Genomic DNA, 56,830 nt, shown 5'->3' on the forward strand with positions numbered 1-56,830 from the left:
GCAACTAGGCGAGTTCTTGGAAAATCTGACCCGGGTTTGCCGGGTCAGACTCTGTCTTAGCGGCAGTTTGCCAGCTGGATTTGATACATGATCGAGCGGCTTGCGACCTCGTCCGCCACACGGACCAGCCAGGATTTCGACTTATAGCTGCCGCGCAAATATCCGGTCCGACCCTCGTGATAGGCCAGATACTGGTTGCGCGCGTCATGCAGCGGGATGCCGGTGACCTCGGTCGTTTTGGTCATGTACCAGCCCATGAAATCCGTCGCGTCTTGGATCTTGGTGCGTTTTGCGCTGCGGCCGCCTTCGGCCCGCTGGTATTCCTTCCACGTGCCGTCCAGCGCCTGCGCATAGCCATAGGCCGAGCTTTGGCGCCCCATGGGCAACACGCCCAGCACGTATTTCACAGGTGTGCGCGCATCGTGGACGAACTTCGATTCCTGATAGATAACTGCCATCTGGACGTGAACGGGGACATTCCATTTCCGTTCTGTCTTCTTCATGGCGCGCAAGATTTTGGGCTGCTGCCGAACGATGCTACATGCATTGTCCAGATTGCGCGGGGCCTTTGAGCCCCCGCCACATGACGCCACGAACGCCACGACCATGGTCGCGAGAATGAGTTTTTTCATCTGCCTACTGCTCGTATGTTTTTTCGCTATTCTAGCGGATTTTAGGGCCCGTGGGAATCACCTGATCCGCCTTTTTCGCACCCGCGGCACATCTTTGCCGGTCGGCTGAAAACCGCGCCTTCCGGGGGCGTGATGCCCAAACTGTTTCCAAAAAATCCGGCCCAGTTGCATGGACAATCCAAGGTGTTCGGCGTTAGTGATGGGACAAGGTTGGATTAATGTTGAAGACACACGCGAAATATCATCTGGGCCAAGTTGTGCGCCACCGGAAGCATCCCTTCCGAGGGGTGGTTTTTGACGTAGATGCGATTTTTTCCAACACCGAGGAATGGTACGACGCCATTCCCGAAGACAGCCGCCCGTCCAAGGATCAGCCGTTCTATCACCTGCTGGCCGAGAATGACCAAAGCTATTACGTGGCCTATGTGTCCGAGCAGAATCTGGTCGAAGATCACTCGGGCGAGCCGGTCGAACACCCTGATCTGCATGATCTTTTCGGCGATTTCGAAGACGGCCAGTACCCGCTTCAGGTACAGCTGAACTAATCAAATTTCCGCGAATTACAACGCAGTTGGCCTCTGGGCCAGCGCGCTGGTTTGATCGCTTCTTACCTCTCAGAATGGGTGCGCATGGCCCCAAATTCAGGCCTGTTCCTCTGCAGGTTTTGGGATCTGGAAGGACAGGATATTTCGCCCATCGCGCCGTTCATACTGAAGGCCATCGGTCAGCTCTTGCACCAAAAGCCAGCCGAATCCCCCCTCGGGCAGATCGCCCGTTTCGCAGGCCAGATCATAATCGACCTGCTTGTTGGGCAGATCTGCGGGCAAGGGCAGCCCTTCGTCCTGTACCAGAACGCGTAGCCCAGTGTCTGATGGATCGACCGACAACCGAATGTGGCCCGACGGGTCTTCCTGATAGGCGTGCTCGACAATGTTGTTCAGAACCTCGGCCAGAACAATTTCGACCACCGATTTTTCATCGTCCGACAGGGTCAGGGAAAGCACCTTCCCCAAGGCCTGTCGCACAGAAAAGTTGTCGCTTGGAAAGTCCAGCTTCAGGCATTGATCCGAATGTGGCGTCGCCGCGTTCTGCAAGTCTGTGCACTCCTATAGCGCGGGTGTGTCAGCTTGCGTTGGCAAGGCCGCCATCAAGGGCCGCATCTACGTTGTCATGGATGGTAAAGACCGAGTCCATACGTGTCAGTGCAAAGACTTTGCCGACGGTGTTGGACAGGGCGGCCAGTTCAAAGCTGCGCCCGTCGGGCACTTGCTTCATGGCGGCGACAATCGCGCCAAGGCCGCTTGAGTCGATGAAGTCGACTTTCGTCATATCCACGACCACGCGCTGCGGGCCATCCGACGTCATGTCGCGCATCTGATCCTTGAACTTGATGGCGATGGCGGCGTCAATTCGACTGTTGTCTACGGTGATCACTCGGGCCTTGGGCCCGTCTTGATAGGTCAGTTGCACGGGATCGCTCCTTCCTCGCGGTTAGTAGAACTACAGTCTAGACGGCGATCCTTACCATTCGGTAAGCGAGTACGGGAAAAGCACAGGTTGGAGGCTAAGATGAAAAACGTGGTTATCGCAGGGGCGGCGCGCACCCCCATGGGCGGATTTCAGGGCGCATTTTCGGGTGTGACGGCTTCCGAGCTGGGCGGCGCAGCAATCAAGGCCGCTTTGGAAGATGCAGGGGCCGAGGCCAGCCAGATTGAAGAGCTTCTGATGGGCTGCGTTCTGCCCGCCGGTCAGGGTCAGGCTCCGGCGCGTCAGGCGGGCTTTGCTGCCGGTCTGGGCAAAGAGGTTCCCGCCACCACGCTGAACAAGATGTGTGGCTCGGGCATGAAGACCGCGATGATCGCGTATGATCAGGTCGCGCTGGGCGGCACCGACATTATGGTCGCCGGCGGTATGGAGAGCATGACCGAAGCCCCCTATATCCTGCCGAAAATGCGCAGCGGTGCGCGGATCGGCCACGGTTCGGTCGTGGACCACATGTTCCTGGACGGTCTGGAAGACGCCTATGACAAGGGCCGCCTGATGGGCACCTTTGCCGAGGATTGCGCCGAGAGCTTCCAGTTCACCCGCGAGGCGCAGGATGAATACGCGCTGAAGTCGCTGTCGAACTCGCTTGAGGCACAGAAATCCGGCGCGTTCGAGGGCGAGATTGCCCCCGTCACCATCAAGACCCGCAAGGGCGATGTGGTCGTTGGCGAAGATGAACAGCCGGGCAACGCACGCCCCGACAAGATCCCGACCCTGAAGCCTGCTTTCCGCAAGGATGGTACCGTGACGCCGGCCAACAGCTCGTCGATTTCGGACGGGGCGGCGGCGCTGGTCGTGGCATCGGAAGAGGCCGCCACCGCAGCAGGCCTGAAAATCCGCGCGCGGATCATGGGTCACGCCAGCCACGCGCAGGAACCGAACCTGTTCACCACGGCGCCGGTGCCTGCCGCGCAAAAGCTGCTGGATCGTTTGGGCTGGACCAAAGACGACGTGGATCTGTGGGAAGTGAACGAGGCGTTCGCCGTCGTCCCCATGGCCTTCATGCATGAAATGGGCCTGTCGCGCGACATCGTGAATGTGAACGGCGGTGCCTGTGCGCTGGGTCACCCGATCGGTGCTTCGGGCACGCGCATCATGGTGACGCTCTTGAATGCGCTGGAAAAGCGTGGTCTGAAACGCGGTGTGGCCGCGATCTGCATCGGCGGTGGCGAAGGCACTGCCATCGCGATCGAACGCGTGTAAGGTCACACAGACCTGCAAGATTAAAGCATTCGACCTTACAGGTGAGGCGCGAATACCCTGCCATGCTTCGCATTCTCGGGACATTCGCGCCGCAGAGAGTTAGGTTGAAGGTCGGATGCTTTCGGGCGTGGGTTTCCGCGCCCTTTTCATTTGGAAGACATGATGAAAATCAACTACACCGAGACCGCCCAGATCATCGCATCCCTGACGGAAGGGGAAACCGACGAGGTCGCCCTGATGGCCACCGTCACCTGCGAGCTGCATCACGCCGATGATCGGTTCGACTGGACCGGTTTCTACCGCGTGACGGAACCCGAGATGTTGAAGATCGGGCCGTATCAGGGTGGGCATGGCTGCCTGCAAATCCCGTTCTCGCGCGGTGTGTGCGGCGCGGCAGCGCGCACGGGTGAAGTGCAGTTGGTCGATGACGTCGACGCCTTCCCCGGCCACATCGCCTGTGCCTCCTCGACCCGGTCTGAAATTGTTTTGCCGGTCTGGAACGCTGATGGCGCGCTGATTGCGGTGCTGGACATCGATAGCGATCAACCCGCCGCATTCACGAAGGAAGACGCTGACGCGCTTGCGAAAATCCTGTCGGACACCTTCGCGCGCTAGGATTTTTCCTGGGCGAAACTCTGAAAATTTGACCCGTTTGGCGGCCTGAACACGACAATTTCCCGTCGCAATCAGGCTTGCCACGAATCACTTTTGCGCCTCAGTATGAAAAAAATGGTGAAAATTTCACGATAACATTCATGCGGAGGTCACATGCTACACAGCGATCCACAGCACCTGAACCGGACAAGTCTGGGGGCTGATATTCGGGCCTTGCGCAAATCCCGCGGCATGACCATCGCTGATCTGGCCGAGGCCTTGGGGCGGTCCATCGGGTGGCTCAGCCAAGTGGAACGTGACAAATCTGACCCCTCGATTTCCGATCTGCGCGCCATTGGCGAAGCGCTGGGTGTACCCATGTCGCTGCTCTTCGCGCACAAATCCTCGCCCGCGGGCGAACAGGGGCGGGTCGTACGCGCCGGCAATCGCCGTCCGATGGGGGCCAGCCATGAAGGATTGCGGGAAGAGCTTCTGTCCCCCGACCTGACCGACGATTTCGAGATGGTGCACTCGACCTTCGCGCCGCATTCCAAAATGCAGACCCCCGCCAGCCGCCCCACGCAAGAGGTCGGATACATGGTCTCGGGCAAGCTGGACCTGACCATCGGCGGGCGCAGTTTCACCGTGCAGGCGGGCGATAGTTTCCGCATCAAGCACGAGGCCTATGACTGGGCGAACCCCTATGACGAACCGGCCGTTGCGATCTGGGTGATCGCGCCGCCGGTCTATTAAGGGGGCGATGATGATCAAGGGAAGCTGCCTGTGCGGCGCCATCACGTTTTCCACCGACGCGACACCGGAAGGTGCCTCGATGTGCCATTGCAGCCAATGCCGCAAGCAATCGGGTGGCATCTGGTCCTCGGCCTTCGTGCCGGAGGCGGCTCTGACCATCACCGGCGAGGTGTCGTGGTACGAAGCCAGCGATACGGCGAAACGAGGATCCTGCCCAACTTGCGGGTCCTTCCTGTTCTGGAAAGCCCATGACGAGGACACGATCAGCTTTGCACTGGGCGCGGTCGATGGCCCCACCGGGCTGAGGTTGGAAAAGCACATCTTCACGGCGGACAAGGGCGATTACTACCAGATCGCCGATGGCCTGCCGCAGAGGGATTAAGCCATGCTAGAGACGCTTTTCCTGATGGACCCGTGGGTCATTGCCACCTTTATCGGAGCCTCGATCCTGCTTTACCTAACGCCCGGCGCGGACATGATGTTCGTGATCGCCAGCGGCATCGCAGGTGGACCGAAATCGGGACTGGCGGCCACTGCAGGCGTGATCTTGGGCGTCGCCTGTCAGGTCATCCTCGCCGCCGCCGGACTGGCGCTGCTGATCGCGGCCTCTCCTATCGCGCTGGACGTGATCCGCTATGCCGGGGCCATCTATCTGACATGGCTTGCGTGGCACAGCTGGCGCAGCTCGGGCGCCCCGGATACCCGCAAAGGTCGCGCTGATCTGTGGCGCGCTTTCCGCCGGGGCCTTGTCACCAACCTTCTGAACCCCAAGGTGATCTTGTTCATCCTCGCCTTTCTGCCGCAATTCGTGGATCCCGAGATTGGCCCGGAATGGCAGCAGATCCTGATCCTTGGCATCATCTTCGCTATTGGCGGCTTCATTGCCGACGGGCTGATCGGCATCTTCGCCGGTTTGGCCGCCGACAAGGTCCGCAAATCCACTCACACCATGAACAAACTGTCCGCCGTGATCTTCGGAGCACTCGCCGCACGGCTGGCATGGAATTGACCAACAGGAGACCCAAATGTCCGACTTCCCCACCAAAGCACGCGTCGTCATCATCGGCGGCGGTGTTGTCGGCGCCTCGACGCTGTATCACCTTGGCCTGAAAGGCTGGACTGACTGCGTTCTGCTTGAAAAGAACGAGCTGACGGCAGGGTCCACCTGGCATGCTGCAGGCAACGTGCCGACGTTCTCGACCAGCTGGGCGATCATGAACATGCAGCGCTACTCGACCGAGCTGTATTCGCGTCTGGGCGAAGAGGTCGACTATCCGATGAACTATCACCAGACGGGTTCCATTCGTCTGGCCCACACCAAAGAGCGGATGCAGGAGTTTGAACGCGCCTGTTCGATGGGCCGTTACCAAGGCATCGAGATGGAGATGTGGACGCCCGAGCAGGCGAAAGAGCGTTATCCGTTCCTTGAAACCCACGACCTGATGGGCGTGCTGTGGGATCCGTCGGATGGCGACATCGACCCGGCGCAGGTCACGCAGGCACTGGCCAAAGGTGCGCGTGACATGGGACAGAAGATCCTGCGCTTCACGCCCGCGACCGGTGTCACCCAGAAGGAAGACAAAACGTGGATCGTTCACACCGAAAAGGGCGACATCGAATGTGACTATGTAGTCAACGCCGCCGGGTATTACGCCCAGCGCGTGGGCGAGATGTTCAAGCCTTACGGCGGACGCACCGTGCCGATGATGGTGATGGAGCACCAGTATCTGCTGACCGAACAGATCCCCGAAATCGAAGCATGGTCCAAGGAACATGGCGGTAAGCTGCCCCTGATCCGCGACGTGGACGTGTCGTACTATCTGCGTCAGGAAAAGCACGGCTATAACCTTGGCCCGTACGAGCCGAACTGTAAGGCGCACTGGCTGGGCGACGACAAAATGCCCGACGATTTCAGCTTCCAGCTGTGGCAGGAAGATCTGGACCGGATCGAGGATATCGTCGTCGATGCCATGGCGCGCGTGCCGCTGATGGAAACCTCGGGCGTGTCCAGCGTGATCAACGGCCCGATCCCCTACGCCCCGGACGGTTTGCCCCTGATGGGTCCGATGCCCGGCGTTGAAAACGCGTTCGAGGCTTGCGTCTTCACCTTCGGCATCGCCCAAGGTGGTGGCGCGGGCAAGGTCATGGCGGAATGGATCGTCGATGGCGCGACCGAGTGGGACATGTGGGCGGTCGATCCGCGCCGCTACACCGACTACACCGATCAGGACTATTGCGACCAGAAGGGGATGGAGGTCTACGGCAACGAATACGCCATGCACTTCCCCCACCACGAATGGCCTGCCGCGCGCGACAAGAAACTGTCGCCGGTGCATGACCGCGTGATCGCCGCTGGTGGCGTCATGGGTGCCTATAACGGTTGGGAACGCGCCAACTGGTTCGCCCAAGACGGCGACGATACCTCGCTTGAAGCGACGCATACATGGGGCCGCTCTGGCCCGTGGGAGCAACGCATCAAGGAAGAATGCGAAGCCGTGCGTGACGGTGTGGGCGTTCTGGACTTGCCGGGCTTCTCGCGTTTCGTTGTTAAAGGCGACGGTGCCGCCGAAGCGTTGCGCGGTCTGGTCACTGGTGGTCTGCCCAAGATCGGACGTATCAACTTGGTCTATATCGCCGACAATCGCGGTCGCATCCTGACCGAGATGTCGTGCATGCGTCTGGGTGAAGACGATTTCGTCATGATCACCGCCGCCACGGCGCAATGGCATGACCGCGATATTCTGGTGCAAGCGATGCCTGCGACTGTCACGGTCGAGGACATCACCACCACTCGCGACACGCTGATCGTGACCGGGCCGAAGTCGCGCGATCTGCTGGCTGGCATGTCGGATGCGGACCTAAGCCTTGGCTGGCTGACCCATCAGGCGGCCACCGTGGCAGGCAAACCCGCGCATCTGGTGCGCGTGTCCTTTGCGGGCGAACTGGGCTGGGAGGTCCACGCTCTGAACGACGATATGCCCGCAATCTATGATGCAATCGTCGCTGGTGGCGCCAAGCCGTTTGGCATGTACGCATTGAACAGCTTGCGTCTGGAAAAAGGCTATCGCGCGTGGAAGGGCGATTTGTCGACCGACTATTCGCTGCTGGAAGGCGGGCTTGGCCGTTTCGTCAAGCTGGACAAGCCGCAGGACTTCCCGGGCAAGGCCGCAATCCAGAACGAGATGCAGCAGGGCGTGAAGAAGTCCTTCGTCACCCTGACGGTCGAGGCTGGCGACGCCGACGCGCCCTATATGTCCTGCATCTGGTCGGGCGACGAAATCGTCGGCGAAACCACCTCGGGCGGGTGGGGCCATCGTGTGAACAAGTCAATCGCGCTGGGCATGGTCCGCACTGAGCTGGCCACCCCTGGCACCGCGCTTGAGGTCGAAATCTACGGCGAAAAGTTCAAAGCCGTGGTGCAGGAAGACCAACCGCTGTGGGATCCGGCAAACGAGCGTCTGCGCGCCTGATCGCATGAAAAAACTGCCCCGCGCGCACCAAGATGCGCGGGGCCACCAACAGGGAAGGAACAGATGATGAAGGACATGATCCAGCATCCGATTCAGGTGGATATCCTGATGTCAGACGGCTTCGTCTTGACCGAATTGTCTGCCATTCTTGAACTTCTGCGCATCGCCAACCGCGTCACCGCGCGCCAGGTGTTTCGCTGGCAAAACCGCTCGCGTCACGGCGGGGCGATCAGCTGCCGCGCCGGGATCGACGTGGCGACCCATCCGTTCTGCTCCAAGCCGTCCGCGCATTACGTCTTTGTTCTGGGCAACTCTGACCCGGACGCGAAAGAGCTGTCGCTGCAGAAAGAAATCAAAGCCTATCAATGGGCTGGCGCGCGCGTGATCCTGCTATCGGAAGCCGCCAGCCGCCACATCGCCGAGACCGGTGAACAAACGATGAGCCACACCACCCATTGGGAAAACCGCGCGGTTCTGAACGAGCGCGGCACGCCGGGCGTGGGATCTTATGCGCTGGTGGCCGATGATGGGCGGATCATCACCTCGGCCGGGATGGGATCGACCCATGACCTTGTGCTGGCGCTCTTGGGTAGCCACCTGTCCGCAGCCTCGGTTGCGACGGTTGCTGACATCATGCTGCACGAGAAGATCCGGACGTTCTCGACCCTGCAACCCTTTGGTGGGAAAGAGCTTTCTTTGACGGGGAACCGCGCATTGGATCAATGCGTTGAACTGATGCAGGCCAATCTGGAGGAACCCCTGCGCATCTCGGAACTGGTGGCGCTGCTGGGGATTTCTGAACGCTCTTTGGAACGTCACTTCCGCGCGCATTTCCATACCACGCCCAACGCGTACTACCGTGAACTGCGCCTGAACCACGCCAACACGCTGCTTCTGAAAACTGCGATGAGCGTCCGCGATGTCGGGCTGGCCTGCGGTTTCCCCAACGGGTTCTCGTCGCTGTTCCGCCGTCATTTCGGCGTAACCCCCATGTCGCTGCGCAAGACCGGAAACTTGCCCGCCTATAATAACTGATTTCCGGCAATTTTGTCGGAAACAAGATGTTTGGTCGCGACGGCTCGTGCAACGTTCGACCCGAATCCATCAAGGAGTGATGCCATGTCCCTGCCCACACAAGCCCGCGTTGTCATCATCGGTGGCGGCGTTATCGGCTGCTCTGTCGCCTATCACCTGACCAAGCTTGGCTGGAAAGATGTGGTATTGCTTGAACGCAAGCAGCTGACGTCTGGCACAACATGGCATGCCGCCGGTCTGATTGCCCAGCTGCGAGCGACGGCGAACATGACGAAGCTGGCGAAATACTCGCAGGAACTCTACGGCGATCTGGAAGCGGAAACCGGCGTTGCCACGGGCTTCAAGCGTGTGGGCTCGATCAGCGTGGCGTTGACGACCGAGCGGATGGAGGAGCTTGCCCGTCAGGCCGCCATGGCCCGCGCCTTTGGCGTCGACGTGGAAGAGATCACGGCTGAAGAAGCTCTGTCACGTTACGAGCATCTGAACATCGACGGCGTGGTCGGTGGGGTATGGCTACCGAAAGACGGACAGGGTGATCCTGCCAACATCGCATTGGCGCTGGCCAAGGGCGCACGTCAGCGTGGTGCGACCGTCAAAGAGCGTACCAAAGTGACCGGCATCCAGCGCGACGGGCGCAAGGTGACGGGGGTCGAATGGGCCTCGGACGACGGGAAAGAACAGGGCAACATTGCGTGCGACATGATCGTGAACTGCGCTGGTATGTGGGGCCATGAGGTCGGCCGCATGGCTGGCGTCAACGTCCCGCTGCATGCCTGCGAGCACTTCTACATCGTGACCGAGGGCATCCAAGGCCTGCAACAGTTGCCCGTGCTGCGCGTGCCGGACGAATGCGCGTACTACAAGGAAGACGCGGGCAAAATGTTGCTGGGTGCGTTTGAACCCAACGCAAAACCGTGGGGCATGAACGGCATCGCCGACACGTTCGAATTCGATCAGCTGCCCGAAGATTTCGACCATTTCGAACCCATTCTTGAAGCCGCCTGTAACCGCATGCCGATGCTGGCCGAGGCGGGCATCCACACCTTCTTCAACGGCCCCGAAAGCTTCACGCCGGACGATGCCTATCACCTTGGTCTCGCGCCCGAGATGGACAATGTCTGGGTCGCAGCGGGCTTTAATTCGATCGGTATTCAGTCGGCGGGCGGCGCAGGTATGGCGCTGGCGCAGTGGATGGAGGACGGCGACAAGCCTTTCGATCTGGGCGACGTGGACATCAGCCGGATGCAGCCCTTCCAGGGCAACAAGCACTACCTGTATGAACGCTCGAAAGAAACGCTGGGCCTGCTCTATGCCGACCACTTCCCCTTCCGTCAGAAAGCCACAGCGCGCGGCGTGCGCCGGACACCGTTCCATCACCACCTGAAGGAACAGGGCGCCGTCTTTGGTGAAATCGCGGGCTGGGAACGTGCCAACTGGTTCGCCAACGAGGGTCAAAAGGCCGAGTACGAATACACGTGGGGCCGTCCGAACTGGTTCGACAACGCTGCCGCCGAACACAAAGCGGTGCGCGAGAATGTTGGCATGTACGACATGACCTCGTTCGGCAAAATCCGCGTCGAAGGCCCGGATGCCGAAGCGTTCATGAACTATGTGGGCGGCGGCGACTATTCCGTGCCCAATGGCAAGATCGTTTATACCCAGTTTCTGAACCGTCGCGGCGGGATCGAGGCCGACGTGACCGTCACCCGCCTGACCGAGACCGCCTATCTGGTCGTCACCCCCGCCGCCACACGTCTGGCCGATCAGACATGGATGCAGCGCCATGTGGGCGATTTCCGCGTGGTGATCACCGATGTGACCGCGGGCGAAGGTGTCTTGGCCGTGATGGGTCCGAACGCCCGGAAACTTTTGGAAAAGGTCAGCCCCAACGATTTCACCAACGCCACCAACCCCTTCGGCACCGCGCAAGACATCGAGATCGGCATGGGCTTGGCCCGCGCCCACCGCGTGACCTATGTCGGCGAGCTGGGGTGGGAGATCTATGCCTCGGCCGACATGGCGGGACACGTCTTTGAGACCCTGTTTGACGCGGGGCAGGACATGGGTCTGAAGCTTTGCGGTATGCATATGATGGACAGCTGCCGGATCGAGAAAGGCTTCCGCCACTTCGGTCACGACATCACTTGCGAAGATCACGTGCTTGAAGCGGGGCTTGGCTTTGCCGTGAAGACCGACAAGCCGGACTTTATCGGACGCGACGCCGTACTGGCCAAGAAGGAAAGCGGGCTGGAAAACCGGATGGTGCAGTTCAAACTGACCGACCCCGAGCCGCTGCTTTATCACAACGAACCCGTCATTCGCGATGGCGAGATTGTGGGCTATCTTAGCTCGGGTTCCTACGGCCACCATCTGGGGGCCGCGATGGGCATGGGCTATGTCCCGTGTAAAGGCGAAAGCGCTGCGGATGTTCTGGCGTCGAGCTATGAAATCGACGTGGCGGGCACCCGCGTGAAGGCCAAAGCATCACTGAAGCCGATGTATGACCCAAAATCGGAAAGGGTGAAGGTGTGACGTTTAACGATCAGCCCGAACTGGACGGGGATACGCTGCGCTTGCGGGGCTTGCGGGAAGAAGACCGCGAGGCCCTTTACCAAGCCGCCAGCGACCCCGAGACATGGGCGGGTCACCCTGCCAAAGACCGCCATATGCGGGATGTGTTTGATCCCTATTTCGACATGCTGCTGGCGGCGGGTGGGACGTTGATTGTCTTTGACAAGTCGCGTGATCGGGTCATCGGGTGTTCGCGCTACTATGTCGGCCCCGATGCGCCGGACGACATTGCAATCGGCTTTACGTTCCTAAACCACCGCTATTGGGGCGGCGAAGTGAACCTGCGCATGAAACAGTTGATGCTGGATCATGCCTTCGCGCATTTCGACCGCGTCTGGTTTCACATCGCGCCCGATAATATCCGCTCGCAAAAAGCGACGATGAAGATCGGTGCGGTATTCACCAGCGATGAGGAACTCGACCTGTCAGGCAGTGTGCTACCTTGGAAATGCTATCGTCTGGATCGGGCGGCATGGACGCAGGTCAAGGCGAACCGGCTTGATGGGTGAAGCATCACGGGTCGTGATGTATCGTTTCAAAGAAATCGCTCTATCCAATGCCATCATGCGCTTGCATAAAGGCTGGGTGAGGAGCGCGACATGGCTGTGACATCAAAACCGGAAAATGTGGATACGCCGCAAGGGCTTGCCTTTGCGATCACGGCTTACGTGCTGTGGGGGTTCCTGCCGCTTTATCTGAAGCTTTTGACCCATATGCCCGCGACCGAGGTGCTGGCCCATCGCGTGATCTGGTCCGTTCCCGTCGCAGGTGCCGTGCTGTTCGCCATGGGCCGCACGCGTGACATTAAGGCCGTTCTGACCGACCGCCGCAGCCTGCTGCTTGCCTTGGTGACGGCCACGCTGATTTCGGTCAACTGGGGCATCTATATCTGGGCGATTGGAGCCGAACAGACGGTCGAGGCCGCGCTGGGCTATTACATCAACCCGCTGTTTTCGATCGTGATGGGGGCCGTGCTTTTGGGCGAGCGTCTGTCGCCTGCGCAATGGGTGGCGGTGCTGTTGGCAGCGTTGGCGGTGATTGTTCTGACGGTGGATGCGGGCCGCCTTCCGATGGTTGCACTCAGCCTAATGCTGACATGGGGCTTTTATGCCTATTTCAAGAAATCCCTGCCCATCGGCCCCAATCAAGGCTTCCTGCTTGAGGTGCTGATCCTGACGCCCCCCGCGTTGGCCTATGTCGTCTGGCTGGGCGTCACCGGGCAGGGGCATCTGTTCACCGGAGTCTGGGACACGGCGCTTTTGATGGGCTGCGGGCTGGTCACTGCGGTGCCGCTGATGGTCTATGCGAACGGCGCGAAGCTGCTGCGTCTGTCGACCATCGGCATCCTGCAATATATCGCGCCCACGATGATCTTCCTTGTGGCCGTCTTCATCTTCCGCGAACCGTTCGGAGGCGCCAAACTGATCGCCTTCCCGCTGATCTGGCTGGCGCTGATCGTCTACACCACTGCGCTGTTTCGGCAGATGCGGCGCAAGCGGTGACTTGCGGCGCAGGGTTCCAACCGCTATCCCGCGCGCATGTCGTCTGAATACACCCCGCCTCAGGATCCGCTGGTCATCCTGCATCACGATCACGAGCTTCTGTTCGTGGACAAGCCCTCGGGCTTGTTGTCGGTGCCGGGGAAGGGCGAGCATCTGGCCGACTGCCTGATCGCGCGTGTTCAGGCCGTGTTTCCCGAAGCGCTGCTGGTGCATCGGTTGGATCGCGATACCTCGGGCGTGATGGTCTTTGCGCTGACCCCCCACGCGCAGCGTCATCTGGGGCTTCAGTTCGAGAAACGACAAACCAAGAAAACTTATCTGGCGCGCGTCTTTGGTCGGGTCGAGGACCGTGAAGGCACCGTCGATCTGCCCCTGATCGTCGATTGGCCCAACCGCCCTAAGCAGCATGTGGATTTCGAGAACGGAAAGCCCGCGGTGACCGATTGGAAAGTCCTGCGATATGAGGACAACGCCACCCGGATGCGCCTGTTCCCCCAGACCGGTCGCAGCCACCAGTTGCGCGTGCACATGCTGGAACTCGGCCATCCCATTTTGGGCGATCCGTTTTATGCCACAGGCGCGGCGCTGGACGCCCCGCGCCTGATGCTGCACGCCGAAAGCCTGCGTCTGCGCCACCCTGACGGCGGAAAGGGGATCACCATCAAGGCGAAATGCCCGTTCTGACGGCTTGACCTTGGGGCAGGAAGTCTTGCCCAGACCCGCGCTTCCTGTTTGACTGGCACGACCTGCGAAGGAGGCCCCAATGCATCAGCCCGTCATTTCCGGCACCGGCGTTTTCACGCCCGAACAGATCATCACGAACGCCGAACTGGTGGAGGCGTTCAACGCCTATGCCGACAAGTTTAATGCGGCGCATGCCGACGCCATCGCGGCGGGCGACGTGGATGAGATGGGCCATTCCTCGGAAGAGTTCATCGTGTCGGCCTCGGGCATTCATCAACGCTATGTCATGGATAAAGCCGGGGTTCTGGATCCCGATGTGATGCATCCGACCTTGCGCGAGCGCGCGGATGACGAACCGGGGATCATGACCGAAATGGGCGTGGATGCCTGTCGCAAGGCTTTGGCACAGGCCGGGTGTGACGCGGCAGATGTTGACCTTGTGATCTGCGCGGCATCGAACCACGAACGCGCCTATCCGGCCATCGCGATTGAAATCCAACAGGCGCTGGGCGCGGGTGGCTTTGCCTTTGACATGAATGTCGCCTGTTCGTCTGCCACTTTCGGCATCCAAGCCGCCGCCGACATGATCCGCTCGGGATCAGTCAAACGCGCATTGGTGGTCAACCCCGAGATCTGCTCGGCCCATTTGGAATGGCGCGACCGCGATTGCCACTTCATCTTCGGGGACGTGGCGACAGCGACCCTGATCGAGCGCAAGGAAGATGCCAAAGGCGATCATTTCGAGATCCTGTCGACCCGCTGCCTGACGCAATTCTCGAACAACATTCGCAACAACAACGGCTTCCTGCGCCGCACCCGGGAAGAGACCGCGGATCTGCCCGATCGCCGTGACATGCAGTTTATGCAGAATGGCCGTAAGGTGTTCAAAGAGGTGCTGCCGATCGTGTCAAAGCACATCTTGGGGCACATTGCGGATATCGGTGTGCAGCAAGATGATCTGAAACGGCTGTGGCTGCATCAGGCCAACAAGTCCATGAACGACTTCATCGGGAAGAAAGTGCTGGGCCGCACGCCCGAAGCCGATGAGCAGCCCAATATCCTTCAGGACTACGCCAACACCTCGTCCGCTGGGTCTATCATTGCCTTCTCGAAATATTCGGATGACTTGGCGCCGGGAGACACTGGCGTGATCTGTTCCTTTGGCGCCGGGTATTCGGTCGGGTCGGTCGTGGTGCGCCGTGCCTGACCTCAGCGCACGATGAACTCTGCATGAAGCGCGCCCGCCGCTTTGATGCTTTTCAAGATGTCGATCATGTCGCGCGGGGCCACGCCCAAGGCGTTCAATCCGGCCACGAGCTCGGACAAGGACGCCCCGCCGCTAACTTCGGCCAGCCCGATGCCCGGCTCTTCCTCGATCGCGGCATTGGTGCGCGGCACCACGATGGCCTCGCCGTCCGAGAACGGGTTGGGCTGCACCACGATGGGTTGCTCTTGAATGCGGAGGGTCAGATTGCCCTGCGACACCGCCACCCGACTGATCCGCACATCTTCACCCATGACAATGGTGCCTGACCGCTGGTCGACAACCACCTTGGCGCGGCGCTCGGGCTCGACGCCGATGTTTTCGATGGTTCCCAACGCATGTGCAGGAGAGATCGCGCGCGTTGCGGTGATGTCGACCACCACCGTCCCGCTGTCCAGCATGCGGGACACCACACGACCATATTTGCCGTTGATGGCTCGCTCGATCCGTTCGGCGGTGGTGAAATCGGGTGTGCGCAGGGCCAGACGAATGGATTTTAGCTTGGTGAAATCAAAGTCAATCTCTTGCTCGACCCGCGCGCCGCTGGGGATCACGCCGCTGGTAGGAACGCCCTTGGTCACCGACGCGCCATCCCCTTCGGCCGTTGCGCCGCCTGCGATGACAGTGCCTTGACCGACGGCATAGATTTCGCCATCTGCGGCATTCAGGGGCGTCATGATCAACGTCCCACCCAACAGGCTTTTCGCGTCCCCAATCGCCGAGACCGTCACGTCAATCCGGGACCCCGCGCGGGCAAAGGGCGGCAGAGAGGCCGTGACGAACACGGCCGCCACGTTTTTAGGCCGGAATTGCTCCCCGGTGATGTTGACGCCCAGCCGTTCCAAGATGTTGGACATAATGTCTTCTGTGAAGGGCGCGTTGCGGATGCCGTCCCCGGTCCCGTTCAAGCCGACAACTAGCCCATAGCCCACAAGGTCGTTGCCGCGCACCCCGTCGAACTCGACCAGATCTTTGATGCGGATCGAGTTCGCATTGGCGGCGGTCGCCAAAGCGAAAAGCGCTATCAGGCAGGCAAGCAGGTGTTTCATCGCATGTAATCCGTGAAGCTGAGTTTCGAGAGATGCGCGGTGGTGGTGTAGAGCGCCTCGAGCTGGCCATAGAGCTCTTCCAGCCGTGCCGCGGTGTCGAACGGATCCGCGGCGGTCAGTTCGTTATAAGACAGCTCCAGCGCGTGTTGTTCGGCGGTGTTGTGCGCCATCGCGTTTTCGATCCGTGCCTCCACCGTGCCGACCCGCGCTTGCAGCATCGTGGTGTCATCGACCGCGCTAAGAAGCGCGTTGGATGACATCTCGGCCAGAGATTTCTGCTGGTCCAGATCCCCTGAAAGCGCGCCCTTGGCCAGTACGGTAGTCTTGGCGATTGCGGACAAAAGGTTGCGTACCTCAGGATCATTTGCGCGGACGGGCAGGGTGGCGGATTCGCCGTTGCCCAATCGGATGGGGCCATAGCTTTCATCCGCCCCCAAATAGCCCAGCGTTTCAAACCCGCCGCCGGGCGTGTTGAACCAATCATCGATTGCCGCCGAAACGCCTGCCGCTGTCACTTCGCCCGCGATGGCGGTCATCAGTTCGGCAATGATCGTGTCAGCATCAGCAAGGGCGGGGCCGTCTGTGGCCGCGCCCGCGAACAGCGATCGCCCGCCCGCGCCTGCGTTGAGCTTTGAAATGATCGAGGCAAATTTTTGCTCTGCATCCAGTGCCGTGGTTTGCAGCATGGTCACGTTGTTTGCGCTGCGCGCCGCGATCAGCCCGCTTGAGAGGTCCTGCGCCTGCGCATTAATAGTTGTTAACGCGGCCTGAGTGGTGTCTGCCATCAGCCGCGCCTCGTTCGTGGCTTGCACATGTGCGGACATCAGTTTCAGGCTGTGTTCAAGCCCCGCGATTGCACCGAAGCCGCCCGTGTTGTGTGCCCCCAGATCCGTTTTTCGCCCAGTGGACAGCTCGGTGCTGAGCCGCGTCAGATCCTGACGCAACTGCGCGCTATGTCGCCGGGTCAGGAAGGTGCTGGCCATGTCGCCGAAAGTGGAAATGCTCATCCCGCGCCCCTTACATACCTAACAGAAGTTGCAACATTTCGTCGGCAGCTGTGACGACCTGAGCGTTGGCGGCGAAGGCCTGTTCGATAACCATCAGCTTCTGCATCTCGGCATCCGTATCGACACCCTGCGCCAGTTCCATCTCGCGCAGGCTGTTGTTCTGCGCGACATCAAATCCCAATTGAGCCTCGCTGTGAGACAGGTTTGCAGCGACCGTGTTAAGCAGATCAGACGCTAACCCAGCCGAGGATCGGGCCGCGCCGGAAAATCCTCCGGACGCGGTGACCTTGGGGGTGTCCAAGGCGTCGACCAACTGGCCGAGAAGCGTGGCATTGCCGACATTGCCCGGCACTGCGGCCCCCAGCCCATCGCGAAGTCTCCAAATGGCTCCACCCTGCGCGGGGTCCACGGCGGCGTTTAAGGTCAGGCGACTGCTGAGGGCGATTTCATCCGCAGGATCAAACGTCGCGCCCGCATCTGTAAACAGACCCGGCGCCCCCGGTACGCGCGTCGCATCCAAGGCCGGGTCCTGAAAACGTTCAACAAGATCGCGGGCGAAGGCATCAAGCTGTTCTTGCGCGCTCACCGCCAGATCGTCGCGGACCTGAAAATGCGCCGCCAATGATCCGCCTGAGATCGCGTTGCGGTCCGCCGTAGTGTCAATCGGCTGGCCGTTAATGGTCAGCCCGGACAAAGCACCACTACCCAATGTCATCTCGGGGACGATTGTGTTGACGGGCGAGAATCCCAGTTCGGCGGCGCGCCCATCCAGCAGAATGGCCCCGCCGCTCGAGATCAGGGCAACTTGCCCACCATCGCGCGGGACCTGTTTGATCGGGATGATCGAAGACAGCGCGTCGATGGCCTGCTGTCGCTGGTCCATCAGGCCCGAGGGATCCGCGCCGCGCACGATTGCGGCCTGAATCTTTGTGTTCAGGTCCTGCACGTCCTTCAGGCCTTGGTTCAGTTGCGCGACTTCTTGCGCGATGGCTTGATCCGCGGTCAGGCGTGCGTCCTGAATGTGATCAGACGTGGCTTTCAGATGAGACACAACATTGCGGGCTGCGTTCAGGCTGGCATTCAGGGTTGCCTCGCTGTCGGGGCGGGCAGCGGCCTCGATCAGGGCGGCCTCGAACTGGGCCATGCGGCCCGAAAGGGATCCCGGCTGGTCGGGGGTGCCAATGGCTTTTTCCAAACCTTCCAGAAAGCCCGACCGCGTGCTTCCGTGACCCAGCGCTGCGTCCGACAAACGGCGGTCGCCCAGAAGACGTTCGTCGACGTGGCGGGTGACGCCCTCGATCACGACCCCCGACGGCGCGCCGCCCAGCGTGCGCGATGACAGGCTGAGCGACCGCACGCCATACCCATCTGTCGTCGCATTGGCGACGTTGGACGAGACGACATGGGCCGCGCGCGCGTTGGCGCTGAGGCCGGTCAATGCGTTGTAGAGGGCGCTGTTGAGGGTCATGGCAGGTTACTTCTGGTTCCCGATCAGCGTTTGATGTTGGTGGTTTCTTGCAGCATCTCGTCGACGGTCTGGATCACCTTCGCGTTCGAGCTATAAGCCCGCTGGGTTTGGATCAGGTTGGTCAGCTCGCCCGCGACATCGGTGGTCGAACCTTCGCGCGCAAAGCCAACGACTTCGCCCGTCGGGCCGTCACCGGCATCCCACATGAAGAACGAACCGCTTTCGGGTGACACCTGATAGGCTTGGTTCGAGATCGAGGTCAGGCCGTTCGGGTTCGACACATCGACCAGCGGCACCTGATAGATCGTGCGGATGAACCCGGTGTCATAGGTGGCTTTCAGGAAGCCATGTTCGTCGATCTGCACCGCGGTCAGGTTGCCCACCGGCGAGCCGTTCTTGGTGATGGCCACGGGGGCAAAGCTATCCGACAGTTGGGTCAGGCCGTTGGGGTCGCCGATCCCGCCGATGGTTAGCGACAACGGACCGCCTGCAACGGTCAGGTCCAACGTCCCGGCGGCGGCGTCATAGGCGCCGCCGGACACGACTGTGACCGAGGCGAGCGTACCGCCATCGGCGCGGCTGTCATCGAAGACCAGCGTGTATTCCCCGATCACCGCCCCACCCGAGGCGCTGTCGGTGATCTGCATGGTCCAAGTATTCGAAGATCCGGTGCCCGGAACAGAGGGGGTAAAGCTGAAGTCCAGTGTCTCAGATGTGCCGAGGTTGCCGAAATATTCGACCGACAGCGGCAGTGGGGTGCCGGCAGCGCCTGCCTCCGTCTCGACCGCGGGCAGATTTACGCCAAGCTTCATGTTGGTGGTCGGGTCGCCGGCGGTTTGGTTTGCGTTGATGACGACAGGTTCCAGCCCCACGCCCGTGTCGCGCGGATAGGTGCCCACATTGCCGTCTGCGTCTGCGGGCCAGCCCAATAGGACAAGCCCGGTTTCAGTTTTTAGGACGCCTTCGGAATCGGTGCGGAACGAACCGGTCGTGGTCATCATCATCGGCCGTTCGCCGGGGTTTGAATCGGCGTAGACCTCTTGCGTGACGGGCAGCATGCCGCGCCCGCCAACCGCGATGTCCATCGGATTCGAGGTCGAGATCAGCGGGCCATGCTCGTCGATCAATCGCTGCGTGGTCGTACGTACGCCGCCCGCCGAATAAGTACCGGATCCGGAATGCCCACCGATGACAAGGCTTTGGAAATCAGCCGTGGCCCGCTTGTAGCCAAATGTCGAAGAGTTCGCGATGTTGTCAGAAATCGTTGCCAATTTCGTTGCATGCGCATTCAGCCCGGACACGCCGGCACTTAGTGAGGAGGAAATCGTCATGGTGCGCCTTTCTGCTGCATCTACCTCTGGTCCGGGACAGAGTGGACCGGGTGTCCTTAACAGCCGCCTAATAGGCGCGAGATTCGCGACGATTTCCCCTTAGCTTATGATTTCGTTACCTTTTCGAACGCAGCAGGATCAGCTCGATCCGGTTGTTGCGCGCGGCCATCGGGTTGGGTGTGACCGGTTCATGATCCGCGTGCCCGGTGACGCGCTGGACTTTATCGGGGGATTCGCCCAGCGATTCGTACAACCTGCGCACCGCATCAGCCCGGCCCGAGGACAGCTGCCACGCGGTGTTTTCAGCCACGACGACCGGTTGCGTGGCCACATGCCCTTCGATCGCGACACCGTTTTTTGCCAGGTCGAACACCTCGGCAATGGTTGTCAGGATCTCTTCCAGGATCGGTGTGGGCGTTGTGGTCCCCGCATGGAACAGCGGGGCGTGATCCAGCGCGAAAATCTCGACCAGCAGGCCTTCGTCGGTCACGCGGGTCACGATATGGCGCCGAAGCTGGTCGCTGGTCATGCTTTCGCCGGACCGGCTGAGCAGCATCTCTTCGACCTCTTTCAGCTTGGCGGTTTCCTTTTCGCCGCTTTCGCCGGAACTGTCGGCCTGATTTCCGTCTTTGGAGGCTGCAGGATCACGCGGAACGCCGCCTGTGCCGGTTTGCGACAGGCTTTCTTCGCTTAGCACGCTGTCGCCCCCGAAAGACCCGCTGCCACCGCCCGACACGCGGGTGATTGGAATTGTTGGACTGAAATAATCCGCGATCCCCTTGCGCTGCTTTTCTGTGGTCGCGTTCAACAGCCACATCAGCAGGAAGAACGCCATCATCGCGGTCACGAAATCCGCATAGGCCACTTTCCATGCACCACCATGGTGACCATCACCGCCACCCTTTTTGATCTTCTTGATAATTACCGGAGCTTGTTCATTCGAACGCATCCCACCACCTCATTTTTCACCCAAGGTCAGGGATAGCAGCACCAAGTTTCCATCGGCTTAACTATTCAAATTGTTGCGATTTCATTACTTCTCATGTGAAGCATCGCTTTTTCTTGACTTCGTTTCACATGCAACGATATCATTATCGCGCAACAGGATGGCCCATCTGGGCATTGAAACGGATCGACTTATGAACAAGCATAGCCCCTCGCGCGAGATGCAGCGCGCGGTGTCAGCCGTTGGCACCGAAACGCATTACATGCCCGGTTGGGCGAATGATTTCGAAACCGAGGCTCTGCCCGGCGCGCTGCCGCAAGGCATGAACAGCCCGCAGAAATGCGAATATGGCCTGTATGGCGAGCAGCTGTCCGGCACCGCTTTCACCGCCAACCCGCCCGAGCGCACCTGGACCTATCGCATCCGTCCGTCGGTGAAGCACTCGGCCCGCTACACCAAGATCGATGTGCCCTATTGGAAATCTGCGCCATGCGTGGATCCGGACGTGATTTCGCTGGGTCAGTACCGATGGGATCCGGTGCCGACGACTGAGGGTCTGAACTGGATCACCGGTATGCGCACCATGACCACGGCGGGCGATGTGAACACGCAGGTCGGTATGGCCAGCCACGTCTATTTGGTCACCGAGTCGATGGTCGACGACTATTTCTTCTCGGCTGACAGCGAACTGCTGGTTGTGCCGCAGGAAGGCAAGCTGCGGTTCTATACGGAACTGGGCATCATCGACCTTGCGCCGCAGGAAATCGGCATCATCCCGCGTGGGCTGGTCTATCGCGTCGAGCTTCTGGAAGGCCCCGCACGCGGCTTCGTCTGTGAAAACTACGGCCAGAAATTCGAACTTCCGGGACGTGGCCCCATCGGCGCGAACTGCATGGCCAACCCGCGTGACTTCAAAGCCCCTGTTGCGGCCTATGAAGACCGCGAAGTGCCGTCGACCATCACCATCAAATGGTGCGGTCAGTTCCACAAGACCGAGATCGGCCAGTCGCCGCTGGACGTGGTCGCGTGGCACGGCAACTACGCGCCTTACAAATACGACCTGACCACATACTGCCCGGTCGGCGCGATCCTGTTTGACCACCCGGACCCTTCGATCTTCACCGTGCTGACAGCGCCCTCGGGTCAGCCCGGCACCGCGAACATCGACTTCGTTCTGTTCCGCGAACGCTGGATGGTGGCGGAAAACACCTTCCGTCCGCCGTGGTATCACAAGAACATCATGTCCGAACTGATGGGCAATATTTACGGCCAGTATGACGCCAAGCCGCAGGGCTTCGTCCCCGGTGGTGTGTCCTTGCACAACATGATGCTGCCGCACGGGCCGGATCGTGATGCTTTTGAAGGCGCCTCGAATTCGAACCTCGGTCCGGAGAAGCTGGACAACACCATGTCCTTCATGTTCGAGACCCGCTTCCCGCAGCATCTGACAGCCTTTGCGGCGAACGAAGCCCCGCTGCAGGACGATTACATCGACTGTTGGGACAGCCTTGAGAAGAAGTTCGACGGGACGCCCGGCAAGAAATGATGAAACTGTATGGATACTGGCGGTCCACGGCGGCCTATCGCGTGCGGATTGCGCTGAACCTGAAAGGGCTCAGCGCCGAGCATGTCTCGGTCCATCTTGTGAAAGATGGCGGGCAGCAGCACGCGGAAGATTACGTGGCCAAGAACCCGACCCATCTGGTGCCCTCGCTGGAACTGGAGGACGGCACCGTCCTGACCCAGTCGCTGGCGATCATTGACTATCTTGAGGCCGTTCAACCGGACCCGGCGCTTCTGCCTGCCGATCCGGTCGCCCGCGCCAAGGTTCTGGCCGCAGCCCATGTCATCGCGATGGACATCCACCCGGTGAACAACCTGCGCGTGGCGGGGCATCTGGGCGACAGGTTCGGTGCGGATGCCGAGGCCAAACGCCAATGGATGATCCACTGGATGGACGTGGGCTTTGCCGCCCTTGAACAGATGGTCGACAAGGACAGCACATTTGCCTTTGGCGACACGCCGACGCTGGCAGACATTTGCCTTGTCGCACAGTACTATAACGCACGGCGCTGGGGGGTCGATCTGACCGCCTATCCGCGTCTGACCGAAATCGAAGAAACCTGTCTGGCCCTGCCTGCTTTCGCCGATGCGCGACCCGAGGCACAGCCAGATGCCGAGTGAGGATCACATGAGCCAACTGAAAAAGTCATGGGTGGACAGCGCGAACTCTGCCGAGACCCCCTTTCCCCTGAACAATCTGCCGTATGGTGTATTCTCGACCGCCGATAGCGAGCCGCGTTGTGGTGTCGCCATCGGGGATATGATCCTTGATATGCAGGCCGCTGAAGAGGCTGGCCTGATCGAGATCGGGGACGAGCCCGTTTTCGACGTTCCCTTCTGGAACGAGCTGATGGAGCTGGGTTCGGACGCATGGGCCGCCCTGCGTGCCCGTCTGGAGCAGTTGCTGGCCGAAGGGTCGACCGAGCGTGACGCGGTTGAACCCCTGCTGGTTGCCCAAGCCGAAGCCGAACTGCACATGCCGTTCCTTGTCTCGGAATACACTGACTTCTACGCCGGTCGTCAGCACGCCGCGAACATGGGCGCGATCCTGCGTGGCTCGCCCGATCTGCCCGCCAACTGGCTGCATATTCCGATCGGCTATAACGGTCGTGCGTCGTCCGTTGTGATCTCGGGCACGCCGATCCACCGCCCGAACGGTCAGCGCAAAGCGCCCGACGCCGAGATGCCAAGCTTTGGCCCCTCGATGCGTCTGGATATCGAGCTGGAAATGGGGGCCATTGTTGGCAAACCCTCCGCGTTCGGTCAGCCGATCACCGTAGACGAAGCCGACGACATGATCTTCGGCTATGTGCTGCTGAACGACTGGTCCGCCCGCGATATCCAGGGCTGGGAATACCAACCGCTCGGCCCGTTCCAGGGTAAAGCCTTCGGCACCTCGATTTCCCCGTGGATCGTCACCGCCGCCGCTCTGGAAGAGTTCCGCGCCCCCACGCCGGAACGCGAGAAAGAGCTGCTGCCCTATCTGGATGGCACCAAAGACGGTCTTTACGACATCGAGCTTCAGGTACTGATGCAGCCCGAAGGCGCCGACAAGGCAAGCGTTGTGGGCGAAACCAACTACACCCGCATGTATTACTCGGCCGCCGAACAGCTGTGCCACCACGCGATTGGCGGCTGTGCGATGAACGTGGGCGATCTGCTGGGATCGGGTACGATCTCGGGTCCGACGAAGACTGAATATGGCTCGCTGATGGAGATGAGCTGGGCAGGCCGCGAGCCCTTCACGCTGGATACTGGCGAAACCCGTACATTCATTGAAGACGGCGACACCCTGACCCTGCGCGGTGCCGCCAAAGGTGACGGCTTCCAGATCGGCTTTGGCGATTGCGTCGGGCAGATCCTGCCTGCCGTTAGCTGGCCCAAGTAAATGGCGGTCTGGGCATCATCCCCCTGCGCTTTGCCATTCGAGGATCGCCTCGGATGGTACCAGCAGCATGATGATGTTCAGCGCCAGTCCATCGCGGATCAGGAAGGTGGTCAGCACTTCAAAGCCCACGATGATCAGGATGCTGAGCCAGACGGGCAGACGAAGTGCCAGCCAGAAGCCAAGGAACATGGCCGCCAAATCCGCGGCCGAGTTCACCACGCTGTCGCCCCAATATTCGCCGGACACGGTGAACTCGCGATAGCGCTGGATCACGGCTTCGGTGTTTTCGGCCACCTCCCACGCGCCCTCGATGATGGTGGACACCAGCAGCCGCCAGCCAAGGGTAAAGCGGCGCATGAAAAGGAAGGTCGCGCCGTAGAACAGGATGCCGTGGATCAGATGGCTGGGGGAATACCAGTCCAGCAGATGCTGCGAGCCCTGACCGCTGTCATCTCCGGCATACCACAGCAGGGTATAGCCGCAGGGACATGAGAAATTACGACCCATTGCCAGCAGGGTGACCAGCGTGGCGACGGACACAAACACAACGCCCCAATAGGGCAAGAAACGACGATCAAACATAAGGGCAAGGGATCACCAACCCGCGCGCTTGTCCAGAAAGGAAAACCGGACCATGGCAAAGGCATTCGCGTCGCAAGGCGACATGACCGAAAAGAAAATCACCTTCGACCAGATCGGTGACGGGCTGTATGCCTTCACCGCCGAGGGCGACCCGAACTCGGGCGTGATCATTGGCGATGACAGCGTCATGATCGTTGAAGCTCAGGCGACCCCGCGTCTGGCCAACAAAGTGATCGAATGCGTGCGTTCGGTGACCGATAAGCCGATCAGCCACTTGGTTCTGACCCACTATCACGCCGTACGCGTGCTGGGTGCATCGGCATATGGTGCGGATCAGATCATTATGGGTGACCAAGCCCGTGCGATGGTTGTGGAACGCGGTCAGGAAGACTGGGACAGCGAATTCCAACGCTTCCCGCGTCTGTTCGAAGGCCACGAATCAATCCCGGGCCTGACCTACCCGACCACCACGTTCTCGGATGACATGACCGTCTATCTGGGCAACCGCCGCATCGACCTGATGCATCTGGGCCGCGCCCACACGTCGGGCGATATCGTGATCCACGTGCCGGACCAGAACGTCATGTTTACCGGCGACATCGTAGAAGATCACTCGGCTTGCTATTGCGGCGACGGTCACTTCTCGGATTGGGGCGACACGCTGGACAACATCGCGTCCTTCGACGTGGACGCCATCGCGCCGGGCCGTGGTGGAGCACTGATCGGCAAAGAAGCCGTCGAGCGCGCCATCGAAAGCACCCGCGACTTCGTTTACAGCACCTACGCCCCGGCCGCCAAAGTGGCCGCCCGTGGTGGCTCGCTGAAAGAAGCCTGGGATGCTGTCCGCGCCGAGTGCGATCCAAAATTCGCAGACTATGCCATCTACGAGCATTGCCTGCCCTTCAACGTCGCCCGCGCCTATGACGAAGCGCGCGGCATCGACACCCCCCGCATCTGGACCGCCCAGCGCGATCTGGAAATGTGGGAGGCCCTGCAGGGCTAAGACCTTTGGGGTTCGGCCACGAGGGTCGGACCCCACACGAAACGCGCGCAGCCGGAGGAGAACCCGATGTTCGACGATAGATACACGCTTGCGTACAAGCGCTATCCTTATAAGAAATCTGCCGATCAGGATGCGGCCACGCCCGTGCGCCATCCGGTCGTGGTTATGGGAGGAGGACCCATCGGTGTGGCCACAGCGCTGGACCTTGGCCGCCAAGGCATCCCGACGCTGGTGCTGGACGACCACGAAGGCGTCGGCATGGGTTCGCGCGCGATTTGTTTCGCCAAGCGCTGCCTTGAGGTTGCGGGCCGTTATGGCTGCGGCAAGCCGATGGTCGACAAAGGCGTTGTGTGGAACATCGGTAAGGTGTTCAACAAGGACGATCAGGTCTTTGAATTCAACCTTCTACCCGAAGAAGGTCACGAATACCCCGCCTTCATCAACATGCAGCAGCCCTATTATGAAAGCTTCCAGCTGGACCGCTTTGAAGAGCTGCAGAAGGACGGCGCGCCGATCGAAATTCGCGGCAAGAACCGCGTGGATTCGGTCGAGGTCCATGACGATTACGTCACCTTAAATATCATGACCCCGGACGGCCCCTATACAATCGAAGCCGATTGGCTGATTGGCTGTGACGGGGCATCCTCGCCCCTGCGCACGATGCTGGATCTGGACTTCACCGGGAAGGTCTTCCAAGACAGCTTCCTGATTGCTGACATCAAGATGAAGAACGACGATTTCCCGACCGAGCGTTGGTTCTGGTTTGAACCCACCCATGGTGGCGGCGCGTCGACCCTTTTGCACAAGCAGCCCGACGATGTCTGGCGCGTTGACTTCCAGATCGGCTGGGATGTCGACCGCACCGAAGAGATGAAAGAGGAAAACATCCGCCGTCGTCTGGACGCCTTCCTTGGCGAAAACGTGCAGTACGACATGGTCTGGTCCTCGATCTACACGTTCCAGTGCAAGCGCATGGACAGCTTCCGCCATGGCCGCGTGTTCTTTGCCGGGGACGCCGCACACCAAGTGTCGCCCTTCGGCGCACGTGGCGCAAACTCGGGCATGCAGGACGTGGACAACCTGGGTTGGAAACTGGGCATGGTTATGCGCGGTGAAGCACCCGACAGCCTGCTGGATACCTACAACTACGAGCGTATCCACGGCGCGGATGAGAACATCCTGAACTCGACCCGTTCGACCGACTTCATCACTCCGAAATCAGAGATGAGCCGTGTCCTGCGTGATGCTGTTCTGGACCTGTCCGAGAAGCACGAATTTGCCCGCCCGATGGTGAACTCGGGTCGCCTGTCGGTGCCCTGCACCTATGATGGCTCGCCGCTTAACTCGGCCGATGCGCTGGACGGTCCCGCGCGGTCGCGTCCCGGTTCGGTCTGCCCTGATGCGCCGCTGGGGGATGACTTCCTGCTGAACAAGCTGGGCGACAAGTTCATCCTGCTGACCATCGACGCTGACGCCCCCGACATGATCGAGGAAGCCGGCATCAAGGTCGAGCGTCTGGCCCTGTCGACTGCTGACGACAAGACGGGCGCTCTGCGCGAGCGGTACTTGGGTGACAACGACAAAGCCGTCTATCTGATCCGCCCGGATCAGCACGTCGCGGCCCGTCGCCCCAGCTTTGATGAAAACCAGATCCGCGCCGCGATCCGTCGCGCCATCGGTAAGGAGTAAGCCCCATGACTGATCTGATCCTGACCCCGAACATCGACGGTGTGGACGATTTCTATGCCGAGCTCATCGCCGCGCATGAAGGTCTGTCGAAAGAAGACAGCGACGCCCTGAACGCACGCCTTGTGCTGGTTCTGGCCAACCACGTGGGTGACCGCGAGGTGCTGAGCCAGGCTCTGAAAGCGGCCGAGAAGTAAGGCTGAACTTTCAGTCTGTGGACACAAGAAGGGCCCGTGCATATCTGCGCGGGCCCTTTCGTTTGCTTATTCTGCTGCGACCGCGCTGGGATCGGCGGTGGTACGCAGATACGGCAGCTTGATGTCGATCTCGCCAAATTTCTCTTTCGCGGCCTCATCGCTGAGCGACAGGGCGACGATGACGTCCTGACCTTTGACCCAGTTCGCCGGGGTAGCGATCGGTGTGTTGAAGGTGGCCTGCAGGCCGTCCAATGCGCGCAGCACCTCGGCGAAGTTGCGGCCCACCGACATCGGGTAAGTCATGACCAACTGCACCTTCTTGTCAGGCGAAATGATAAAGACCGACCGGACCGAGGCGCTGTCAGCCGCAGTGCGCCCGTCGGGCAGATAGGCTTCGGCGGGCAACATGTCGAACAGCTTCGACACGGCCAGATCTTCGTCTGCGATGATCGGGAATCCTGCTTTCGCGCCCGAGAAGCCTTCGATGTCGGCTTTCCACGACACGTGCTCTTCTGCGCTGTCGACGGACAGGCCAATCACCTTGGTGCCGCGCTTTTCCCATTCATCAGCCAGTTGCGCGACGGCGCCGAACTCGGTCGTGCAAACCGGGGTATAGTCTTTCGGGTGCGAGAAAAGGATGGCCCAGCTGTCGCCAATCCAGTCATGAAATTTGATTTCGCCCTGATCCGTTTCGGCAGTGAAATTCGGCACGATATCGTTGATGCGCAGTCCCATTCGTCGTTCTCCTATAGATGTAAATTCTGCTTAAAGAACAGGTAGGTTTCTTGGCTCAGGATGAAAGTCTGGTGCGACAGTTTGATCCAACTTGATTTCATCTGAATAATTTGATCAAATTATGATTCCACGGGTTGCGCAACCCGCGCCACGGTGCCACAGTGCCCGCAAACCCGTCCAAGGAGTCAGGAATATGATCGAGAAACGCGACTTTTACATCAACGGCAAATGGGTCGCCCCAGCCGCCGCCAACGATTGCAATGTGATTGACCCTTCGACCGAAGAGGTCTGCGCGGTCATCTCGCTTGGTGATCAGGCGGATACGGATGCCGCCGTGGCCGCCGCCAAGGAAGCCTTCAAGACCTGGGGCTTTTCATCCAAGGCCGAGCGTCTGGAGCTGATCGAGAGCATTCTCGAAATCTACAACCGTCGCGCGGAAGATCTGGCCCAAGCCATGAGCCTTGAGATGGGTGCGCCGATTGACCTGTCGCGCAGCTCGCAAGTGGGCGCGGGAAGCTGGCACATCAAGAACTTCATCCGTGCCTTCAAAGATTTTGAATTCGACAAGATGCTGAGCGAGCGTGCCCCGAACGACCGTCTGCTCTATGAACCCGTTGGAGTAACCGCGCTGATCACACCGTGGAACTGGCCGATGAACCAGGTGACGCTGAAGGTTGTGGCTGCCGCCGCCGCTGGCTGTACCATGGTTCTGAAACCTTCCGAAGTCGCGCCGCTATCCTCGATCGTCTGGTCCGAGATCATGGACGAAGCCGGCACCCCTGCTGGTGTCTACAACATGGTGAACGGCGATGGTGTGGGCGTTGGCAGCCAGCTGACCTCGCATCCTGACGTGGACATGGTCAGCTTCACTGGTTCGACCCGTGCAGGCATCGCGATTTCGAAAGCGGCCGCCGACACGATCAAACGCGTAGCGCTGGAACTGGGCGGCAAAGGGGCCAACATCCTGTTTGAAGATGCGGATGAGAAAGCCGTGAAGCGTGGCGTGCTGCATATGATGCAGAACACCGGTCAAAGCTGTAACGCGCCGTCGCGCATGCTGGTCCAAAGCTCGATCTATGATCGTGTGGTTGAAGAGGCCGCCGAGGTTGCAAACAAGGTGCAGGTCGGTCCCGCATCCGAGGAAGGCCGCCATATCGGCCCCGTCGTGAACGAGCTTCAGTGGAACAAGATCCAGGATCTGATCCAGAAAGGCATCGACGAAGGCGCGCGCCTTGTGGCCGGTGGCACCGGGCGTCCTGACGGTCTGAACAAAGGCTACTTTGTGAAGCCCACCGTCTTTGCCGACGTGACCAATGACATGACCATCGGCCGCGAGGAAATCTTCGGCCCGGTTCTGTCGATCATGAAGTTCGACACGGAAGAAGAAGCCATCGAGATCGCGAATGACACCGTCTATGGCTTAACCAACTACATCCAGACGCAGGACGGCGCCCGCGCCAACCGCGTGGCCCGCCAGATGCGCTCGGGCATGGTCGAGATGAACGGCACCTCGCGCGCGGCAGGCTCGCCCTTTGGCGGCTACAAGCAGTCCGGCAACGGGCGCGAGGGCGGCATTCTGGGGATCGAGGACTTCTTGGAAGTCAAAGCCGTGTCGGGCTGGTCGAACGACTGACCCGAACCACAGACTGAACACATGCACCCCCGGCCGGTCCGGGGGTGTTTTTTGTCCAGATCGTTTGATTTCAATCATAGCTCGCGCCGCTGCCACATGGCTGTTACATCTTTGGTATGAATGCATAACCCAACGCGCGACACAGGAAGGGGCATATGACCGATACGCTTGGAAAGCTGTTCGGCTATTTGGGCGGGACCGCCCGTGACCTTGCTCCGATCCTTCTGATCGTGGGCTTCTTCCAGCTTGTGGTCTTGCAGCAACCGATTGACAATATTGGGCAATTCGCACTGGGCTTCCTGTTCGTCCTGTTGGGCCTGACGGTGTTCATCCGCGGACTCGACATGGCGCTGTTTCCACTGGGCGAGGCGTTGGCGAATGCGCTGGCCCTGCGTGGTTCACTGCCACTTTTGGTCCTCTTTGCCTTCAGCCTTGGCTTCGGTACCACCGTCGCCGAGCCCGCCCTGATCGCTGTAGGCGCCGAGGCCGCGACTGTCATGTCCGAGGCGGGCGTGATTGGTCAAAGCGAGGCCGAACTGAGTTTCATGGCGACCGCTCTGCGCTATACCGTGGCCGCGTCCGTCGGCGCATCACTGGTCTTGGGCGTCTTTCGCATCCTGATGGGCTGGCCGATCCAATGGCTGATCATCGGAGGCTACATCTGTGTGGTGGTTCTGACTCCCATCGCCCCGCGCGAGATTGTAGGGATCGCCTATGACAGCGGGGGCGTCACGACCTCGACCATCACGGTGCCGCTGGTGACGGCGCTGGGTGTCGGTCTGGCTTCCGTCATCAAGGGCCGAAACCCGATGATCGACGGGTTCGGGCTGATCGCCTTTGCCTCGTTGATGCCGATCATCTTCGTGTTGTTGTTCGGATTGGTGGTGGCGACATGATCACGATCCTGACGGACCTTTTTTGGACCTTCCTGAGCGTTGTGCGCGACGTGCTGCCGATCGCGGCGGTGCTACTCTTGTTCCAGCTCGTCATCCTACGCAAGCCGATCCCGCATCCGCAGAAGGTCGCCGTGGGCATGTTCTACGTGCTTCTAGGGCTGGCGCTGTTCCTGTCAGGGCTGGAGCTTGCCCTGTTCCCGCTGGGCCGCGAGATGGCCGCACAACTGACCGACCCGTCCTTCCTTGGCATCGAACCCGGCGGTGTCGTTCAATGGCTGGACTATTACTGGGTCTATATCTTCGCTTTCGCCATCGGCTTTGCGACGACCATCGCCGAGCCGTCCCTGATTGCCGTCGCCTTGAAGGCGCAGGAGGCCTCGGGTGGCGCGGTCAAGGCGAATGGGCTGCGGATCGCTGTGGCCTTTGGGGTTGCTATCAGCCTTGCGGTGGGGACGTTCCGTATCGTGACGGGTACGCCGCTCTATCAATACATGATCGTGGGCTATGTGATCGTGGTGATCCAGACGCTGATGGCGCCGCGCATGATCATTCCGCTGGCCTACGACAGCGGCGGGGTGACGACCTCGACTGTGACGGTGCCTTTGGTGGCGGCCCTTGGGCTGGGCCTTGCCAGCACCGTGCCGGGGCGCAGCCCCCTTCTGGATGGGTTTGGCCTGATTGCCTTGGCCAGCCTATTTCCCATGATTACCGTGATGGGCTATGCCCAAATCAGCAACTGGCTGTCGCGCCGCAAGGCCGATCAGGACAGCCAAGGAGAGAACCATGAAGTTTAAACTGATCATTGTGATGACACAGGATGAACTGACGGACACCGCCATCGAAGCGGCCCGCGAGAAAGGCGCAACCGGGTGTACCGTCATCACCTCGGCGCGGGGCGAAGGGTTGAACCCAACAAAGACCTTCTTCGGTCTGACTGTGGGCGGTCAGCGGGATGTGATCCTGTTTCTGGTCGAAGAACACCACAGCCGTCTGATCCTTGAAAGCATCGGCGCGGCCTGCCGTTTTGACGAAGATCCCGGCACCGGGGTCGCCTTCCAGTTGGATATCGAGGATGCGATTGGTCTGTCGGGTCAAATCGCCTCGATCCAAGAGGAAATCAGCAAGGAGGACTTGTGATGGACGAGAACACGAAAAAGGTCCGGGATGTGATGCAGGGCACGATCTATATGATCAGTGGTCTGGCAACTGTGCGCGAAGCTGTGAACGAGATGGAGGCCAAGGGCGTCACTGCGCTGATCATAGAACGGCGGCACGAAGATGATGAATACGGCATCGTCTCGATCGATATGATCGCTGAACGGGCGATCGCGCTGAACAAGTCGCTGGACCGCACCAATGTCTACGAGGTGATGGACAAGCCCGCCCTGACGGTCTCGGACCACATGGCGGTTAAATACGCCGTGCGTCTTCTGTCGCGTCTGGATCACCGCCGCGCCTTGGTGATCGAGCACGGCAAAGCTTGCGGGCTGGTGACGCTGCGCGACATGGTGCTGAGCTATGCGAAGGCGCAAGACAGCTAACACGCCCTTGAGCATCTCAAACGAAAATGGCCGGCATAATCGCCGGCCATTCGCATATTCAGACTAAGCGGTGTGGCTTAGTTCGCGTTCATGCGGTCGTTATGCTCGCGCAGGGTGTCCGAGATGATGGCGTACCATTCACCCGACTCACGCATCTCGTTCAGACCTTTGTTCATCATGGCGACGTACTGACGGCCGAACGGGTTGGTGCGGTGCACAAGGAAGGCCAGCGACGACAGGGTCGACACGAAGGGGTTCTCGACCAGATCGTTCTGGGTCAGGCCCATTTCGCTCATTGTGTCAGCAGCGAGCTGAACTTCGAACGAAGCAGCGTCGGCGGTGCCGTTCAGAACGGCGTCCAGACATTCACGCGCGGTGGTCGGGCGGACCACATTCACGTTGTCTGCGTTCAGACCTTGCTCTTCAAGGTCGATCATGCTCCAGCCGTCCATACGGCAGATCGTGGCGCCTTCAAACTCGGCGAAGGTGGTCGCGTTGACATATTGGCTTTCCGGCAGAGTGTAGAAGCCGCGTACGGTGTCATAGACGGGCACGGTGGCGTAGAACTGCGTGCAGCGCGTGGTGGTTTCTTCCGACCATTCATAGGAACGGTTGGTACAGTCGGGCATGGTCCAGGCAACCGACACGTCGAATGCGCCCAGCGGCAGCAGCGTGCTGAGGTGCGCGCCCCAGTCATCCACGAAGCTAACCGAGTAGTCGCGCGAGTTGCCGGCGCGGTGCAGGCTGGTCGTCGCGATACGGGTCATGAAGCCACCGCCGTTCAGCGATTCGTCGGTGAAGGGGGCCCAGCCGTTGCCGGTGACCAGACGGATCGGAGGCTCATAAGCGTTCGAACGGCGGGTGTTCTGGAAACGGTTTTCCTCGGCCGCGATCACTTCCTGTGCCGAACGACCGTCGGGCAGGCTGCCATCCTCACAGGGCATGGCCAGCACCAGACCCGGTTCCAGGTCGTTGGGGTTGCTGACGATGTTGCGGTTCGCGTTGAAGATCTGCTGGTAGTTCGAAGTGCCATAGGCGGTGATGGCGATGGTCGCCAGCGTGTCACCGTCGGCTACGGTATAGTTGGTACAGGCCTGCTGAGCGCTTGCCATACCGGCCGACAAGGCGACGGTAGCGGTCGTCGCGATTGCAAGCTTCTGTGCAGTTTGTTTAAACATTTCCTATCCTCCAGGTATTCTTATCGGCCCGGAAAGGCCTTAGCTATTTTCCATTTGATGGCGCAAAGCGGTGGACACGATGTCCCGCCATTCGCCAGATTGTTGCATGATGTCCAAACCCCGGTTCAGGATCTCGAGCACAGCTTCCCCGTCGGGATTGTCCACATGGGTCATGACGTTCAGACCCTTGATCGCTGCAAGGTTGGGGTTTTCGATGATTTCGTCCGTGTAGCCGAGGCGGCTGATGGCCTCGACGGCGAGGTGCGCTTCGATGGCGACGATGTCGACAGTGCCGTTGGCAACGGCGTCAAAGCAGGCGTCGGGTTCTGTAGGCCGGACCAAGGTGATGGCCGGTTCATACAGGCCAACCGCGTCCATGTGGCTGAGCGACCAGCCTTCGGGACGGCAAATCGTGGCGCCCGCGAAGTCTGCGTGGCTCATGGCGGTTTCGTAGCCCGAGCCATTGCGCGCGAAATAGGTGTCGACCACCTCGTAGAACGGGTTCGAGAAGTTATAGGTCTCGCAGCGCGCGCGGTCGCTTGACGACAACCCGTCCGCGTCTTCGCAATTCGGGCGCGACCACGGGAATGTGCCGTCGAACGCAAGGGTCGGCATCAAAAGGTCCAGATGCGAGTTCCAGTCGTTCACGAACTGGATCTTATAGGCCTGTTCCGGCGCGGCACGCAGAAAGGCGGTTTCAACCAGCTTGGTATAAAGCCCGCGGTTGGGCAGCGCTTCGTCGGTGAAGGGTGAATAGTTTCCGCCGGTGATCAGCAGAATCTGGCGCTCGTCCACGGGCGAGGTGCCCGGCTTGGCGGCCTTGCGGATCAGTGCAGCCCCTTCGGCGCGGGCAGCTTCGATCGCAGCAGCGGCGTCAGCTTTCGCGGCCGCGACAGCCTCGGCGGTGGCTTTCTGCGCTTCTGCGATGGCGGCTTCGGCGCGGGCTTCGGCTTCGGCGATCAGCTCTGCCGACATCTCGCGTGCCATCTTCTCGGCTTCGGTCAGATCTGCGGTGTTGGCTGCCGAACGGTTCGTCGGGCAGGGGATCTTCAGAGTCATGCCCACGCGGATGATGTTGGGGTCTTTCCCAATGGCATCTTTGTTCGCGTTATAGATCTGACGGAAATCCGTGCTGCCGAATACACGCAAAGAAATCTCGCGCAGGCTGTCGCCGCGTTCGACCACATAATTCGAGCAAGCCTCTTGAGCAACGGCGGAACCAGCCATTGCAGTTAGGGCGAGACCAGAGGCGAAGAAGAGGTTTCTCATATTTGTCGTGGGTCCTCAGTTAGAAGCGTGGTTTCAAATATTCAGGGGTTTGATCACAGCGATCGTGATGTTGTCTTGGTCCGGATGGGCCTTGGCGCGCAGGGCCTGCACAAGGGCCACGGCAAGGTCGCGGGCGGGATTGTCTTTGTGAGCGATGGCAAGAGACTGGATCTGGTCATCGTCCAGATACTGAAGCCCATCGCTGGCCGCCAAAATCACGTCGCCCTTGGCCAGTTCGACCGGCGCGTCCGGGCAATCCAGCTTGGGCACAGGCGCGCCCATGATGACCGAGGTCAGCTGATTGCGGTCGGGATGGGAGCGGGCCTCTTCCTCGGACAGGGTGCCATCTGACACCTGCGCGTCGATCATCGGGGCCATCGAGTGGTCCTCGTTGATCTGCATCATGAACCCGTTACGACACAGATAGAGCGGCGAATCCCCGACGGACACCCAGTTCAGATGCTTGCCGCGCAACAGAACGCCCAGAAGGGTGGACCCCATACGCAGGTCAGAATCGCTTTCCTCAAGATAGGCCGCCACGGCATCGTTGGTGCGCAGCGCGATTTGCGTCAGGTTTTCCGTCACCTGATCATCCGCGCAGCCACCGTTTTCCAGAAGGCCATCCAGTTCCGTCTGCCACGTAGCCTTCACCAGGCCCGAGGCAACGTCCCCGGCATCGTGTCCGCCCATGCCGTCCGCGACGACGACATATCCCGAATCCAAGGCATCGAAGAAACGCGCAGCAATTGCGTCTTCCTGCGTGTCACGTTTGCCCTGATCCGCCACGAGGGCGATGTCATATGCCGGGTTGGCCAACATGCTTAGGCGTCCTGCCAGTCAAAGCTGTCGTCGCAGAACGCGACAAAGCGCAAGGTGGTGTCGCTGATGCGGATCATGTCGCCATTCGACAGGGGAACAGTGCTGAGCACCGGACCACCGTTCAGGCGCACCAGATTGGCCTTGCCTCCGTGACCCAGATAGCAGGTGCGGTCTTCAGCGTTGTAGGCCACAACCGCATGCCCGGCGCGCGAGATGCCATTGTCGCCAAAGTCCAGCTGAACCGCCTGATCGTCGTTGCGACCGATCTGCGCCAGACCTTCCACCAGCGCAAAGCTGGTGCCGCGACCCGGGCCTTGGGTGATGACCAGCCAGCCCACCGGGAAGGAGTTCTGCGCGACCACCTGCTTGGCGACCGGAGCGGCCTCCATGCTTTCTTGCACGTGCGAGTCAGGGCGTTCGAAGCCCAAGAACGTGGTTTTCACACGCTCGCTGCGGTCCGCCGCGGGGGCGGGGGCAGCGGGGGCCGGTACGGGCTCGGGCGCGATCTCGGCTTGCGGGACTTCGGCCACTTCCAGTGTTTCGGTCATCGCGATGCCAGGGGTGCGTCCGGGCAGATCTTCGGCCAGAATCGTGTTCACGATGGCATCCGCATCCGCGTCTGCGGCGTCGTTTTCAACAGCAGGGGCAGGTTGGGCCGCCGGGGCAGGCTCGACCTCTGGGGCTGCTTCGGCCACGGGGGCCTCTTCGACTTCGATCGGGGCGATCTCTTCGGCCGCAACCGGTGCGATGTCTTCAATCGGCGCGATATCCTCGGCGCGGATTTCGTCGATCTGGATGTCTTCCACGGGTTCTTCCGCGACCGCTTCGGGCTCGGCTTCCGTGGTCTGGTTCCCTCCGGCCAAAGCTTGTCGAAGGGCGTTCAGGTCCGCAATTGGCTCTTCCGAGGCTTCGTCACGATCTTCCTCGTGCGATTCGTCCTTGTTTGCGTGTTTAGCGCTACCTTCAAGCAGCCGGCTCAGCGGGCTTTTATATTTGAACATGGCAACTTCACCTTTCACTCTCTTCGCCAAGACTGGGGCTTGGTCTGTGACGTCTCATTCCAGCCGGACAGTACGCCCAGACAGAGTTTGATGTGGATACTCGGTTACTTGCTAAATACTGCGGCGGATCCAACATCCGCCCGGGCGCGTCGGCCCGCAGAGAACACTTTCTGGCAGTCAGTTCATTGGGTCGTGTCAGGTTCTCCCTGCAAGTTGCATGGTGACCTGAACCTCGGCGCCGTTGCGCAGGGCAGTCAGGCGTGCTTGGGACACACCGTCGGCGACAAGGGTTTCAAGAATACGATCAAGGCTTTGGATGGCGTTGATCTGCTGGCCGGTCGTGTCTTCCGACAACAGGATGTCGCCTACACGTAGGTCGCCGGCAAAGCCTTCGGGCAGGCGCGTGACACGCACGGTCCAATTGCCGTTGTCTGCAGTGTTTGAGGTCAGCGTAACGCCGTTCTCAAGACCGAAGAAACGGATCGCGGGCAGCGCAAGCAAGCCGTTTACCGGCAGCGCACTGCCATGCTTGCGATAGCGAGCGGCAACGCGGATATAGCCATCTGGGTCAACCTTCACGTCGTCCAGAACGCGGTTCACGAAGCTGGCGCTGCTGGTAACCGGGTCGCCATTGATCGTGAAGATCACAGTCCCACGAGAGACCCAGTCACCGATGATCGACATATCCCGCTTTGTATCGACGCCTGAAATCGCGACGGCGCTGCCAGTGGATAGGCGACGTTCACTGGTCGCGAAGGGGAGTTCGACATCCCAGTGACCGAACGCGATTTGCTGTTCCAGCAGATCCGCGGCCGCAACCGGGGTCGGAGCCGGGGCGGGTGCCTCGGTGATCGCAGTTTCCTCGGTGGCGGGCTCTTCGGTCGCAACAGGAGCCGTTTCAGCAACGGGTTCAGCTTCCGGTTCTGCTGCGGGTTCGGGTTCTGGCGTCGCCGGTGCCGGAGTGACAGCGGCCACTTCGACCGGTGCCGCAGTGTCAGCCTCGTCCGAGCCGCTGAAGGCGAAGTATCCGCCCGCGCCAAGCACCAGAAGCGCGACGACGCCAGCGATGGCCTTGCCGCCGCCGCCCGAACTGCTTTTGACAACGGTGACCGACGGATCGCTTTCCGGTTGCGCTGGCGTTAGCCCTTCGGACTTCGCGGTCGTCGCGACATCATCATCGCTGGACAGCAGCGCAGTGACGATCGCCTCGGCGTTCTCGTTGTCCGCTTTCTTATCTTCCGGGCGCTCCAGCGCCACGATGACCGAGCTGGGGCGATAGCCGAATTCCTCGAACACAACGGTCGGTCCGCGGAACATGCGCAGCCATTCCAGCGCCGATTGCGGGCGGTTCACGATGTGCACTTCCATTGCCTTGTCCAAGGCGCTGAGGAAGCCTTCGGGATAGCCCTCGAAGCGGCCCGACAGCGGAACATAGGGGTCGTCTTCGCCTGCGTTGAACGCATCCAGACGCGACTTGCCGTCGATCGGGCGCTCGCCGCTGATGGCGTGGTACAGCGTGGCGGCCAGCACATACAGGTCGCTGGTTGCGTCCTGATCGGCGCCACGCGCGTAGAATTCATGCGGAGAATATCCGTCTTTGATCACCCGCAGCGTCAACAGCGCCGCCGAGCGGTTCGCCGCCCGCTCGCGCGCCGCGCCGAAGTCGATCAGAACCGGCTGGCCGTCTTCGTCGATCAGGATGTTGTCGGGCGAAATATCGCGGTGCAGCATCCCGTTGTCGTGGATGAACGACACAGCCGACAGCATCTTTTCCGTGACCTTCACGATGAAGTCCGGCGTCACGTCGTTGTTTTTATCTTGAACGTAATCAAGCAGATCGCCGCCATTGATCAGGTCCATCGCGATATAGGCGGTCTGGTTGTCTTCGAAGACCTGATGCACGTTTACGATGTTCGGGTGAACCAGACGCGCGTGGTTGCGGGCTTCCTGAATGAACAGCCCGATGATCGATCGCAGATCTTCTTCATAGGCGGGGTCCGAGGCCTCGACATTGTTGCCGACACGGCGGCACAACGCGCCCGGAAAGCATTCTTTGATGACGACATTCCGGTCCAGACTGTCACGCGCCAGATAGGTGATGCCAAAACCACCGTTGTTCAGAAAACGAAGGATCTCGTACTGGTCGCGCAGCAGTTTTTCACCGGGCTGCAACGCCGCAATCTGGGGGGGTTCATTTGTCTGCCCCGATGCCTGATTCTGGCTCATTTAGTCTTACCTGCGTCTTTTTTTTCTGGCAGTGGGATTTCCCAACCGCGGGATCAATTTAACAAGGTAAATTCAACCGGCGGTGCCACTGAAGTTAGACTTAGGAATTGAGACCAAACTGTGGCACCCGCATGGCTTCGCTATGACTCGGGGCGACAAAGTTGGGGATGTTACCTCTTTGTTGCTGATTCGAAGAAGGTGTGCAGGGCGGTAGCTGTACGAAGGGCGAGGAATCCACAACGATCACGGTAAATCCGCTAGGAATCCGCGGGACATGAGAACGGTGATTCCGCTAAAGGTTGAGGCGATTCTGTGGATAACTTGAAGGAAGCCGCAGCTACGCGTCTTTGCCGCGGGTTCCGGCCCAAGACAGGTTGTCGCTCAGCTGGGTCATCACCTTCAGGACCGTCTCGGTCGCGTGCGGGGTGTCTTCGAATTGCATCAGGGTTAACAGGTCCGACGCGTTCTCGAACTCGCCCACGATCCACTCGGCCGAGGAGTCGATGCTGCTGCCGGGGTCCAGTTGTTCGGTGAAGTCATCGACCAGCTCTTGGCAACGTTGCAGCAGGTCAGTGATTTCAAGATCAGGGGTGTCGCGCAGTTCGGTCAGCAACTCGCGCAATGCGTCTTTCCAGTCGTCCAGCAAGGGGTTTTCCAGATCGGTGTCTTCCGGTTCTGGTTCAGGCGCAGCCACAGCCGTTTCCGCCGCAGCGGCCGCCGCCGCCGCGACAGCTGCCGCGGCTTCTTTCAGGTCGGCCCCGGCGGGCTCTTCTGCCACGCCCAACGCGGCCAGCGCCGGGGTGAGTGTGGTCTCAAGGTCTTGGCGGGCTTTCTCAAGGTCCCGCGTCTTGCGCGTGGCGGCCAGCCCCAGAACACGCTGCGCCAGATCTTCACCGCCGCATTCAGCCCAAAGGTCGAAATCCGGCTCCGGTTCTTGCGCCATCGCCTGAACGGCGACGGGCGTCCCGATGGGCACAACGGCTTGGAACATCCCTTCGCTGTCACGCTCTAGATGCGGCACCAACCGGGGCAGAGATTCCCGTACGGACGTAAGGTCGGTATGGGTCAAGGCCAGCAGGCTGTTGTCCTGAAGGTCTTTCGAAACATGCGACCACAAGAACCGTTCCGTTTCCCGCCACGCATTGGTGCCGTTGGTGCACCAGATCGCGCAATCAACGAATTTCAGCAGCTCAAGCGTCTGCTTATAGCTTTCATCCAGAGCGCCCGAGCCGGGCAGGTCAAACAGCACGAGTTCTTGCAAGGCATCAGACGGCAACCCGACCGAGATGAACTCGGGGTCGTACCCGGCCGCTTTTTCCAGATCGACGCCGGGAAAGGTTTCAGGGGTCTTTTCCCACCAGCCGACCGTGGTTTCAGGTTCGGCGGCGTATTTCACGATCACCAAGGGCAGCTTCAGGTGCTGCGGACCGGTGGGCAGAATGTCGGTGCCTGCCAGCATGTTCGCCAGACTGGATTTCCCCGCCCCGAATTCGCCCGCGAAGCCGATGGTCACGGCGCTGGTCAACTGTTCGATATGGGCCTGCGCCAAACTGCGCATGCCATCCAGCGGAGCCGATCTTGGCGCGGCCTCGGTCTTCGCGAGAAACGCTTTCAGTTGACCAAGAACTGATTCTGTTTCTGGAAAGTTGATCACGTTACCGCCTCGAGTTGCTGTACAGGTTCGATACCCTCTTCGAACAACTCTTCCAACTCATTTGCAAGCCTCTTGGCATTTTCCAAGGCGGCGTGTGCATCAGGACGCGATGCGGTTTGGGTTGCGTCCAGCTCTTCAAAGCGGGTCGCAAGTACGGCCAGATGATGCTCCATCACCGTGTTCAGACGGCTTGTCAGATCCAGGTGGAACTGGTTCACAAGATCGGTTGCGATGGACTGGAACTCGTGCGTGATCATCTGTTCGCCGCGATTGACGACGGATTGTTGTTTCAACAGACGGGCCAGCCACGAGACGCGCAATTCTACCGTGATGCCGCGGGTTAGGATGCTGGTGTCGGGGCGGTACCAGCGCAGCGCACTGGCATCCACGTTCAGCGGCGCGTCGGCGGTTGCGGCACCGTTTTCGGCCAAAGCCGCGTTCGATTGCATGTCCAACGCGAACAGCTCGTTCAGCATTTTCTGGCGCTGGGCATGGGCTGCGTCCAGCAACCGCTCGCGCATGGTCTGGCGTAGCGCGCCAAAGTCCAGCTCGGTCGCGCCACCCGCTGACAAAAGCGGCGATACGCCATCCTCGCCCCGCACCACGGTCGAGACGGTCGAGCGCACGATGGCATCAAGTTCTTGCCGTAACGCGGCCATGTCGGTCTCGGCGCCCGTGGTCAGGCGATCCTTGGTATCGAGCACAAGCTGGCTAAGCTGCGCGCGGGTTTTGTCTTCGGTCCGTGCAAAGTGGGCTTCTGCGGTGTCGTCGTCGACGATCTTCAGATGCACGCGGCGCCGTTCCAGTTCACTGTTGGCGAAGTTGCGCAGATGCTGGGCGGCGATGTGAATGCGTTCGCTACGCGGCCCCATCGACATCTCGCGCATGACGTGGCTGCGCAGGTCCGGCAGGCCCGAGGCAATCATCGCGGCCAAACGCAGCGCGCTTTCGGCGGCACCTTCTTGCTTGGTTTGCTTCAGCCGTTCAACGCCCTCAAGGAAGCGCTGCATTTTCTTCGGATGGGCCTTCAGCCACGCCAGAATCTGGTCGTGGTCAATGCCGGTCGCGTCCCCGGTCAGCGCATAGTGGGCCCATTGCGCGCTGCCCATCAGTACGGTCATGCGGCTGCTGTCCAACGCGCGCTCAAGTCCTGCGTGGACATCGGCATGCACGCTGGCGGCATCCTCGACCCCGCGGTTCAGCTCGTCCACCCGGTTCACAAAGACCACCATCTGCCCCAGCTCTAGCGCCTGCATCAGTCGGAACAGTTTCAGGTCTGCCTGCGACAGCGCCTGATGCGCAGACAGGACCACGACGAAGAAGTCGGAGTTGCGCAAATACTGGTGCGAGATCTCTTCCCGGATCAGCAGCGGGTCATTGATGCCCGGCGTGTCGGTCACCGTGACAGGGAACGAGAAATGGCCCTGCTCGAAAAACACCTCGGCCTTGCGGGTCAGATCGCTGTAATAGGGCGCCGCTGTGCCGTCGGTCTGCGTGGGTTCGTCTTCGGGATCGGCGCCAGCGCTGACATAGCGGGCCAGATCGTCCTGCGTCAGATCTTCCAGGTCATGGGACGTGCCCAGCAGGTCTTCGTACCGATCTCCAAGTCGCGCCTTCGCCCGCGTCTTCATCGCCTCGATCTGCTCTTCGATGATCTGGCGCTTATAGTTGTCTTCCGCATCCGGAAGCAGGTCGCGGATTTCGTCCCCCTCGGACAGAAGTGCCTGCCATTGGGCGTTGTCGAAGAAGTGGAAAATGCCCCCGTTGGTGCGCCCGGATGGGTGCCCGAAATGCATGTCGGTCACAACAGTGGTCCACGGGTTTACATCCGATGGCAGGAAATTCGCCTGCCCGGTAAAACCATTGATCAGACGCGATTTGCCCGCCTTGATCTGGCCCACGAAAGCGACGCCGGGTTTTAACGATTTGAGGTCCGTCAGGATGCGCGAAATGAACGGCTTGGCTTCATCGCTAGCCGTTTGCGACATCTGTTCGGCGATCCGAACCAGCTCCTGTCGGCGTCCCTCGTCCATAATTTTTTTCCAACTCGTTATTCAAAGCAAACTGCAAACCCAAATCCCAACGTGGGAAGCGGGCGTTTCATAGTATTCAGCTAAAATTTTCGTTCGAAGTCAATGATTTCCACAATTGTACGGCCGAACCCAACCTACGCGTGTGGTGGGCCGTCATCGTCGTGGAATCGGTGTCGCGGCAAATGGTCAAACTGGGCATATCCTGCCCCTGCGCCCGCAAGATAATCAGCTGCGGACCCGAATCTTCTTCGCCGCTGTCGGCATCCCACGCGGACAGGTCTTCCATCAGCTGCTGAACGGCGTCCAAATTCTCGGTCAGGATCCCGTCTGGACCGGCAACCGTGGCGTCTGCATGGTTTACCAAGATCCGCAGATCGCTGACCTTCGTTGCGTTCTCGAAAAACTGGGCGGCGATGCTGTCACCGATATCGCTGGGCGTGGGGGCAGTCGGTTCCGGCGCTGGAGTCGCGTGCTTGGCGACGGGAATCTCGACCTCGGCCTCGATGGCTTCCGGGCCCGAGGGTTCCGACGGCGTGGGCGGCGGGCTCATCGGTTCCAGCGCGCTGATGGCGGCGTCGATGTCAGACATTTTCAGACCCGTGGCGACGATGTCTTCGCCATCCTCGGGCGGGTAGCTGGTCACGCGCACGCCCGAGCCAGAACATACCATGCTGAGGATTTGCGCCACGTTCTGGGCCGTGGTTTCTGGCGGGGTGGCCTGCACCCCGTCCATCACGGCCCCGGTCATGTCGGCCACGCGACCTTTGCTGACCGCCAAAACCACCCCGTCATCCTGATCATTTGTGATCTCGACGATGCGGGGCAAAAAGGTTGTCCGCACGACAGCCAGCGCCGCCATGCTGCGGGCTTCGGGTGTGTCTTGAGACAGGGAAATGCTTTGGTTGCGCCGGGGGTTTGCCTCGTCCACGATGCGTTCGAGCTGATCAAGAATGTCGGATTGGATCACAGTCATCTTTATCTACACCGCAGCCGAGATGAGTTTCAGGTTCGCCGCGGATTTGGCCAAAGCCAGCCCGACATTCGCGCTGTCGTCCGAGACATAGCAGATCAGATGGTCCGGCTGATCAGGCCGCCTCAGCAACAAATACAGGCGCTTGCCCGAACAGATCGCAATCTCGCCAAATCCCGCGCCCTGGGTGTTTCCGCCCGAAAGCAGCTCTTCCACGGCGCGCACACCGCGCCCCATCAGCAGGCTGGCGATCGAGGTCGACATGGCTTCCAGCGCGGCGATGCTGTCATCATCGCGCCCCTGCACACCCAGAAGAAACCCGGTCTGCATGTCGACATAGCCGGCCGCGACGCAGTTCGGAACGGTTTGCATGCCCGCTGAAAGCGCGTCGTCCAAGGACAAGGTCGCGTCAGCCAAAGTGGTGTTATGTATCATCTGTTTTACAGTACGTGCCAGACAGTGTCGCTGTCAGAGGCCGTGTCGCTTAGGGATTGCAGGGAGCCTTCAGACTGTTGCGCGTGGTGATCACGGGCGCGGTTGTCAAAATGCGTCAGGAAATTCACGATCTCCTCGTGCAAATCATCCGGGTGGTCGATTTTTTCTAGGGTCGACAGGTGTTCGGACCATGCCTCTAATGCACTCAGTGGCTTGGTTTCCGGCATGCTGAAGACGGGCTGGTTTGCGGCTAAGGCGATGGCTTCGGCAGACGGCGCAGCCTCGGCTTCTTCCGCATGATCTTCATATTCCTGCCCGCGATCCGACACCAAATCGGTGATCGACGCGATCAGATTTTCCGTGTCTTCGGCGCCGGTCTCGTCGCTCTCGGAGGCGTCGACAGGTGCCGGTGGGTCGTCGGTGGCGGCCGCGTCCAGAAGTTCAAGCGGTTCACTGTCTTCGGCCTCGTCAGCCTCGACCGTTGAGCCTACCTCGTCCTCGATCTCGGCGACGTCTTCGTCGCCCCACTCCGACGTGGGCTCGGCGGCGATTTCCTCGGGCTGTTCGGGGATCTCATTCACCAAGGTCAAGGTGTCGGACTTGTCCTCCTCCGCATCTGCGCTATCGGCAACATGGAAGACGGATTTCAGATCTTGCCTGTCTTGGTCGTCGGGCGTGTCGGTGTGCACCTGCGCGCGCAACTTGTCGGCTTCGTCCGCCGCAATGCGCTGGCGGGTCTCGGTCGTGTCTCTGTCCCGCGCCGCCCGGCGCGGGCGGGCAGGGCGGATGTTAACCACGTTCGAGGTTTCTGGCGCCATCGGAGCGGGCGCTGGATCGTCCGCGACGGACATAACCGGCGGGCTCCAGATCCGGGTCGAGGTCTCCTCGCCCAGCTGCAGCGCATCAATCGCTTGCTCTTCGGTCGAGCCGTCTATCTGATAGCGCGCCAGCATCTCGGCGCGTGCGGCCATGATGTCGGCGGTGATGGTCAGGAAGTTGTCGACCAGCTTGCCGCCGCCGCTTCCGGTCCACAGGTGGGCCTTATCTTCATTGTCGCGGGCAATGATCGCATCGCGGGCGGAAATCATGATCGTGCGGCGGAACATGTCGCCCGCTTCACGATTGATCCGGCGCAGCACCTTGGCCTGATCCGTTTCGTTCAGCGCGTCCGCACGCGTCACCAGCAGAAGCGAGTTTTGACGCAGGCGGTTGGGCAGCGAGGCCCACGTCGCGCGTTCGGTTTCACGCCAGGCTTGGGTCGAGTGAGTACACCACAGCACGCCATTGGCCTGTCCAACCGCACGGCGCCAAACATCTTCCGAAATCTTCGGGTCCGAGATGCCGGGCGTGTCGATCAGGTCCACGGCTTCCAGAATGTCGGCTTCCAGATAGACCCGCACGAAATGCGCGCCCTGCACGCCGACTTCGCCAATCTTGCTTAACTCAATGGTCTCGCGACTGCCGTCCAAGTTCTGTACATAGGAGGGCTTGTTGCCCCACGAGAACCAGATGGGTGGCAGTTGCGTTGCCGTGACCTGCGTGGGCAGGGTTTCTTTCTTCAACAGGAAGTTCAGAAGCGTGGATTTACCTGCGCTGAATTCGCCCATCAGGGCGAAGACCGGTTTACGGTGCGACCAGCGCTTTAGACGTTTCCATTGCTCTGCTGTGACAATGCGCGGGGGAATGTGATCTTTCATTGTATCAGGCCGCCTCGGTGCCAAGATCCTTCAGGATGTCTCCCAAAAGTTCATCCGGGGTTTTCGCGGCCTTAAGGCCAGCCGCTTTCAAGGCTTCTTCGTCCATCTGCGCTTGCGCCGATTGCGAAATTCCCAGAAGTGTTTCTTGCTGCTCTACCATGAATTCTGCCAGCGACGCGCGGACGTTTTCCAACACGGCTGCGATCTGGTTTTCTTCGATGTCCTTGGTGATCGAGCTGGCCTCGGACGCCACAAGCCGGGTGTAATCCGCAGCGTAGGAAGCGGCACCCCGGCGGCGTTGCCACCAGCGACGCCACCATGTGCTTTGCAGGTCCAGCGCGATTGTGCGGCCAATGGCAAGGGGAGGCGGGACGTTGGGCACGATCGGCGGTTCGATCGCGAACTCGCCCAGATGCTGGCCCAGCATGTTGCGGTACACGGCCTCGATATCATGGGCTGCAGAGGCGTACAGCGCGCCCACCTCTTTGCGCATTGCGCGCGCGAAGTTGAAATAGGCGGATTTTTGAAGCGCGCGGAATCCGGCGGGATCGTATTGCCATGTACCGTCTTCGCCATGCTGCTCGATATGTTCAATCAGCGATTCGGTTGCGCGTTTGATGAAGTTTTCTTCGGTGCGCGCCAGCCGCTGCATCACCTTATCGCGGAGTTTCCCGGTCAGCTCGGTCGCGCGGTGTTCATAGTCGTTTGCAACGGTTCGGATCGCGTCTTCCGGCGTTTTGCCGTCCAGATCATAGACCATCGTGCCCGTGTCAGTCAGCGTCTTCGCGACCGAAGTCGCGCGGATCTGGCTGGCCATGTTGCGGGCCCGATTGCGGACCTTGTTGCACAGGCGTGCGCCTGCGCCTTCGGCGATGCGTTCGTTGATCGACAGCAGCAGGTCCGGCAGACCCGACAAAGCCCAGATATGTTCCAGCTCGATGTTTTCGCTGTCGAACCCGGCAGCCACGCACAGCTTGTTCAGCGACGATGCTGCGTGATCAGTCAGCATGCTCGAATCGCCCGTTAGCGCAGCTTCACCCCACAGGGCGCTGCCAAAGATCACACCCGCTTCGGTGTTGATGCTGCTTTGCTTCAGCATCTCGGTCACGCGGTCGCGGATTTCCGGGACTTCGCGCACCGGGTCATGCAGTTCGTCGATGCGGTTGATGAACAGGATGATCTGGCGGTTCTCAAACTGCGAGATCATGCGCATCAGCGCCAGATCCATCGTGGTCAGGGCTTGGCTGGCGGCCATCACGACCACGCAGACCTCGGACCCGCGCAGGCTGCGCAGGGTGATCTGCTCGCGGACCATGAAGGTATCGTTCACACCCGGCGTGTCGCTGAGGTTGATCGCCATCGGGTATTGCGGGATGTCCAGATACAGCTCGGCCGTTTTGGTCACATCCGCGAAACGTCCGCTGTCGGCGCTGATATCCGGATCGTCTTCGTCACCCATGCAGACATAGCGCTGCACCAGATCGTCGTCGAAATAGTCATACGAGTGGCTTTGACCCATGATCAGGTCGAAATGCTTGCCCAGACGCTCTTCCGAGCGGGCTTTCATATCTTCAACCTGTTTGCGGATGTCGTCCATTTCGTCATCCGCACCGGCACGGTGGGCCAGTTCGCCCAGACGCCCGCCACCGGCGGTCAGGTTCTGCCATTCGTCGTGGTCGAAGAAGGTAAACTTGGCTTTCGTGTCGCCCGGCGTACGGGTGTTCACGTGCAAGGTGGTCGCGACCGAGGTCCACGGGTTGACGTCCGACGGCAACAGACCGGGGCGTCCTGCCATGATGTTCACAAGCGACGACTTGCCCGCCTTGACCTGACCCACAAATGTCACGTTTGCGGTGAATTCGTCCATCCGCGATTTCAGTTTGGCCAGCCGGGCCGAACTGCGTGCGTCCGCAATTGCCGTCAGCTGGTCAATCGTCGCGTTCAACCCGCCGAACGCATCGTTCAGCGGGTCCAGTGCTTCGTTGCCTGTTGCGAGTAGGTGTATGTTTCGTGCCATGGCTTAACCCTCGGTACCGTTTAAAACATTTCTCAGACCGAGTTCTGTTTGTAGCTGTCCTGCAGGCAGGTTCGATGGTGTGTCGATCAGCTCGACCAGATCGATGACATCCAGTATTAACTGCATTTCATGTGCCGCCTGTCCGATGTACCCGTCTGGGATATCTGCAAAGACTTGAATGGTCTGAAAGCGCTTGCCGTCTTCCAGTTTGGCGACCTGTTCGCCTTTCGGAAAGCCATCCGCTTTGTTGGCAGGAAGTGCCATCTTGGGATTGGCAAGCATGTAATGATCCCCGTGCTTGGTCTCCAGCGATACACCAAAGCCGACATGTGGATACTCCGCGCTAAGATACTGCAACCTATCGCTAAGCCCTTTGCGCATGACAAAGGCGGCATTGGCCTGAATATCAACAACTTTGGACGTAGCGTGCACGGTGAGGTCCTCGGCATTAGGTAGAGTGGGGTACCAGGTTGACCTCAAGTAAAGAAGAGGTCGGGGACTCATTAATATACATCCCAATGAGTCTGCCCCAGAACGGGGCCTAATTGAGACACAATTGAGAGTTGTTTAGGCCGGAAATGGGGCGCAATTATGGCGTAAGGAAAATGCTTTTGTTTCCACCGTTAAGGGAGCGTGAACGCCGCCACAAATCTGCGGAAACTTTTAGCTAGCCCCTCTTTTCGCGCGCGGAATTGCTGGAAACACAAGGAATTAAGGCAAATTCGGAAAGGGATTCGCCGTCGAGCAACGATTCGCTTGCTGCTGACTTGCACGATTTAAGGGCTGAAACGCGCTATGCGACTAAACGGGGTTTTCGGATCAGGTTGAGTTGCCTGGGTACAGGAATGTGTGAAGGATGGGAAAGGACATTGCTTCGGACCTCGAAGAAGCAGCAGATTCGCCCACAATCCTGCCGCAAAGGCTTGTGCGAGCACCCGTGGCGCCAAACAACCTTGCGATGAAAAAAATGCCGCCGTTTGATCTGCGACAAATTGCGCTTCCGTGTGGTCAGCTAGGTAATTTGCGAATCCACCACATGAGGCTCTCACATGACCAAGTTGTATCCCGCACTGGCAGCACTGCTTCTCTTCCCCGGTTTGGCGGGTGCAGAAGGCGATCCGGCCAAGGGCGAAAAAATGTATAACCGTTGCTCGGCGTGCCACGCTGTCATCAGCCCCGAAGGCGAGGTGCTGGTCAAAGGCGGCATCACCGGCCCGAACCTGTATGGTGTCGTTGGCCGCGTGGCTGGCACCGAAGGCGACTATCGCTATGGCAGCGAACGCCTGCCGGTCGGCATGTTTACCGATGACATGATCCGCGCGGGCGAAGAGGGTTTGGTTTGGACCATCGACAATCTGGTCGAATACACGAAAGATCCGATTGGCTTTATCCGCACCTTCCTGGACGATCCAAAAGCACGCCCGAACATGGCCGTGAAGCTGCGCAAGGGTGCCGAAGATATCGTCGCCTATGTTGCGACGTTCTCGGACGCGCCTGCGGAGTAATGTCGGGGCAGGGGCCGCCCTGCCTGCAGACCCTAAAACAACAAAAGGCCCCGCGAGGGGCCTTTGTCATTGGTCGGGCTGAGAGGATTCGAACCTCCGACCCCCTGCTCCCGAAGCAGGTGCGCTACCAGGCTGCGCTACAGCCCGACCGTGGCGCGTGAATTATACCTCGTTGGGCTGATTTGCAAGCGCGTTTTCCACACGGAAAGACCTTATCGCGGCTTCTTGTGAACTTAGGCCGATTGGGACAGAGTAAAGTGAAACAAAAAGGGGTAAGCCCTTGCAGGTCTACTATGCCATTGGTGGTGTCGGAATGTTCCTGGTCGGGATGGAGATCCTGACCAACGCACTGCGCGACGCCGCTGGATCGAATCTCCGCCGCATGTTGGGCCGCTTCACCACCACACCTCTGCGTGGCGTGCTGACCGGAGCGCTGGGCACCGCCGTCATCCAATCCTCAAGCGCGACCACGGTGTTGACCGTGGGGTTTGTTGGCGCTGGGCTGTTGTCGATGGTGCAGGCGCTGGGGATCATCTATGGCGCCAATATCGGTACGACGGCGACGGGATGGCTGGTGTCGCTGGTTGGGTTCAAGCTGGATCTGGACATTGCGGCGATGGCGCTGCTGTTGCCTGCCAGTCTTCTGGATCTGCTGGGCAAGTCGATGTGGAAGCGGATCGGGCGTGGGCTGGCGGGGCTGTGCCTGCTGATCATCGGGCTTGAGATGATGCAGACGGGCCTTGGCGGCTTCAAGGATTCGGTGACGCCCGACATCCTGCCCGGCAGCGGGATCGGAGGGCTTCTGTTTCTGGTTGGCGTCGGGCTGGCTATGACCATCGTCATGCAATCCTCAAGCGCTGCAATGGCCTTGGCGCTGGTGCTGCTGCAAGGCGGCGCGATCGAGCTGGTGCAGGCCGCAGCCCTTGTGATTGGTATGAATATCGGCACCACCTTCACAGCCATTCTGGCCTCGGTCGGGGGCTCGCTGCCGATGCGGCAGACGGCGATTGCCAACCTGATTTTCAACTGCGTGACGGCTGGGTTTGCTTTCCCGTTGCTTTTGCTGTTTTTGCCGATGCTCAGCGGGCTAGCGCACAGCTTTGACGACCTCACCGCGCTTCTGGTGTTCCACACCGGGTTCAACCTGATCGGCGCGGCGGCGTTCCTGCCCGTGACGCCCAAATTTGCGGCGATGGTGGCACGATTGGTGCCCGAGAAAGAGGAAGGCAAGCTGATCGCTCTGGATCGCAGCCTGCTGAAAGATACAGACGCGGCGCTGGTGGCCGCACAGGGCGCCAGTGAAAAGATTGCCAACAGGCTGTTTGACGCCTTGGGGCAGGCGATGAACACACCTCCGGATTATCGCGGTATCTCGGCCCTTGCCCCATGTCAGGACGCGATCGAGGAGCTGTCCGAATTTCTGTCGCATATCCATCCGGAGCGGGACAATCAGGTAGAGGAAGAGACCTACTCCGCACTGCTGCACCAGACAGATCACATGGCTCGCCTGATCAACCGGGCCAGCCGAACCACCCATGTAAGCGAACTGCTGGATGACCATGTCCTGCGCCGTCCGACCCTAGCGCTTGGGGCGACGTTGCGACGTTTCGCAGACGCCGCGTTCGACCCGCGCGAGGCCGCACGACTGACCCGCCTGCATGACATCGTCAAGCACCGCAAAAGCAAGCACCGTCGCGGTCTTTTGCTGGGCGAACATGCGGGGATATATGATCTTCAGGACGTGTTTGCGCATACCGATGCGATGCGCTGGTTGGACCGTAGTCTGCACCATGCCGAACGTGTCGCCCATTATCAGGCCATCGCGCGGCGGGGGTTCCCCTCGGCCCCGGAAAAGGCCGAAGGGAAAGAGATTTAGAGGCTGGCGTCCAGCGCGGCGATAACGGCATCGCCCATTTCGCTGGTCGAGACCGGCTTTACGCCTTCTTCGTTCAGCAGGTCGCCGGTGCGGACACCGTCAGCCAGAACTTTCTCGACAGCCGCTTCCAGACGATCGGCTTCTTCGCCCATGTCAAAGCTGTAGCGCAGGGCCATCGCGAAGCTGAGGATACAGGCGCAGGGGTTGGCTTTGCCTTCGCCAGCGATGTCCGGAGCCGAACCGTGGACGGGTTCGTACATGGCTTTCGGGCGGCCGTTCTCCATCGGAGCACCCAAGCTGGCCGAGGGCAGCATGCCCAGAGAGCCGGTCAGCATGGCAGCGCAATCCGACAGGATGTCGCCGAACAGGTTGTCGGTATAGATCACGTCAAACTGCTTGGGTGCGCGGACCAGCTGCATGGCGCCGTTGTCAGCGTACATGTGCGACAGCTCGACCTCGGGGTAATCCTTCGACACCTCGGTCACAACATCGCGCCACAGGATACCCGATTCCATCACGTTGGCTTTTTCCATCGAACACAGACGCTTGTCGCGCTTCATGGCCAGTTCGAAAGCAGCACGTGCGCCGCGTTCAATCTCAGCTTCGGTGTAGCGCTGGGTGTTCACGCCCACGCGCTGACCGTCGACTTCGGAGATGCCACGCGGCTCGCCGAAATACACGCCCGAGGTCAGCTCGCGCACGATCATGATGTCCAGACCCGACACGATGTTCTTTTTCAGGGACGAGAAGTCGGCCAGAGCGTCAAAGCACTGCGCGGGGCGCAGGTTGGCGAACAGGTCCATTTCCTTGCGCAGGCGCAGCAGGCCGCGCTCGGGCTTCACCGAGAAGTCCAGATCGTCATACTGCGGACCGCCTACGGCACCCAGCAGAACAGCGTCGACTTCCTGTGCTTTCGCCATGGTTTCGTCGGCCAGCGGCACGCCGTGTTTGTCATAAGCGGCACCGCCCACCAGATCCTCGCTGACATCAAATGTCACGCCGCGTTTCGCGCCGATCCAGTCGATCACCTTGCGCACTTCGGCCATCACTTCCTGACCAATGCCGTCGCCGGGCAGAATAAGCAGAGAGGGGTTCGTCATGGGGGCATTCCTTGCACTGAATTCGTCGCAGATGGGCCTAGCCTGACGCGGGCGCAGGGTCAAGAAAACAACGGCTCAAAACGCAATATCGACCCAGACAAGCCGGTGACGGGACGCGGTTTCGACCGTTTGCGCAAACGGATGGTCGGGTAGGGGCCAGATGACGCCGCTGTCTGTTACGCGCAGGCGGGCGTCGGGCAGCACATAGCTGACCCGCAGATTGCCCGGTTTTTGGTCCGGCCAGTCGGCGGTATCCAGCGCCGGGTCGGCGCGATGGTCTGTATCTGCGGCGGCTGCTCCCCCGGCGCTTTGCGGGCGGGGGTCTTGCAGCTGCGGGTGTCGAAGAAGCGTTTGGATCGCCTCGTGGCGCCCGTCTCCGTCCAGCGCGTCTAGGTTGGCGTTCCCGGCAATCACCACGGGGGCGTCTGGGGCCGGGAAGGGCAGGGCGCCGTTCAGATACTTGGCCCAGAAGGTGACCTCGTCATGGTTGCGGCGGCCATTGCGATCTTCGGGCCCGTCGAAAACGGGCGTGTTGGCGTGGAAGGTCAGAAGGTGAAACGGAGGGGTGTTTTCGGGGCGCAGCTCGATGTCCCAATGGGCCACGCTGCTGAGGCGTTGGACCGTCAGTGCTTCAGGTGTTGGGAAGGGTGTTTCATCCGGGCCGGGCAAAAACGCGCCGGGCAGGTCTGTCCACAGAAGGTCCGAGAAGTCGCGCACGTCCCCAATCGGCACCCGTGACAGTACCGCCATGCCGCCTTCGCCGGTGTAGCGGCCATAGCTTTGCATGTCCTCGGGCTCGGCCAGACGACCGTCGCCATCCACATCAAACCCGGTGTCGATCCCTGTATTTGGGGCGGCGGCGAAGCTGTGGGGCATCGGGTGGCCCGCAGACGTCAGAACATTCTGAAACGCGGCCAGCGCATGGCCTTCCAGATCGTAGTCAAATCCCTGAAGTGCCAGCACATCCGGCTTGGCCTGCGCAATCACCTGCGCCAGCGCCGCGATCTGGGGATCGTCCTTCAGGATGTCCCTTAAAAGCAGCCCCGGCCCCTTTTTGCGGATGTCGGCGTGATAGGTCGCGATGCGCAACACTTCGGCCACAGCAGTGCAGGGAGCAAGCGCCAGCCACAGCGCCAGAAGGGTTCGTTTCATGCGGTGACAGGTTGTCCGTTGCGGGCCGGAACCCCGTTCCTCTCGCGCACTGTGCTGACCATCCGGGCCACGCGCAGCATGGCAATTCCGCGCATGAACAGGCTGGCGGGCAGGAAGGCCCATGCGGCGACGGTCCAGATCAGCGTTTGGGTTTCGATGGTCTGGAATGCGCCAAACAGGGCGGCAGTTTCGACGACGATGATCGGCGTGACGAACGGCAGCAGGAATCCAAGGGCAATGTTCCAGCGCGCATCCCGCTTCAGGCGGCGTACGATATCGCCGCTGCGAGTGGGGCTGAAGGTGGGCAGATTGACCCACAGGTTGAAGTTTTCCGACCGGAAGAAGGGCCAGTTGCTGAGGCGCAGCGCGATCAGGAAGACCGCGATGGACACAAGCGAGATCAGATAGCTCATCCCTGCAAAGGCGCGCAGTTGGACCAGATCCGCGAACGAGGCATCCGCAGGCAAAAGCGAGACAACCGCGTGCACGGGGCTGTAGGGGAAATCAATCGCCTGCCCGATCAGGATGCCGATCGACGTCAGAAACTCGACCGCGATAGACGGGTCGGTCTGCGAGCGGGCGATGATCGACAGGCACAGGATCGAAGCAAACAGCGACAGAAAGCGGATGCGGTTGAAAGGAGGGGCGTTCCGAAATTCAACGATGCTGGGGTAGGGTGTGGCGTATTCGAACATGGTCAGGGCGGCGGCAGCCAAAGCCAATATGGCCACAACTTGCCCACCTTCGGCGCTTACTCCTGGGACCAGGACCGAAGGTGTTGCGACCAAAATCACCATAAGACTGGCGCGCACGATGGCACCAAGCAGTCGTCTAACCATGCCTCTTCCTCCGCTATACGGACGGTGCGGTACATGCCGCATCCTTGTTCCGCTGCTTGTCCCCTCGCCAGGGTCAAACCAGGGTGGTTTCGTCAAGACTGCGCGGGAAGTGCACGGGGCCGCAAGGCTTTGCGTACAATTCGAGGGAGTTTCGCCCCAAAAAGGCCACAAATGATGCTGGAATGCACCAGATTGGCACAAAAAAAGGGCCAATCGCGCGGATTGGCCCTTACTTTTAGTTGATTGGCGACAATCAGACCCAGGGACGGGCCGCCGATGCCTTGGCTTCGAAAGCGTCGATCGAGGCTTTCTTTTCCATGGTCAGACCGATGTCATCCAGACCTTCCAGCAGGCAGTGTTTCTTGAACGCATCCACTTCAAACGCGATGGTTTCGCCGTCCGAGGTGGTGATTTCCTGCGCTTCCAGATCCACGGTCATGCGGGCGTTGGCGCCCTTTTCCGCGTCGGCCATCAGCACATCAACTTGTTCCTGCGGCAAGACGATCGGCAGGATGCCGTTCTTGAAGCAGTTGTTAAAGAAGATGTCTGCAAAGCTGGTCGACACCACGCATTTGATGCCGAAGTCAGCAATTGCCCACGGGGCGTGCTCGCGCGAGGAACCACAGCCGAAGTTGTCGCCAGCGATCAGGATCTCGGCATTGCGGTACTGCGGTTTGTTCAGCACGAAATCTTCGATTTCGGTGCCGTCGCGGTTGTAGCGCATCTCGTCAAACAGGTTCTTGCCGAACCCGGTGCGGGCGATCGACTTCAGGAACACTTTCGGGATGATCATATCCGTGTCGATGTTCACCAGCGGCATGGGGGCCGCGATACCTTGGAGTTTTTCAAACTTTTCCATTTTGCGGTCCTCTTAGATCAAGTCACGAACGTCGGTCAGCTTACCGGTCAGCGCGGCAGCGGCGGCCATTGCGGGCGACACCAGGTGGGTGCGGCCCTTATAGCCCTGACGACCTTCGAAGTTGCGGTTCGAGGTCGAGGCGCAGCGCTCGTTCTCGGACAGCTGGTCGGGGTTCATCGCCAGACACATCGAACACCCTGCCAGACGCCATTCAAAACCGGCGTCTTCAAAGATCTCGGCCAGGCCTTCTTCTTCTGCCTGTGCGCGGACCAGACCCGAACCGGGAACGATCATGGCGCGCATGCCGTCTTTGATCTTCTTGCCTTTGACCACATCGGCCACGGCGCGAAGGTCTTCGATACGACCGTTGGTGCACGATCCGATAAACACGGTGTCGATTTCGATGTCGGTCAGTTTCTGGCCCGGGGTCAGACCCATATAGTCGATCGAGCGTGCAGCTGCGTCGACCTTACCGCCTTCAAAATCCGATGGGCTGGGAACAACGCCCGAAATCGGCAGAACGTCCTCGGGCGAGGTGCCCCAGGTCACAACCGGCTCGATTTCTTCGCCTTTCAGCGTGACGACCTTGTCGAAATGCGCGCCTTCGTCGGTGAAGAGCGTCTTCCAGTACTCCAGAGCCTGCTCGAACTGTGCGCCTTTCGGGGCGTGCGGGCGGCCTTTGACGTATTCAAAGGTGGTCTCGTCCGGCGCAATCAGACCCGCGCGGGCGCCGCCTTCGATGGCCATGTTACAGACGGTCATGCGGCCTTCCATCGACAGATCGCGGATCGCTTCACCGCAATATTCGATGACATAGCCGGTGCCGCCGCCGGTGCCGGTCTCGCCAATCACGGCCAGCGTGATGTCCTTGGCGGTCACGCCCGGCTTCAGCTTGCCGGTGATCTCGACCTTCATGTTCTTGGACTTTTTCTGGATCAGCGTCTGGGTGGCCAGAACGTGTTCCACTTCCGAGGTGCCGATGCCGTGGGCCAGTGCGCCAAACGCACCGTGGGTCGCAGTGTGGCTGTCGCCGCAGACAACGGTCATGCCGGGCAGGGTCCAGCCCTGTTCCGGGCCAACGATGTGCACGATGCCCTGACGGACGTCCGAAACCGGATAGTAGTGCACGCCAAACTCCTTGGCGTTCTTGTCCAGAGCAGCCACCTGAATGCGGCTTTCTTCGGTCATCTGCGCCGGGTCTTCACGGCCCGCAGTGGTCGGCACGTTGTGGTCCGGCACGGCGATGGTTTTGTCCGGTGCGTGCACCTTGCGGCCGGCCATGCGCAGGCCTTCAAACGCCTGCGGGCTGGTCACTTCGTGCACCAGATGGCGGTCGATATACAGCAGGCAGGTGCCGTCTTCAGCTTCGTGGGCTACGTGGGCATCCCAGATTTTATCATAGAGTGTCTTCGGGGCGGTCAT

At 60.2% G+C, this 56,830-nt stretch carries 54 protein-coding genes and 1 tRNA gene (1 of these 55 cut by a window edge); 27 read left to right on the plus strand and 28 right to left on the minus strand.

What is annotated here, in order from left to right; genetic code table 11:
- Positions 1 to 8: the 3' portion of an outer membrane lipoprotein carrier protein LolA gene (locus Q0677_RS02700; RefSeq protein ID WP_298905586.1), read on the plus strand. The gene continues 598 nt to the left of window position 1, outside the view; 8 of the gene's 606 nt are visible here — the last part of the coding sequence; the start codon falls outside the window, past its left edge; its stop codon occupies positions 6 to 8.
- A gap of 48 nt (positions 9 to 56) precedes the next feature.
- On the opposite strand, the gene Q0677_RS02705 is transcribed toward Q0677_RS02700, so the two are convergent.
- Positions 57 to 632 carry a transglycosylase SLT domain-containing protein gene (locus Q0677_RS02705; protein ID WP_298905587.1) on the minus strand — a complete coding sequence of 192 codons (576 nt, stop codon included), beginning with the start codon at positions 630 to 632 and terminating at the stop codon, positions 57 to 59.
- 218 nt (positions 633 to 850) lie between these two features.
- Here Q0677_RS02705 and hspQ point away from each other — a divergent pair, with 218 nt between their 5' ends.
- A complete protein-coding gene (gene hspQ / locus Q0677_RS02710) occupies positions 851 to 1,177 on the plus strand; it encodes a heat shock protein HspQ (RefSeq protein WP_133485093.1) in 327 nt (108 codons plus the stop codon).
- A 96-nt stretch (positions 1,178 to 1,273) separates the two neighbouring features.
- Here the strand turns inward: hspQ and Q0677_RS02715 are convergent, their stop codons facing one another.
- Together Q0677_RS02715 and Q0677_RS02720 are read right to left on the minus strand one after the other, a co-directional pair.
- Positions 1,274 to 1,657, minus strand: a complete 384-nt coding sequence (locus tag Q0677_RS02715; protein ID WP_298905800.1) for an ATP-binding protein — start codon at positions 1,655 to 1,657, stop codon at positions 1,274 to 1,276.
- Positions 1,658 to 1,754: 97 nt separating this feature from the next.
- On the minus strand, positions 1,755 to 2,102 hold the full coding sequence (locus Q0677_RS02720) for an STAS domain-containing protein (protein ID WP_298905588.1): 348 nt from the start codon (positions 2,100 to 2,102) through the stop codon (positions 1,755 to 1,757).
- 99 nt (positions 2,103 to 2,201) lie between these two features.
- Here Q0677_RS02720 and Q0677_RS02725 point away from each other — a divergent pair, with 99 nt between their 5' ends.
- From Q0677_RS02725 to Q0677_RS02780, 12 genes are all read left to right on the plus strand, one after another.
- Positions 2,202 to 3,380, plus strand: a complete 1,179-nt coding sequence (locus Q0677_RS02725) for an acetyl-CoA C-acyltransferase (RefSeq protein WP_298905589.1) — start codon at positions 2,202 to 2,204, stop codon at positions 3,378 to 3,380.
- Between the two features lie 162 nt (positions 3,381 to 3,542).
- The gene (locus tag Q0677_RS02730) at positions 3,543 to 3,995 is read left to right on the plus strand and encodes a GAF domain-containing protein (RefSeq protein WP_298905590.1); all 453 of its coding nucleotides are present in this window, start codon (positions 3,543 to 3,545) and stop codon (positions 3,993 to 3,995) included.
- A gap of 153 nt (positions 3,996 to 4,148) precedes the next feature.
- Positions 4,149 to 4,727 (plus strand): XRE family transcriptional regulator, encoded by a 579-nt coding sequence (locus tag Q0677_RS02735; protein WP_298905591.1) that lies wholly within the window; start codon positions 4,149 to 4,151, stop codon positions 4,725 to 4,727.
- 10 nt (positions 4,728 to 4,737) lie between these two features.
- Positions 4,738 to 5,109, plus strand: coding sequence for a GFA family protein (locus Q0677_RS02740; RefSeq protein WP_298905592.1), 372 nt, complete (start codon positions 4,738 to 4,740; stop codon positions 5,107 to 5,109).
- 3 nt (positions 5,110 to 5,112) lie between these two features.
- Entirely contained in the window at positions 5,113 to 5,736 is a 624-nt protein-coding gene (locus Q0677_RS02745; protein WP_298905593.1) for a LysE family translocator, read from the plus strand.
- A gap of 16 nt (positions 5,737 to 5,752) precedes the next feature.
- The gene (locus tag Q0677_RS02750; protein WP_298905594.1) at positions 5,753 to 8,197 is read left to right on the plus strand and encodes an FAD-dependent oxidoreductase; all 2,445 of its coding nucleotides are present in this window, start codon (positions 5,753 to 5,755) and stop codon (positions 8,195 to 8,197) included.
- A gap of 66 nt (positions 8,198 to 8,263) precedes the next feature.
- Positions 8,264 to 9,232, plus strand: a complete 969-nt coding sequence (locus tag Q0677_RS02755) for a helix-turn-helix domain-containing protein (protein WP_298905595.1) — start codon at positions 8,264 to 8,266, stop codon at positions 9,230 to 9,232.
- Positions 9,233 to 9,316: 84 nt separating this feature from the next.
- Positions 9,317 to 11,764, plus strand: a complete 2,448-nt coding sequence (locus tag Q0677_RS02760; RefSeq protein ID WP_298905596.1) for an FAD-dependent oxidoreductase — start codon at positions 9,317 to 9,319, stop codon at positions 11,762 to 11,764.
- Positions 11,761 to 12,312, plus strand: a complete 552-nt coding sequence (locus tag Q0677_RS02765; protein WP_298905597.1) for a GNAT family N-acetyltransferase — start codon at positions 11,761 to 11,763, stop codon at positions 12,310 to 12,312. Before Q0677_RS02760 ends, Q0677_RS02765 begins: the two co-directional genes overlap by 4 nt.
- A 90-nt stretch (positions 12,313 to 12,402) precedes the next feature.
- On the plus strand, positions 12,403 to 13,305 hold the full coding sequence (gene rarD / locus Q0677_RS02770) for an EamA family transporter RarD (RefSeq protein ID WP_298905598.1): 903 nt from the start codon (positions 12,403 to 12,405) through the stop codon (positions 13,303 to 13,305).
- A gap of 36 nt (positions 13,306 to 13,341) precedes the next feature.
- A complete protein-coding gene (locus Q0677_RS02775) occupies positions 13,342 to 13,989 on the plus strand; it encodes a pseudouridine synthase (RefSeq protein WP_298905599.1) in 648 nt (215 codons plus the stop codon).
- 79 nt (positions 13,990 to 14,068) lie between these two features.
- Positions 14,069 to 15,196 carry a beta-ketoacyl-ACP synthase III gene (locus Q0677_RS02780; RefSeq protein WP_298905600.1) on the plus strand — a complete coding sequence of 376 codons (1,128 nt, stop codon included), beginning with the start codon at positions 14,069 to 14,071 and terminating at the stop codon, positions 15,194 to 15,196.
- A 2-nt stretch (positions 15,197 to 15,198) separates the two neighbouring features.
- On the opposite strand, the gene Q0677_RS02785 is transcribed toward Q0677_RS02780, so the two are convergent.
- The 5 genes from Q0677_RS02785 to Q0677_RS02805 all read right to left on the minus strand — a co-directional run bounded on the left by Q0677_RS02785 (position 15,199) and on the right by Q0677_RS02805 (position 21,057).
- The gene (locus tag Q0677_RS02785) at positions 15,199 to 16,302 is read right to left on the minus strand and encodes a flagellar basal body P-ring protein FlgI (RefSeq protein ID WP_298905601.1); all 1,104 of its coding nucleotides are present in this window, start codon (positions 16,300 to 16,302) and stop codon (positions 15,199 to 15,201) included.
- Positions 16,299 to 17,309 carry a flagellin gene (locus Q0677_RS02790; RefSeq protein ID WP_298905602.1) on the minus strand — a complete coding sequence of 337 codons (1,011 nt, stop codon included), beginning with the start codon at positions 17,307 to 17,309 and terminating at the stop codon, positions 16,299 to 16,301. The genes Q0677_RS02785 and Q0677_RS02790 overlap by 4 nt, the downstream gene beginning before the upstream one ends.
- A 10-nt stretch (positions 17,310 to 17,319) precedes the next feature.
- The gene (gene flgK / locus Q0677_RS02795; RefSeq protein ID WP_298905603.1) at positions 17,320 to 18,777 is read right to left on the minus strand and encodes a flagellar hook-associated protein FlgK; all 1,458 of its coding nucleotides are present in this window, start codon (positions 18,775 to 18,777) and stop codon (positions 17,320 to 17,322) included.
- A gap of 23 nt (positions 18,778 to 18,800) precedes the next feature.
- On the minus strand, positions 18,801 to 20,108 hold the full coding sequence (locus Q0677_RS02800; protein WP_298905604.1) for a flagellar hook protein FlgE: 1,308 nt from the start codon (positions 20,106 to 20,108) through the stop codon (positions 18,801 to 18,803).
- Between the two features lie 115 nt (positions 20,109 to 20,223).
- The gene (locus Q0677_RS02805; RefSeq protein ID WP_298905605.1) at positions 20,224 to 21,057 is read right to left on the minus strand and encodes a flagellar motor protein MotB; all 834 of its coding nucleotides are present in this window, start codon (positions 21,055 to 21,057) and stop codon (positions 20,224 to 20,226) included.
- Positions 21,058 to 21,247: 190 nt separating this feature from the next.
- Here Q0677_RS02805 and hmgA point away from each other — a divergent pair, with 190 nt between their 5' ends.
- Genes hmgA through fahA form a run of 3 tightly spaced genes read left to right on the plus strand, consistent with a single transcriptional unit; the run spans position 21,248 to position 24,505 of the window.
- Complete coding sequence (gene hmgA / locus Q0677_RS02810; protein ID WP_298905606.1) at positions 21,248 to 22,600, plus strand: homogentisate 1,2-dioxygenase; 1,353 nt, start codon at positions 21,248 to 21,250, stop codon at positions 22,598 to 22,600.
- Positions 22,597 to 23,238, plus strand: coding sequence for a maleylacetoacetate isomerase (gene maiA, locus Q0677_RS02815; RefSeq protein ID WP_298905607.1), 642 nt, complete (start codon positions 22,597 to 22,599; stop codon positions 23,236 to 23,238). The genes hmgA and maiA overlap by 4 nt, the downstream gene beginning before the upstream one ends.
- 7 nt (positions 23,239 to 23,245) lie before the next feature.
- The gene (fahA, locus tag Q0677_RS02820) at positions 23,246 to 24,505 is read left to right on the plus strand and encodes a fumarylacetoacetase (protein WP_298905608.1); all 1,260 of its coding nucleotides are present in this window, start codon (positions 23,246 to 23,248) and stop codon (positions 24,503 to 24,505) included.
- Positions 24,506 to 24,520: 15 nt separating this feature from the next.
- Here fahA and Q0677_RS02825 read toward each other — a convergent pair whose 3' ends face one another.
- Positions 24,521 to 25,087 carry a DUF2585 family protein gene (locus Q0677_RS02825; RefSeq protein ID WP_298905609.1) on the minus strand — a complete coding sequence of 189 codons (567 nt, stop codon included), beginning with the start codon at positions 25,085 to 25,087 and terminating at the stop codon, positions 24,521 to 24,523.
- A gap of 52 nt (positions 25,088 to 25,139) precedes the next feature.
- On the opposite strand from Q0677_RS02825, the gene Q0677_RS02830 reads away from it, so the two are divergent.
- The 3 genes from Q0677_RS02830 (at position 25,140) to Q0677_RS02840 (ending at position 27,973) form a co-directional block, all read left to right on the plus strand.
- Positions 25,140 to 26,090 carry an MBL fold metallo-hydrolase gene (locus Q0677_RS02830; RefSeq protein WP_298905610.1) on the plus strand — a complete coding sequence of 317 codons (951 nt, stop codon included), beginning with the start codon at positions 25,140 to 25,142 and terminating at the stop codon, positions 26,088 to 26,090.
- Positions 26,091 to 26,156: 66 nt separating this feature from the next.
- A complete protein-coding gene (locus Q0677_RS02835; protein WP_298905611.1) occupies positions 26,157 to 27,779 on the plus strand; it encodes an FAD-dependent oxidoreductase in 1,623 nt (540 codons plus the stop codon).
- Between the two features lie 5 nt (positions 27,780 to 27,784).
- Entirely contained in the window at positions 27,785 to 27,973 is a 189-nt protein-coding gene (locus Q0677_RS02840; protein ID WP_133485070.1) for a DUF2783 domain-containing protein, read from the plus strand.
- Positions 27,974 to 28,039: 66 nt separating this feature from the next.
- On the opposite strand, the gene Q0677_RS02845 is transcribed toward Q0677_RS02840, so the two are convergent.
- Entirely contained in the window at positions 28,040 to 28,708 is a 669-nt protein-coding gene (locus tag Q0677_RS02845; protein ID WP_298905612.1) for a peroxiredoxin, read from the minus strand.
- 193 nt (positions 28,709 to 28,901) lie between these two features.
- Here Q0677_RS02845 and Q0677_RS02850 point away from each other — a divergent pair, with 193 nt between their 5' ends.
- From Q0677_RS02850 to Q0677_RS02870, 5 genes are all read left to right on the plus strand, one after another.
- On the plus strand, positions 28,902 to 30,341 hold the full coding sequence (locus Q0677_RS02850; protein WP_298905613.1) for an aldehyde dehydrogenase family protein: 1,440 nt from the start codon (positions 28,902 to 28,904) through the stop codon (positions 30,339 to 30,341).
- 155 nt (positions 30,342 to 30,496) lie between these two features.
- A complete protein-coding gene (locus Q0677_RS02855; RefSeq protein WP_298905614.1) occupies positions 30,497 to 31,237 on the plus strand; it encodes a DUF1538 domain-containing protein in 741 nt (246 codons plus the stop codon).
- On the plus strand, positions 31,234 to 32,031 hold the full coding sequence (locus Q0677_RS02860; RefSeq protein ID WP_298905615.1) for a DUF1538 domain-containing protein: 798 nt from the start codon (positions 31,234 to 31,236) through the stop codon (positions 32,029 to 32,031). The genes Q0677_RS02855 and Q0677_RS02860 overlap by 4 nt, the downstream gene beginning before the upstream one ends.
- Positions 32,021 to 32,374, plus strand: coding sequence for a P-II family nitrogen regulator (locus tag Q0677_RS02865; RefSeq protein ID WP_298905616.1), 354 nt, complete (start codon positions 32,021 to 32,023; stop codon positions 32,372 to 32,374). The genes Q0677_RS02860 and Q0677_RS02865 overlap by 11 nt, the downstream gene beginning before the upstream one ends.
- Entirely contained in the window at positions 32,374 to 32,778 is a 405-nt protein-coding gene (locus tag Q0677_RS02870; RefSeq protein WP_133485064.1) for a CBS domain-containing protein, read from the plus strand. Before Q0677_RS02865 ends, Q0677_RS02870 begins: the two co-directional genes overlap by 1 nt.
- Positions 32,779 to 32,855: 77 nt before the next feature.
- On the opposite strand, the gene Q0677_RS02875 is transcribed toward Q0677_RS02870, so the two are convergent.
- The 12 genes from Q0677_RS02875 to Q0677_RS02930 form a co-directional block, all read right to left on the minus strand.
- A complete protein-coding gene (locus tag Q0677_RS02875; protein WP_298905617.1) occupies positions 32,856 to 33,956 on the minus strand; it encodes a transporter substrate-binding domain-containing protein in 1,101 nt (366 codons plus the stop codon).
- A 39-nt stretch (positions 33,957 to 33,995) separates the two neighbouring features.
- Positions 33,996 to 35,183 carry a transporter substrate-binding domain-containing protein gene (locus Q0677_RS02880; protein WP_298905618.1) on the minus strand — a complete coding sequence of 396 codons (1,188 nt, stop codon included), beginning with the start codon at positions 35,181 to 35,183 and terminating at the stop codon, positions 33,996 to 33,998.
- A gap of 75 nt (positions 35,184 to 35,258) precedes the next feature.
- On the minus strand, positions 35,259 to 36,044 hold the full coding sequence (locus Q0677_RS02885) for a protein phosphatase 2C domain-containing protein (protein ID WP_298905619.1): 786 nt from the start codon (positions 36,042 to 36,044) through the stop codon (positions 35,259 to 35,261).
- A gap of 2 nt (positions 36,045 to 36,046) precedes the next feature.
- The gene (locus Q0677_RS02890) at positions 36,047 to 37,045 is read right to left on the minus strand and encodes an FHA domain-containing protein (RefSeq protein ID WP_298905620.1); all 999 of its coding nucleotides are present in this window, start codon (positions 37,043 to 37,045) and stop codon (positions 36,047 to 36,049) included.
- A 195-nt stretch (positions 37,046 to 37,240) separates the two neighbouring features.
- Complete coding sequence (locus Q0677_RS02895; protein ID WP_298905621.1) at positions 37,241 to 39,271, minus strand: serine/threonine-protein kinase; 2,031 nt, start codon at positions 39,269 to 39,271, stop codon at positions 37,241 to 37,243.
- A 337-nt stretch (positions 39,272 to 39,608) separates the two neighbouring features.
- Positions 39,609 to 40,925: a dynamin family protein gene (locus Q0677_RS02900; RefSeq protein WP_298905622.1), complete on the minus strand. Its 1,317-nt coding sequence runs from the start codon at positions 40,923 to 40,925 to the stop codon at positions 39,609 to 39,611.
- Positions 40,922 to 42,958: a dynamin family protein gene (locus Q0677_RS02905; protein ID WP_298905623.1), complete on the minus strand. Its 2,037-nt coding sequence runs from the start codon at positions 42,956 to 42,958 to the stop codon at positions 40,922 to 40,924. Before Q0677_RS02905 ends, Q0677_RS02900 begins: the two co-directional genes overlap by 4 nt.
- Before the next feature lie 76 nt (positions 42,959 to 43,034).
- Entirely contained in the window at positions 43,035 to 43,931 is an 897-nt protein-coding gene (locus Q0677_RS02910) for a hypothetical protein (RefSeq protein ID WP_298905624.1), read from the minus strand.
- A 6-nt stretch (positions 43,932 to 43,937) separates the two neighbouring features.
- On the minus strand, positions 43,938 to 44,363 hold the full coding sequence (locus Q0677_RS02915; protein WP_298905625.1) for a hypothetical protein: 426 nt from the start codon (positions 44,361 to 44,363) through the stop codon (positions 43,938 to 43,940).
- A 5-nt stretch (positions 44,364 to 44,368) separates the two neighbouring features.
- On the minus strand, positions 44,369 to 46,060 hold the full coding sequence (locus tag Q0677_RS02920; RefSeq protein WP_298905626.1) for a dynamin family protein: 1,692 nt from the start codon (positions 46,058 to 46,060) through the stop codon (positions 44,369 to 44,371).
- A 4-nt stretch (positions 46,061 to 46,064) separates the two neighbouring features.
- Positions 46,065 to 48,077, minus strand: coding sequence for a dynamin family protein (locus Q0677_RS02925; RefSeq protein WP_298905627.1), 2,013 nt, complete (start codon positions 48,075 to 48,077; stop codon positions 46,065 to 46,067).
- A 3-nt stretch (positions 48,078 to 48,080) separates the two neighbouring features.
- Positions 48,081 to 48,509 carry a hypothetical protein gene (locus tag Q0677_RS02930; RefSeq protein ID WP_298905628.1) on the minus strand — a complete coding sequence of 143 codons (429 nt, stop codon included), beginning with the start codon at positions 48,507 to 48,509 and terminating at the stop codon, positions 48,081 to 48,083.
- A gap of 617 nt (positions 48,510 to 49,126) precedes the next feature.
- Here Q0677_RS02930 and Q0677_RS02935 point away from each other — a divergent pair.
- Positions 49,127 to 49,582: a cytochrome C gene (locus Q0677_RS02935; RefSeq protein ID WP_298905629.1), complete on the plus strand. Its 456-nt coding sequence runs from the start codon at positions 49,127 to 49,129 to the stop codon at positions 49,580 to 49,582.
- Positions 49,583 to 49,652: 70 nt separating this feature from the next.
- Here the strand turns inward: Q0677_RS02935 and Q0677_RS02940 are convergent.
- Positions 49,653 to 49,729: transfer RNA gene (locus tag Q0677_RS02940), tRNA-Pro, on the minus strand.
- Positions 49,730 to 49,862: 133 nt separating this feature from the next.
- Here Q0677_RS02940 and Q0677_RS02945 point away from each other — a divergent pair.
- Positions 49,863 to 51,458 (plus strand): Na/Pi symporter, encoded by a 1,596-nt coding sequence (locus tag Q0677_RS02945; protein WP_298905630.1) that lies wholly within the window; start codon positions 49,863 to 49,865, stop codon positions 51,456 to 51,458.
- Here Q0677_RS02945 and leuB read toward each other — a convergent pair.
- The 5 genes from leuB to leuC form a co-directional block, all read right to left on the minus strand.
- Positions 51,455 to 52,558 (minus strand): 3-isopropylmalate dehydrogenase, encoded by a 1,104-nt coding sequence (gene leuB, locus Q0677_RS02950; protein ID WP_298905631.1) that lies wholly within the window; start codon positions 52,556 to 52,558, stop codon positions 51,455 to 51,457. The genes Q0677_RS02945 and leuB overlap by 4 nt on opposite strands.
- A gap of 75 nt (positions 52,559 to 52,633) precedes the next feature.
- Entirely contained in the window at positions 52,634 to 53,710 is a 1,077-nt protein-coding gene (locus Q0677_RS02955) for an endonuclease/exonuclease/phosphatase family protein (protein WP_298905632.1), read from the minus strand.
- A complete protein-coding gene (locus tag Q0677_RS02960) occupies positions 53,707 to 54,549 on the minus strand; it encodes a hypothetical protein (protein WP_298905633.1) in 843 nt (280 codons plus the stop codon). Before Q0677_RS02960 ends, Q0677_RS02955 begins: the two co-directional genes overlap by 4 nt.
- Positions 54,550 to 54,802: 253 nt before the next feature.
- The gene (gene leuD, locus Q0677_RS02965) at positions 54,803 to 55,408 is read right to left on the minus strand and encodes a 3-isopropylmalate dehydratase small subunit (protein ID WP_298905634.1); all 606 of its coding nucleotides are present in this window, start codon (positions 55,406 to 55,408) and stop codon (positions 54,803 to 54,805) included.
- A 12-nt stretch (positions 55,409 to 55,420) separates the two neighbouring features.
- Complete coding sequence (leuC, locus tag Q0677_RS02970) at positions 55,421 to 56,830, minus strand: 3-isopropylmalate dehydratase large subunit (protein ID WP_298905635.1); 1,410 nt, start codon at positions 56,828 to 56,830, stop codon at positions 55,421 to 55,423.

The sequence above is a fragment of the uncultured Aliiroseovarius sp. genome (assembly GCF_947492455.1).
Classification (GTDB): Bacteria; Pseudomonadota; Alphaproteobacteria; order Rhodobacterales; family Rhodobacteraceae; genus Aliiroseovarius.

Excerpts from the sequence above, each read along its gene's own strand:
- Q0677_RS02705 (WP_298905587.1), bottom strand. The coding sequence starts at position 632 with ATGAAAAAACTCATTCTCGCGACCATGGTCGTGGCGTTCGTGGCGTCA.
- hspQ (WP_133485093.1), top strand. The coding sequence starts at position 851 with ATGTTGAAGACACACGCGAAATATCATCTGGGCCAAGTTGTGCGCCAC.
- Q0677_RS02725 (WP_298905589.1), top strand. The coding sequence starts at position 2,202 with ATGAAAAACGTGGTTATCGCAGGGGCGGCGCGCACCCCCATGGGCGGA.
- Q0677_RS02730 (WP_298905590.1), top strand. The coding sequence starts at position 3,543 with ATGAAAATCAACTACACCGAGACCGCCCAGATCATCGCATCCCTGACG.
- Q0677_RS02735 (WP_298905591.1), top strand. The coding sequence starts at position 4,149 with ATGCTACACAGCGATCCACAGCACCTGAACCGGACAAGTCTGGGGGCT.
- Q0677_RS02740 (WP_298905592.1), top strand. The coding sequence starts at position 4,738 with ATGATCAAGGGAAGCTGCCTGTGCGGCGCCATCACGTTTTCCACCGAC.
- Q0677_RS02745 (WP_298905593.1), top strand. The coding sequence starts at position 5,113 with ATGCTAGAGACGCTTTTCCTGATGGACCCGTGGGTCATTGCCACCTTT.
- Q0677_RS02750 (WP_298905594.1), top strand. The coding sequence starts at position 5,753 with ATGTCCGACTTCCCCACCAAAGCACGCGTCGTCATCATCGGCGGCGGT.
- Q0677_RS02755 (WP_298905595.1), top strand. The coding sequence starts at position 8,264 with ATGAAGGACATGATCCAGCATCCGATTCAGGTGGATATCCTGATGTCA.
- Q0677_RS02760 (WP_298905596.1), top strand. The coding sequence starts at position 9,317 with ATGTCCCTGCCCACACAAGCCCGCGTTGTCATCATCGGTGGCGGCGTT.
- rarD (WP_298905598.1), top strand. The coding sequence starts at position 12,403 with ATGGCTGTGACATCAAAACCGGAAAATGTGGATACGCCGCAAGGGCTT.
- Q0677_RS02775 (WP_298905599.1), top strand. The coding sequence starts at position 13,342 with ATGTCGTCTGAATACACCCCGCCTCAGGATCCGCTGGTCATCCTGCAT.
- Q0677_RS02780 (WP_298905600.1), top strand. The coding sequence starts at position 14,069 with ATGCATCAGCCCGTCATTTCCGGCACCGGCGTTTTCACGCCCGAACAG.
- Q0677_RS02785 (WP_298905601.1), bottom strand. The coding sequence starts at position 16,302 with ATGAAACACCTGCTTGCCTGCCTGATAGCGCTTTTCGCTTTGGCGACC.
- Q0677_RS02790 (WP_298905602.1), bottom strand. The coding sequence starts at position 17,309 with ATGAGCATTTCCACTTTCGGCGACATGGCCAGCACCTTCCTGACCCGG.
- flgK (WP_298905603.1), bottom strand. The coding sequence starts at position 18,777 with ATGACCCTCAACAGCGCCCTCTACAACGCATTGACCGGCCTCAGCGCC.
- Q0677_RS02800 (WP_298905604.1), bottom strand. The coding sequence starts at position 20,108 with ATGACGATTTCCTCCTCACTAAGTGCCGGCGTGTCCGGGCTGAATGCG.
- Q0677_RS02805 (WP_298905605.1), bottom strand. The coding sequence starts at position 21,057 with ATGCGTTCGAATGAACAAGCTCCGGTAATTATCAAGAAGATCAAAAAG.
- hmgA (WP_298905606.1), top strand. The coding sequence starts at position 21,248 with ATGAACAAGCATAGCCCCTCGCGCGAGATGCAGCGCGCGGTGTCAGCC.
- maiA (WP_298905607.1), top strand. The coding sequence starts at position 22,597 with ATGATGAAACTGTATGGATACTGGCGGTCCACGGCGGCCTATCGCGTG.
- fahA (WP_298905608.1), top strand. The coding sequence starts at position 23,246 with ATGAGCCAACTGAAAAAGTCATGGGTGGACAGCGCGAACTCTGCCGAG.
- Q0677_RS02825 (WP_298905609.1), bottom strand. The coding sequence starts at position 25,087 with ATGTTTGATCGTCGTTTCTTGCCCTATTGGGGCGTTGTGTTTGTGTCC.
- Q0677_RS02830 (WP_298905610.1), top strand. The coding sequence starts at position 25,140 with ATGGCAAAGGCATTCGCGTCGCAAGGCGACATGACCGAAAAGAAAATC.
- Q0677_RS02835 (WP_298905611.1), top strand. The coding sequence starts at position 26,157 with ATGTTCGACGATAGATACACGCTTGCGTACAAGCGCTATCCTTATAAG.
- Q0677_RS02840 (WP_133485070.1), top strand. The coding sequence starts at position 27,785 with ATGACTGATCTGATCCTGACCCCGAACATCGACGGTGTGGACGATTTC.
- Q0677_RS02845 (WP_298905612.1), bottom strand. The coding sequence starts at position 28,708 with ATGGGACTGCGCATCAACGATATCGTGCCGAATTTCACTGCCGAAACG.
- Q0677_RS02850 (WP_298905613.1), top strand. The coding sequence starts at position 28,902 with ATGATCGAGAAACGCGACTTTTACATCAACGGCAAATGGGTCGCCCCA.
- Q0677_RS02855 (WP_298905614.1), top strand. The coding sequence starts at position 30,497 with ATGACCGATACGCTTGGAAAGCTGTTCGGCTATTTGGGCGGGACCGCC.
- Q0677_RS02860 (WP_298905615.1), top strand. The coding sequence starts at position 31,234 with ATGATCACGATCCTGACGGACCTTTTTTGGACCTTCCTGAGCGTTGTG.
- Q0677_RS02865 (WP_298905616.1), top strand. The coding sequence starts at position 32,021 with ATGAAGTTTAAACTGATCATTGTGATGACACAGGATGAACTGACGGAC.
- Q0677_RS02870 (WP_133485064.1), top strand. The coding sequence starts at position 32,374 with ATGGACGAGAACACGAAAAAGGTCCGGGATGTGATGCAGGGCACGATC.
- Q0677_RS02875 (WP_298905617.1), bottom strand. The coding sequence starts at position 33,956 with ATGTTTAAACAAACTGCACAGAAGCTTGCAATCGCGACGACCGCTACC.
- Q0677_RS02880 (WP_298905618.1), bottom strand. The coding sequence starts at position 35,183 with ATGGCTGGTTCCGCCGTTGCTCAAGAGGCTTGCTCGAATTATGTGGTC.
- Q0677_RS02885 (WP_298905619.1), bottom strand. The coding sequence starts at position 36,044 with ATGTTGGCCAACCCGGCATATGACATCGCCCTCGTGGCGGATCAGGGC.
- Q0677_RS02890 (WP_298905620.1), bottom strand. The coding sequence starts at position 37,045 with ATGTTCAAATATAAAAGCCCGCTGAGCCGGCTGCTTGAAGGTAGCGCT.
- Q0677_RS02895 (WP_298905621.1), bottom strand. The coding sequence starts at position 39,271 with ATGAGCCAGAATCAGGCATCGGGGCAGACAAATGAACCCCCCCAGATT.
- Q0677_RS02905 (WP_298905623.1), bottom strand. The coding sequence starts at position 42,958 with ATGGACGAGGGACGCCGACAGGAGCTGGTTCGGATCGCCGAACAGATG.
- Q0677_RS02910 (WP_298905624.1), bottom strand. The coding sequence starts at position 43,931 with ATGACTGTGATCCAATCCGACATTCTTGATCAGCTCGAACGCATCGTG.
- Q0677_RS02915 (WP_298905625.1), bottom strand. The coding sequence starts at position 44,363 with ATGATACATAACACCACTTTGGCTGACGCGACCTTGTCCTTGGACGAC.
- Q0677_RS02920 (WP_298905626.1), bottom strand. The coding sequence starts at position 46,060 with ATGAAAGATCACATTCCCCCGCGCATTGTCACAGCAGAGCAATGGAAA.
- Q0677_RS02925 (WP_298905627.1), bottom strand. The coding sequence starts at position 48,077 with ATGGCACGAAACATACACCTACTCGCAACAGGCAACGAAGCACTGGAC.
- Q0677_RS02935 (WP_298905629.1), top strand. The coding sequence starts at position 49,127 with ATGACCAAGTTGTATCCCGCACTGGCAGCACTGCTTCTCTTCCCCGGT.
- leuB (WP_298905631.1), bottom strand. The coding sequence starts at position 52,558 with ATGACGAACCCCTCTCTGCTTATTCTGCCCGGCGACGGCATTGGTCAG.
- Q0677_RS02955 (WP_298905632.1), bottom strand. The coding sequence starts at position 53,710 with ATGAAACGAACCCTTCTGGCGCTGTGGCTGGCGCTTGCTCCCTGCACT.
- Q0677_RS02960 (WP_298905633.1), bottom strand. The coding sequence starts at position 54,549 with ATGGTTAGACGACTGCTTGGTGCCATCGTGCGCGCCAGTCTTATGGTG.
- leuD (WP_298905634.1), bottom strand. The coding sequence starts at position 55,408 with ATGGAAAAGTTTGAAAAACTCCAAGGTATCGCGGCCCCCATGCCGCTG.
- leuC (WP_298905635.1), bottom strand. The coding sequence starts at position 56,830 with ATGACCGCCCCGAAGACACTCTATGATAAAATCTGGGATGCCCACGTA.